Origin of the sequence: Streptomyces sp. NPDC093795 (assembly GCF_044764665.1) — a bacterium.
Classification (GTDB): Bacteria; Actinomycetota; Actinomycetes; order Streptomycetales; family Streptomycetaceae; genus Streptomyces.
In genome coordinates, this window is the sequence record NZ_JBIWIO010000003.1 from 1 (window position 1) to 55,119 (window position 55,119).

Below are 55,119 nucleotides of genomic sequence, written 5' to 3' on the forward strand. Positions count from 1 at the left end.
CGCCCGGTTACATTCCGAACCCGGAAGCTAAGCCTTTCAGCGCCGATGGTACTGCAGGGGGGACCCTGTGGGAGAGTAGGACGCCGCCGAACAATTTTTAGCCTCAACCCCCGGACTCTGTCCGGGGGTTGAGGCATTTTTGCGTTCCCGTGGCGAGGGGAGAGGCCCTGTGCGCCGGGGTCTTGTGGCTGAGGGTAAGGTCAGGGGGCATCGTCCGTACGTTCCCAGCAGGAGGCCCTCGGGTGGAGGTCCAGGAGACCCGTGTGCAGACCGACCGGGTCCTCACCATCCCCAACATTCTCAGCATGGCGCGTCTCGTCGGCGTGCCGCTGTTTCTGTGGCTGATTCTCCGGCCGGTGTTCGGCGGGCCCAATAGCGATGGATGGGCGCTTCTCGTCCTGATGCTCAGCGGCATCAGCGACTATCTCGACGGCAAACTGGCCCGGCGCTGGAACCAGATCAGCAACCTCGGCCGGCTGCTCGATCCCGCCGCCGACCGGCTGTACATCCTGTCCACGCTCGTGGGACTGACCTGGCGGGAGATCCTGCCGTGGTGGCTTACCGCCGCCCTTCTGGCCCGCGAGGCCATGCTGCTGGTCATGGTGGGAATCCTCCGCCGGCACGGCTACCCGCCGCCGCAGGTGAACTTCCTCGGCAAAGCTGCGACTTTCAACTTGATGTACGCGTTCCCGTTGCTGCTTCTCAGTGACGGAACGGGTTGGCTTTCGTCACTCGCTGAAGTTTTCGGATGGGCCTTCGCTGGATGGGGTACAACTCTGTATTGGTGGGCAGGGATCCTCTACGTGGTCCAGGTCCGTCGACTCGTGAAGACGGACACCGAGGCCGATTGAGCCCGTTCCTTCTGTGTCGAGCAGCGTCGCCGGCAACGACGAGGACGTCCGTGGGCTACTGAGCGGACAGGCGAAGGTCGGCAGGACCGTCATCTCTTGAAGGAGGACGCTTCCGACATGAAGGCCGTCGTGATGGCCGGTGGCGAAGGAACCCGTCTTCGCCCCATGACCTCGAGCATGCCCAAGCCTCTCCTGCCGGTGGTGAACCGGCCGATCATGGAGCACGTCCTACGACTGCTCAAGAGGCACGGTCTCAACGAGACCGTCGTCACCGTGCAGTTTCTCGCCTCACTCGTCCGGAACTACTTCGGCGACGGCGAGGAGCTCGGGATGGAGCTCACGTATGCCAACGAGGAGAAGCCACTCGGTACAGCGGGCAGCGTGAAGAACGCCGAGGAAGCGTTGAAGGACGACGCTTTTCTCGTCATCTCCGGTGACGCGCTCACCGATTTCGACCTCACCGATCTCATCCGCTTCCACAAGGAGAAGGGCGCCCTCGTCACGGTCTGCCTCACCCGGGTGCCGAATCCGCTGGAATTCGGGATCACGATCGTCGACGAGGAAGGAAAGGTCGAGCGCTTCCTGGAGAAACCCACCTGGGGTCAGGTCTTCTCGGACACCGTGAACACGGGCATCTACGTGATGGAGCCCGAGGTCTTCGACTATGTCGAGGCGGACGTTCCGGTCGACTGGTCGGGTGATGTCTTCCCCCAGCTCATGAAGGAGGGCAAGCCGATCTACGGCTATGTCGCCGAGGGCTACTGGGAGGACGTCGGCACCCATGAGAGCTATGTGAAGGCCCAGGCGGACGTCCTGGAGGGCAAGGTCCAGGTCGACATCGACGGCTTCGAGATCTCGCCGGGAGTGTGGGTCGCGGAAGGTGCCGAGGTACACCCCGACGCCGTGCTGCGCGGGCCGCTCTACATCGGCGACTACGCCAAGGTCGAAGCCGATGCCGAGATCCGCGAGCACACCGTCGTCGGCTCCAACGTGGTCGTCAAGAGCGGCGCCTTCCTGCACAAGGCCGTCGTCCACGACAACGTCTACCTCGGGCCGCAGAGCAATCTGCGCGGCTGTGTGATCGGGAAGAACACCGACATCATGCGGGCGGCCCGGATCGAGGACGGCGCCGTCATCGGGGACGAGTGCATGGTCGGTGAGGAATCGATCGTGCAGGGCAATGTGCGGGTCTATCCGTTCAAGACGATCGAGGCCGGCGCCTTCGTCAACACCTCGGTCATCTGGGAGTCCCGCGGGCAGGCCCACCTCTTCGGGGCCCGGGGTGTCTCCGGCATCCTCAACGTGGAGATCACGCCTGAGCTGGCCGTCCGGCTTGCGGGGGCGTACGCCACGACCCTGAAGAAGGGGTCGACCGTCACCACGGCGCGAGACCACTCCCGGGGCGCGCGAGCGCTCAAGCGGGCGGTGATCTCGGCACTGCAGGCCAGTGCCATCGACGTGCGCGATCTGGAGAACGTCCCGCTGCCGGTGGCACGGCAGCAGACGGCCCGGGGAAGCGCCGGCGGAATCATGGTGCGGACCACGCCCGGGGTGCCCGACTCCGTGGACATCATGTTCTTCGACGAACGCGGGGCGGACCTCTCCCAGGGCGGGCAGCGGAAGCTGGACCGGGTCTTCGCACGCCAGGAGTACCGGCGGGCCTTCCCCGGGGAGATCGGTGACCTCTCCTTCCCGGCGAGCGTCTTCGACTCGTACACCGGCTCGCTGCTGCGGAACGTCGACACCACCGGGATCGCGGAAGCAGGTCTGAAGGTCGTCGTCGACGCCTCCAACGGAAGTGCCGGGCTCGTGCTGCCCAGCCTCCTCGGGCGGCTCCAGGTCGACTCGCTGACCATCAACCCCGGGCTCGACGAGTCCAGACCCACCGAGTCGGCCGAGAGCCGGCGGGCCGGGCTCGTACGGCTCGGGGAGATTGTGGCCTCGGCGCGGGCGGCGTTCGGCGTGCGGTTCGACCCCGTCGGTGAGCGGCTCTCGCTCGTGGACGAGCGGGGGCGGATCATCGAGGACGACCGGGCACTCCTGGTCATGCTGGACCTGGTGGCGGCCGAGCGGCGCTCCGGGCGGGTCGCCCTGCCGGTGACCACCACTCGGATCGCCGAGCAGGTCGCCGCGTACCACGGCACACAGGTGGAGTGGACGACGACCTCGCCCGACGACCTGACCCGGGTCGGGCGTGAGGAGTCGACGATCTTCGGCGGCGACGGGCGTGGTGGGTTCATCGTGCCCGAGTTCAGCAGCGTCTTCGACGGCGCCGCCGCCTTCGTCCGGCTGATCGGTCTGGTCGCGCGGACTCAGCTCACCCTGAGCCAGATCGACGCGCGGATCCCGCGGGCGCACGTCCTCAAGAAGGACATCGCCACCCCGTGGGCCGTCAAGGGTCTCGTGATGCGGCGGGTGGTGGAAGCGGCGGGGAACCGCTCCGTGGACACCACCGACGGCGTGCGGGTGGTCGAGGCCGACGGTCGGTGGGTGATGGTGCTGCCCGACCCGGCCGAGGCCGTCACCCATCTGTGGGCGGAGGGGCCCGACGACGCCTCCGCGCAGGCCCTCCTCGACGAGTGGGCCGTGGTGGTCGACAGCGCGGGCAACTGACACAGCGGCCTGTCCGGTGGGGAGGTGCCTCAGGGTGCCTCCCCACCGGACGGAGGGGCCATTCGGTGGTAGGTCGTGCGACGTGCGACGATGTGCGGCATGTCGCAGCAGCCCCCCGTTCGGAGCACCGGATCACCGCCGCCGCGTCCGGACGCGTCCATGTCGCTGCTGAACAACGTGATCGACCACGCTCTCGACGACGGCTATGCCGAGGCGACCGCCCGGCGCGACGCCGAAGGCGGTGGGCTGCCCCGTAGCCTGCGGGCCAAGCTCGGTCTCGCCGCGGGTCTCGTGCTCGCGGCCGCCGTGGTGACCGTGGGCGCGGCCGAGGCGCGGATCTCCGCTCCGGTCGTCGCCAAGGAACGGCAGGAGCTGATCGGGCGGATCGAGGCGGAGACGTCGACGGCCGACCAGTTGGAACGGGACGTCGAGCGGATCCGTACCGAGGTCGGGGAACGTCAACGGCAGGCGCTTCAGGAACTCGGCGGCGACCAGACCGAGCTCGTGGCGCTGCTGTCGGGCGCGACCCCGGTGCACGGTCCCGGGGTGAAGCTCGTCGTCGACGATGCCAAGGACACCGACGCCGGTGGCGGCGGCCCGCGGGAGAGCAGTGGTTTCGCCGACACGGGCCGGGTGCGCGACCGCGACATGCAGCGAGTGATCAACGGGCTGTGGGAGTCGGGCGCCGAGGCGGTCGCCGTCAACGGGCAGCGGCTGACGTCGCTGTCCGCGATCCGGGCCGCGGGCGACGCCATACTGGTCGACAACAAGCCGCTGGTGCCGCCGTACACCATCCTCGCCATCGGGGACGGGCAGAGGCTGAGCACCACGTTCCAGGACAGCGCCGACGGGCAGTATCTGCACGCGCTGGTGGAGAACTTCGGGATCAGGAGCGGGATCTCGGCCGAGGGCGACGTGCGCCTGCCGGCCGCGCCGAGCCTGACCGTACGTACAGCAGAGCCGCGGGGGGCCGGGGCGGCGACGCCCTCCGGTCGGGCCACGGCCGACACAGGGAAGGGCACATCGTGATCGCCGTACTTGGCCTGATCGTCGGAGTCGTGGTGGGACTTCTGGTCCGCCCCGAAGTTCCGGCGGTGGTCGAGCCCTATCTTCCGATCGCCGTGGTCGCCGCCCTCGACGCGGTCTTCGGCGGTCTCCGGGCCATGCTCGACGGCATCTTCGTCGACAAGGTCTTCGTGGTCTCGTTCCTCTCGAACGTGGTCGTGGCCGCGCTGATCGTCTTCCTCGGCGACAAGCTGGGCGTCGGCGCGCAGCTGTCGACCGGTGTGGTCGTCGTGCTCGGCATCCGGATCTTCTCCAACGCGGCCGCCATCCGGCGCCACGTCTTCCGGGCGTGACGCCGATGAGTGAGAACCCCCAGAACCCGCAGGAGCCGCAGGGCCCGCAGGACGCTCAGGAGCCCGTGAGCGGCCCGGAGGCCGGCGGGGTCGGGAAGCCGGCCGAGGTCGAGCCGCCCCAGGGCCCCGCCGGTGGCGGGACCGGTGGTCAGGACGCCCAGGTGCCGGTGGTTCCGGTGCCCGAGGTGCCGGCCGCCCCCGTCGCTCCCGCCGGCGCCGAGCCGAGTGGGCGTCGGCGGCTGGCATCCGCGCTGTGGCCGCCCCGGGTGACCCGGGCCCAACTCGTCGTCGCGCTGCTGCTGTTCGTGCTCGGTCTCGGCCTGGCCATCCAGGTCTCCTCCACCAGCGACAACAGCGCGCTGCGCGGGGCGCGCCAGGAGGACCTGGTGCGCATCCTCGACGAGCTCGACGACCGTACGCAGCGCCTGGAGGACGAGAAGGCCCGGCTGGAGAAGCAGCGGACCGAGCTGGAGTCCAGCTCGGACCAGGCCGAGGAGGCGCGCAAGCAGACCCAGGAGAAGGAACAGCAGCTCGGCATCCTGGCCGGCACCGTCGCCGCCGAGGGGCCTGGCATCACCCTGACCGTGGGCGACCCCACCGGGGCCGTCGAGTCGGACATGCTGCTCGACGCCATCCAGGAGCTGCGAGCCGCCGGTGCCGAGGCGATTCAGGTCAACGGCGTGCGGGTGGTCGCGGACAGTTATTTCACCGGGATCGGTGATGACATGCGGATCGATGGAACGAAGGTGGCCGCTCCGTACGTCTTCGAGGTCATCGGCAAGCCGGAGGATCTCGAGCCCGCGCTCAACATCCCCGGTGGAGTCGTGCAGACCCTGGAGAAGGAGCAGGCCACAGCCACGGTGGAGCGGTCGGCGAAGATCGTCGTCGACGCCTTGCGACCCGCGAAGCGGCCTGACTACGCTCAGTCGTCCTCCCAGTGAGAGGGGGACGAGGGGGGTCCCGCGACATGGGTAAGGCGTTGCGGGGGGTCGACGCACCACAACAGTGGTGCGTGGTGGAAACTGTCCGGAGGATACGGACGTTGTGAAGGTGTCCGGGTCGGCAGGTGTGATGGATCTCGGTTCGTCCTGCCCCACGGGCGGGTCTGTTTCGGTCAAGGGGAATCGCCCGTGAGTTTTTTTTCGAAGTTGTTCGGCAAGAGCGGACGCGAGGACGGTGGCAACGCCAAGCACCGCGCGTCGCGCCACGCCCAGAGTGACGAGCAGAGCGGCGAGCGCCCGCTCTTCCGCGATGAGGTCGGCGGCCAGGGTGGTGACATTTCGGGCGCTCAGGGCGCGTCGTCTGTTGACCCTGCCGGGGCCGCACGCATAGGTTTCGGAGAACCATCAACCTCAGGTATGGGTGGAGGGTTTACCCCCGACCCGTACGCGACACAGACCTCGGCGGGGCAGCCGCGGCAGGAGGATGCGTCCATGCCGGTGTGTACGAGGTGCGGTCACCGCAACGCGGCCGACAGCCGCTTCTGCTCCCACTGCGGTACGCCGCTGCGGGGCGGGGTCGCCGCCGAGCGCGCTTCGGAGACGACGTCCACGATCTCCATCTCGGGCCTTGAGGCCTACGAGTCGGAGGTCACCGGCCAGACCCAGCTGCCCTCGCTCTCTCCCGAGGCGCTGGCGGCCGTGGAGGCGCTGCCGTCCGGTTCCGCGCTCCTCGTGGTGCGCCGTGGGCCGAACTCCGGCAGCCGGTTCCTGCTGGACGGCGAGCTGACGACGGCCGGCCGTCACCCGCAGAGCGACATCTTCCTGGACGACTTCACGGTCTCCCGGCGCCATGTCGAGTTCCGGCGGGGGCAGGACGGCAGTTTCACCGTGTCCGATGTCGGCAGCCTCAACGGCACGTACGTCAACCGTGAGCCGATCGACTCGGTCGTTCTGTCCAACGGTGACGAGGTGCAGATCGGCAAGTACCGGCTGGTCTTCCATTCGAGCCAGCGGGGCGTGTGACGCCTCGGAGAAGCCTTCAGGGAAGGTCCATGTTGCGAACACCGACGGGTGGCGCCGGTTCCGGCGCCCCCACCGCGGGCGACCGGCTGGTCAGCATCGGCACGGTACTGAGCCAGCTGCGTGACGAATTTCCTGAAGTGACCATCTCCAAGATCCGGTTCCTGGAGGCCGAGGGGCTCGTGGAGCCCCGGCGTACGGCCTCCGGGTACCGGAAGTTCAGCCCGCAGGATGTGGAGCGGCTCGCTCAGATCCTGCGGATGCAGCGGGACCACTACCTTCCGCTGAAAGTCATCCGCGAGCACCTCGACGCCCTCGCCAGGGGGGAGCAGATCAAGCTCCCGGCCCCGGGGCGTCGGCGGGACCTGGCCGAAGGGGTCTGGGAGCAGGACGTGGAGCCGCCCACCACCGTGCGGATCGGGCGGGCGGAGCTGCTGGCCGCGGCGGAGGTCTCCGAGGCGGAGCTCGTCGCGTGGGAGTCGTACGGCCTGATCGCCGAGACCGAGGGCGGCGGCTATGACGCCGAGACCGTCACCGTCGCGCGGCTTGTCGCGGATCTGGGGAGATTCGGTCTGGAACCCCGGCACCTGAGAGCCGTGAAGGCGGCCGCGGACCGGGAGGCGGGGCTGATCGAGCAGGTCGTCGCGCCGCTGCGCCGGCACCGTAATCCGCAGACCAGGGCCCATGCGGAGGCCACCGCCCAGGAGCTCGCCGCGCAGTCGGTACGGCTGCACGCGGCCCTCGTACAGACCGCTCTGGGGATCCGTCTCCAGTGAGCTCGGCGGTGGCCTTGGCAGGGCCCGACTATCCAAACCGGTCGGGCACGTCCTAGGGTTGCTGTGTGAACGAGCTCGACGTTGTGGGTGTCCGGGTGGAAATGCCCTCCAACCAGCCGATCGTGCTCCTGCGTGAAGTGGGAGGCGATCGGTACCTTCCCATTTGGATCGGACCGGGTGAGGCGACCGCGATCGCCTTCGCCCAGCAGGGGATGGCCCCGCCGCGGCCGCTGACGCACGACCTGTTCAAGGACGTGCTGGAGGCCGTGGGTCAGGAACTCACCGAAGTCCGCATCACGGATCTGCGGGACGGGGTCTTCTACGCCGAGCTGGTCTTCGCCAGCGGCGTCGAGGTGAGTGCGCGGCCGTCCGACGCGATAGCGCTGGCCCTTCGTACCGGAACGCCGATCTTCGGCAGTGACGGTGTGCTGGACGACGCCGGTATCGCGATTCCGGACGAGCAGGAGGACGAGGTGGAGAAGTTCCGCGAGTTCCTCGACCAGATCTCACCGGAGGACTTCGGGACCAACAGTCAGTGACGCGAAGCGACGCGGCCGCGGCCCGTTCGCGGGGTGCCGTCAGGGCATTCGAGTAGCCTTTCCCCAGCGAGAGATATGGGAAACCACTCTCAGGGTGATTATCACTCGGCGTGCCGAGTGTGGCGATCGTTGACGCACCCCGAGTGACTGCCTACCTTCGTGTGGGCAGGTCAAGGACGGAGGGTCGGCGTGATGAGCAGCGCGGACGGTACGGCAGGGAGCTCGCTCGGACGCGCGTCCGGAGAGAGCGGTCCGTATCCGCTTCACGGCAGTGTGGGCGACTTCGGTACGGACGCCGGTGCGGCGGCCGGCTCGGACGGCACAGGGGCGGGAGCCGGTCCTGGAGCAGGTCCGGGCGAGGCGGGTGAGGTGGTCGGCTACCGCGGCCCGACGGCGTGCGCGGCAGCTGGGATCACCTACCGCCAATTGGACTACTGGGCGCGTACGGGACTCGTGGAGCCGAGCGTACGGCCCGCGTACGGGTCGGGGACACAGCGGCTCTACAGCTTCCGCGACGTCGTCGTCCTGAAGATCGTCAAGCGTTTCCTCGACACCGGGGTGGCCCTCCAGAACATCCGGGCCGCCGTGCAGCACCTGCGGGCGCGAGGCTTCCGGGACCTGGAGCGGATGACGCTCATGAGCGACGGGGCCACGGTGTACGAGTGCTCGTCGCCGGACGAGGTCGTCGACCTGCTCAAGGGCGGGCAGGGCGTCTTCGGCATCGCCGTCGGGGTGGTCTGGCGGGACGTCGAGGCGGCGCTCTCGCAGCTGCACGGGGAGCGGGTCGACACGGGCGAGACGCTCGTGGGGCACAACCCGGGGGACGAGCTGGCCAGGCGGCGGAGGGACAGGGCCGTCTGAGGGGGCGGCGTTGTCAGTGGCGTAGGGCAGCATCGGAAGCGTGAGAGCCGCGCCGACGATCCTGCATCTCGACATGGATGCGTTCTTCGCCGCCGCCGAGCAGGCGGCGAAGCCCAGCCTGCGCGGAAAGCCCGTGGTCGTCGGCGGGCTCGGGCCGCGGGGTGTGGTCGCCACCGCCTCGTACGAGGCACGGCGGTTCGGTGTCCACTCGGCGATGCCCATGGGCCAGGCGCGGCGACTCGCGCCGAACGCGGCCTATCTCGTGCCGCGCTTCGCCTTCTACCGGTCGATCAGCGAGCAGGTCATGGAACTGCTCGGCCGGCTCTCCCCGCTCGTGGAGCCGCTCAGTCTCGACGAGGCCTTCGTGGACCTGGAGGCGGGGAAGGTCGCCGACGACAGCGCGAGCGCCCGGGTCGCCGGGGAGCGGCTGCGGGTCGACATCCTGGCGACGACGGGGCTGACGGGTTCCGTGGGGCTCGCGGGGTCCAAGATGATCGCGAAGATCGCCTCGGAGGAGGCCAAGCCCGACGGGCTCGTCCTGATCGAACCCGGGACCGAGCGTGAGCTTCTCGGCCCGCGGTCGGTACGGATCCTGCCCGGTGTCGGTCCGGCGACCGGGGAACATCTGCGGCGGGCCGGGATGACGACCGTGTCCGACCTCGCCGAGGCGGGCGAGGACGAGCTCGTACGGCTCCTTGGCCGGGCGCACGGGGCCTCGCTGTACCGGATGGCCCAGGGGTACGACGATCGGCCCGTGGTGGCCGAGCGGGACGCCAAGTCGGTGTCGGTCGAGGACACCTTCGACGTGGACCTGCACGACCGGGTGCGGATCCGGACGGAGGTGGAGCGGCTCGCGGAGCGGTGTGTGGGGCGGCTTCGGGCCTCGGGGCACTCCGGGCGGACCATCGTCCTGAAGGTGCGGCGGTACGACTTCTCGACCCTGACCCGGTCCGAGACGCTCCGGGGGCCGACGGACGACCCGGGGGTGGTGCGGGAGGCGGCGGGGCGGCTGCTCGACGCGGTGGACACGACGGGGGGTGTGCGGTTGCTGGGGGTCGGGGTCAGTGGGCTCGCGGACTACACGCAGGAGGATCTGTTCGCGCAGGCCGAGGCGCGGGACGCGGCCGCTTCGGTGGCTGATGTCGCCGCCGCTGAGGCTGTGGACGCCGTGGAGCCCGCGGCCGACGAGCCCATGGAGCGGCACTGGGCGCCCGGGCATGACGTACGGCACGCCGTGTACGGGGCGGGGTGGGTGCAGGGGAGCGGGGTCGGGCGGGTCACGGTGCGGTTCGAGGAGCCGGGGTCGGAGCCGGGGCGGGTGCGGACCTTCGCGGTGGATGATCCGGACCTCGTCCCGGGGGAGGCGTTGCCGCTGGTGGGGCGGGGGTGAGGCGCCGTCCCGTGTGGCGCCGTCGCGGTGCTACTGGCCTGCCAGGCGGCCGAAGTCGGTGTCCGGGGTGTCCGTGGGGGATGGGGGGAGCGCCAGGCTGTAGTGGCGGTAGAGCTGGAGTTCCTGTTCGGGGGAGAGGTGGCGGCCCACGCCGAAGTCGGGGGCGTCCTTGATGAGGGCCCGGTCGTACGGGACGTGGAGGCCGTCGTCGAGCAGGTCGCTCGGGTCCAGCGGGACGAAGGCGTCCCGGCTGAAGAGGCCGGTGCGGACGGCTGCCCACTCGGGGACGCCGGTCGCGTCGTCCAGGTACACCTCGTCGACGGTTCCTATCTTGTGTCCGTTGCGGTCGAACGCCTTGCGGCCGATCAGGCTGCGCGGATCGATATCGGTCTGCACGGTCCCTCCAACTGGTCGCAACTGCACGTACCCCCTACGAAAGTGCACATGTGCGATGTCGGCCACTTGAGCGATAGGAGCCGTAACCGCGCTGGTAGGCTGGCTGTGGCTGTCGACCCTGTGCGGGAGAGTCCACCGGAGAAATCTTCCGGTGGGCGCCGAAGGAGCAAATCCTCCCCGGAATCTCTCAGGCCCCTGTACCGCGCGGACGAGGTCACTCTGGAAAGCAGAGCGGTGTCCGACGGCATGCGCTCTCACCGACGGTGAAAGCCGGCCTGCCGTGAGGCGTGCCGGTGAAACTCTCAGGTTGAGATGACAGAGGGGGAGGCCGTCCGGGTACCCGCGCCGTGGTGCCCCTCGCAGGTCGTGACGACCAGGAGGCCTCCGTACATGACCGCCAACCGCATTCCGCTCTCCGAACTCGAACAGGGCATCCCGTTCGAGCAGCGGCACATCGGGCCCGACGCCGAGGCGCGCGCCAAGATGCTCGCCCAGGTCGGCTACGGCTCGCTCGACGAGCTCACGGCCGCCGCGGTGCCGGACGTCATCAAGAACACCGAGGCGCTGGGCCTGCCGGCCGCGCGGACGGAGGCCGAGGTCCTCGCGGAGCTGCGTACGCTCGCCGACCGCAACCAGGTCCTCGCGCCCATGATCGGCCTCGGCTACTACGGGACCTTCACGCCGCCGGTGATCCTGCGGAACGTGATGGAGAACCCCGCCTGGTACACCGCGTACACCCCGTACCAGCCGGAGATCTCCCAGGGCCGTCTCGAGGCCCTGCTGAACTTCCAGACCGTCGTCGCCGACCTGACGGGGCTGCCCACCTCCGGCGCCTCCCTGCTCGACGAGGGCACCGCCGCCGCCGAGGCCATGTCGCTGTCCCGGCGCGTCGGCAAGGTCAAGAACGGTGTCTTCCTCATCGACGCCGACGCCCTGCCGCAGACGATCGCCGTCATCGAGACCCGCGCCGAGCCGACCGGTGTCGAGGTCGTCGTCGCCGACCTGAGCGAGGGCATCCCCGCCGAGGTCGCCGAGCGTGGTGTCTTCGGCGTGCTCATCCAGTACCCCGGTGCCTCCGGAGCCGTCCGCGACATCAAGCCGCTGATCGACGCCGCCCACGAGCTCGGTGCGATCGTCACCGTCGCCGCCGACCTGCTCGCGCTCACCCTGCTCACCTCGCCGGGTGCGCTCGGGGCCGACATCGCCGTCGGTACGACGCAGCGCTTCGGCGTCCCCATGGGCTTCGGCGGCCCCCACGCCGGCTACATGGCCGTCCAGGACAAGCACGCCCGCTCCCTGCCCGGCCGTCTCGTGGGTGTCTCCGTCGACGCCGACGGCAACCGTGCGTACCGCCTCGCCCTGCAGACCCGCGAGCAGCACATCCGCCGCGAGAAGGCCACCAGCAACATCTGTACCGCGCAGGTGCTGCTCGCCGTCATGGCCGGTATGTACGCCGTCTACCACGGCCCCGACGGCCTCAAGGGCATCGCGCAGCGCACCCACCGGTACGCCGCGATCCTCGCCGCCGGTCTGAGGGCCGGGGGCGTGGAGCTGACCCAGGGTGCCTTCTTCGACACCCTCACCGCCCGCGTGCCCGGCAAGGCCGACGCGGTCGTGGCCGCGGCCCGTGAGGCCGGTGTCAACCTGTACCGCGTCGACGCCGACCACGTGTCCATGTCGTGCGACGAGACCACCGGGCGCGCCCAGCTCGCCGCCGTGTGGGGCGCCTTCGGTGTCACCGCCGACGTCGAGGCGCTGGACGCCACCACCGAGGACACGCTGCCGTCCGGTCTGCTGCGCTCCGACGCGTACATGACCCACCCGGTCTTCCACGCGTACCGCTCCGAGACGTCGATGCTGCGCTACCTGCGCCGGCTCGCCGACCGCGACTACGCGCTCGACCGCGGCATGATCCCGCTCGGCTCCTGCACGATGAAGCTGAACGCGACGACCGAGATGGAGCCGGTGACCTGGCCCGAGTTCGGTCAGATGCACCCCTTCGCCCCGGTCGAGCAGGCGCAGGGCTACGTCACGCTGATCAAGGAACTGGAAGAGCGGCTCGCCGAGGTCACCGGGTACGACGCGGTGTCCATCCAGCCCAACGCCGGTTCGCAGGGCGAGCTGGCCGGTCTGCTCGCCGTCCGCGCCTACCACCGCGCCAACGGCGACGAGCAGCGCACCGTCTGCCTCATCCCGTCCTCCGCGCACGGCACCAACGCCGCCTCCGCGGTGATGGCCGGCATGAAGGTCGTCGTCGTCAAGACCGCCGACGACGGTGAGGTCGACGTGGCGGACCTGCACGCCAAGATCGAGCAGTACCGCGACGAGCTCTCCGTCCTCATGATCACCTACCCGTCGACGCACGGCGTCTTCGAGGAGCACGTCGCCGACATCTGCGCCGAGGTGCACGAGGCCGGCGGCCAGGTGTACGTCGACGGCGCCAACCTCAACGCCCTGGTCGGTCTCGCCAAGCCGGGCCACTTCGGCGGCGACGTGTCGCACCTGAACCTGCACAAGACCTTCTGCATCCCGCACGGCGGTGGCGGTCCCGGCGTCGGCCCGGTCGGTGTCCGCGCCCACCTCGCCCCGTACCTGCCGAACCACCCGCTCCAGCCCACCGCGGGCCCGGAGACCGGTGTCGGCCCGATCTCGGCCGCCCCGTGGGGCTCCGCCGGCATCCTGCCGATCTCGTGGTCGTACGTGCGTCTGATGGGCGGCGAGGGCCTCAAGCGCGCCACGCAGGTCGCCGTGCTCGCGGCGAACTACATCGCCAAGCGCCTGGAGCCGCACTTCCCGGTGCTCTACACCGGTCCCGCCGGTCTCGTCGCCCACGAGTGCATCGTGGACCTGCGTCCCCTGTCCAAGGCGACGGGCGTCACGGTCGACGACATCGCGAAGCGCCTCATCGACTACGGCTTCCACGCGCCGACGATGTCGTTCCCGGTGGCCGGCACGCTGATGATCGAGCCGACCGAGTCCGAGGACCTGACCGAGCTGGACCGTTTCTGCGACACGATGATCGCGATCCGGGCCGAGATCGAGAAGGTCGCCTCGGGGCAGTGGCCCGCCGACGACAACCCGCTGCACAACGCCCCGCACACCGCGGCCGCCCTGGGCGGCGAGTGGAAGCACGCGTACACGCGGGACGAGGCGGTCTTCCCGGCCGGGGTCTCGGCCGCCGACAAGTACTGGCCGCCGGTGCGCCGGATCGACGGTGCCTTCGGTGACCGGAACCTGGTCTGCTCGTGCCCGCCGATGGACGAGTACGACCACTGAGTCCGTGAGCGTGGCGGGGGACGCGTACCGCCGCTGAGCATGGCGTGAGGGCCGGTGCGGAGATTCTCTCCGGGCCGGCCCTCGGCGTTTCCTGGATGTCGCTCGTACGGCTTCGGGCCGCGCCCTCAGGCGGCGGTCGTCACCCGTCCCACCGTCAGCGGCCGGTGCGGGGCGATGATCTGCCCGTCCGGCAGCAGTTCACCGGTGTCCTCGAAGAGCAGGACGCCGTTGCACAGCAGGCTCCAGCCCTGCTCCGGGTGGTGGGCCGTCGGTCGGGCCGCCTCCCGGTCGGCGGAGTCGGCGGTGGGACAGGCAGGCTGGTGCTGGCACATGGGTGGGTTCTTTCGCTGCGTCGTGGTGGATGTCCTGCGGCTCTTCGCGCTCATCGCCGCCCCCGTCGGTCGGTTCGGTTCCGGTCCCAGTCTTGCCCCATGGACGCCCTTCCGCAGGTATTTCGCGACAGCTCGTCCTCTCCTGGGAAGACGCGTCACCCGCAGGGGCGGTTCAGCTCAACTGCACCGTCTCTTCGGGTGGTTCGGGATGGCCCGAGCGGGCTAGTCCGTCCGGGAGGGGTGTTCGGGTGGCGTGTTCGGGCGGGATGTCCGGACAGCAGTGCGCCCCGTGACCCGGGCGGGTCACGGGGCGGTGGTGCGCGTGCGGTGTATCAGGCGGGCGCCGGCGAGCCCATGAGGGGCGGCGGCGCGAGTCGCGTACTGAGTACGGGCAGGAGATCGGCGATCTGATAGGCGCGGTGGGCCGCGATCCCCGGCGGCGCGGGGGCGAGCGGCACCATCAGGTCGGCCGCGGCCGGGGCGGCGGTGGCACCGTCCGCCTCCGGGTCGGCGTGCAGCCACAGGGTCAGCATGTAGAGCTCTGGTACGGAGAGCAGCCGCGGCTGGTACGGGACGGGGAGCGCCTCGGCCTGGAGCAGCGCCCGCTCGGTGGCGGTGACGTACGGCCCCTCGAAGAAGTGCGAGAAGGACCAGCCGTCGGGGGTGAGCATGGTGTCCGCGGCGGCGATCGCCCGGTCTCCGCTCCTGATGAGGAAACGCCAGCCGGCGAGCCGGATGCGGGGAGCGTGGCCCGCTGCTCCGGTGACGTCCAGGACGTGCACGGGCAGGGGGAGTTCGGGGCTCAGTGGTCCCTGCGCGGCCCGCAGGGCGGGGGTTCGCGCCTCGTGGACGGCGGTCGGGGAGCCGAGGGCCGCGAGGACACTGCGGAGGGCCGGCGCAGGGGCCGGGGAGGGTCGGAGCATGGTGGGTCGCCTCTCGCTCAGGAGACACGGTGATGCGTGGGCAGGTACGACGGCGCTGTCGGCGGGCGGGGCCAGAGGAGGGCCACATGGCCATGGCCCGGGCGCCAACACTCTGCCTCGTCCGCGGAGTTTATACGACACGTGTTCACAGAGTGTTTCCGCTAGACGTCGTCGATATTCCTGACAAGGCGTCATCAGGCCGTAAATCACGGGCTGTAGAAGCGGAATCCCGCGGTGGTGCCGCTCTCACCTGCTTATTCCTCGCGGAGGCGGACGGCTGAATGTCGACCCGGGGTTCCGTGACAATAGGACATTGGTATATGTCGATTGCCCTGTGCCCTCGGAATGTGCCGGTGGGGTGCTGCATCCAGCCTATCGTCCGACAGCACTGTTCCGCAGGCGTTGTGGATCAGCGAGGTGGGCATCATCGTCCGTGACACGCGGCCGTGGTGGCGGCCGGCCACTCGGGGAGGGACGCTTCGATGGGGGAGAAGGTCGTGGCCGACGGGTTCGGCCCGTCCGACCGGCAGCAGTACCGGAGAAAGCTCCAGCAGTGTCTCGCGGGGCTGGCGAGGCTGTTGGCGGAGAAGCGGTTCGACCGTCCCCGCAATCTCATGGGCGTGGAGATCGAACTCAATCTCGCCGGCGCCGACGGGCTGCCCCGCATGCTGAACGGGCCGGTTCTGGAAAAGATCGCGAGCCCCGATTTCCAGACGGAACTCGGATTGTTCAACCTCGAAGTGAACATCGCGCCCCACCAGCTCGGTGGCCGTGTTTTCGACCGGCTCGCGGAGGAGATCGGAACCGGAATCGGATACGCCGACCGCAAGGCGGCGGAACTCGACGCCGGGGTCATCATGATCGGGATACTTCCCACGCTCACGCAGGACGACCTGGTCTTCGAGAACCTCTCGGCCGCCGACCGTTACACGCTTCTCAACGACCAGATCCTCGCCGCCCGTGGCGAGGACTTCACGCTCGACATCCACGGCGTCGAACGCCTTCTGTGCACCTCGGAGTCGATCGTGCCCGAGGCGGCCTGCACCTCGGTCCAGCTCCACCTCCAGGTGACGCCCGCCCGGTTCGCGGCCGTGTGGAACGCGTCGCAGGCGGTGGCCGGCGTCCAGATCGCGCTCGGCGCCAACGCGCCCTTCGTCTTCGGCCGTGAACTGTGGCGCGAGTCGCGGCCGCCGCTGTTCCAGCAGGCCACCGACACCCGCCCGCCCGAACTGCAGGCGCAGGGCGTCCGGCCGCGCACCTGGTTCGGGGAGCGGTGGGTGGACTCGGTCTACGACCTCTTCGAGGAGAACCTCCGCTACTTCCCCGCCCTGCTGCCCATCTGCGACGAGGAGGACCCGCTCCTCGTCCTCGACGAGGGCGGGGTGCCGCGCCTGGCGGAACTCGTCCTGCACAACGGCACGGTCTACCGCTGGAACCGGCCCGTCTACGGCTGGGTCGACGGCGTCCCGCACCTGCGCGTCGAGAACCGGGTGCTGCCGGCCGGGCCGACCGTCACCGACGTCATCGCCAACGCGGCCTTCTACTACGGGCTCGTACGCTCGCTCGCCGACGACCCCCGGCCGGTCTGGAAACGCATGACCTTCGAGGACGCCGAGGCCAACTTCGACACGGCCTGCCGCCATGGCATCGAGGCGGAGCTGCGCTGGCCCCGCTCGGGTCGCGCGGGCGGCATCGCGACCGTGCCGGCGGTCCGGCTCGTCCTCGACGAACTGCTGCCGCTCGCCGCGGCCGGGCTCGACGCCTGGCACATCGAACCCGCCGACCGGGACTTCTACCTCGGGGTGATCGAACAACGCTGTCTGCGACGGGTGAACGGCGCCTCCTGGCAGGCCGATACCTTCCACCGGGCCCTGGAGTCGGGCCTCGACCGTGAGGCGGCGCTCGCGGCGACGACCCGCCGCTACCGGACCCTGATGCACGCGGGCGAACCGGTGCACACCTGGCCGGTGGGCATCGGCTGAGCCCCCTTCCCACCGGTGACGCCTGCCCGGGCAGGGGAGCGGGCGGCCCGGCGGCCGATCATGGCAAAGTGGTCGGGGCCGCCGGAACGGCGTCCGCCGTCCGCGACCGGGAAGTGGAGACAGGTGTGGTGTCGGAGCAACGAGTCAGTGATGCCGCCCTGCCCCCCGACGGTCCGCCCCGGCGGGTGCTGCGCTCCGAGACGCTCATCGTCCTGGCGCTCTCGCTCGGGGCGAGCGCCGTGTCGTCCCTCATCAGCTTCATCGGCTCGCTGACCAAGTCCGCGGCACTGAAGGAGCAGGCGGCCACGCTCAACGGCTCGTACGCCCTGGGGCGTCCGTGGCTCGACCTGTCCTGGCAGCTCTTCGGTATCGCCACGGCCCTCGTGCCGGTCGTGCTCGTCGCCCATCTGCTGCTGCGTGAGGGTTCCGGACTGCGGGCGCTCGGCTTCGACCGGACCCGGCCGTGGTCCGACCTCGGGCGCGGGACGCTGGTCGCGGCGGGCATCGGGAGCGCGGGTCTCGCCTTCTACCTGGCGATGCGGGCGAGCGGGTTCAACCTGACCGTGGTGCCCGAGTCGCTGCCCGAGGTGTGGTGGAAGTACCCGGTACTGATCCTCTCGGCGATCCAGAACTCCGTCCTGGAGGAGGTCATCGTCGTCGGGTATCTGCTGCGCAGGCTCGGCCAGTTGGGGTGGACGCCGATGGCTGCCCTGGTGGCGAGCTCGGTGCTGCGGGGCTCGTACCACCTGTACCAGGGGATCGGCGGCTTCCTCGGCAACGTGGTGATGGGCGTGGTCTTCGTCCTGCTGTACCGGCGCTGGGGCCGGGTCGGGCCGCTGGTCGTGGCGCACGCGCTGCTCGACATCGTGGCCTTCGTCGGGTACGGGCTGCTCGCGGGGAAGGTGGGGTGGCTGCCCACGATGTGAACGGGTCGTGGGTGAGGGGCATACGGAGGTTTCCGTATGCCCCTTCGTGTGTGCGTGGCCGTGTCGGGTGCCGGTCGCCGGGTGTCGGGGGCCGGGGTCGGTCAGGCGTGCAGGTCGCCCTCGATGACCGTGACCGCGTGGCCGTTCAGCAGGGTGCGCTCGCCGCGCAGGCGGGTGCGGACGATTCCGGTGCGGGCGCCGCCCTGGAGGCCGACGAGGTCGTCCCGGCCGAACCGGGCCGACCAGTAGGGGGCGAGTGCGGTGTGGGCGCTGCCCGTCACCGGGTCCTCGTCGATGCCGACGGCGGGGAAGAAGCCGCGGGAGACGAAGTCGTAGCCGCGGTCGGGGCGTTCGGCGGCGGCGGTCGCGATGACGCCGCGCGTGGAGAGGCTCTTCAGGGCGGCGAAATCCGGGGCGAGCCCGCGCACGGTGGCCTCGTCGCGGAGCTCGACGACGAGGTCGCCGACGTGGACGGCCGTGTCGTGGACGGCGAGGACCTCGGCGCCGAGCGCCTTCTCCAGGCCGTCGGGGACGGGGACGGGGGCGAGGGAGGAGGTCGGGAAGTCCATCGTGATCGTGCCGTCGGGCTCGGGGGTGGCGCCGAGGAGGCCGCAGCGGGCCGCGAAGCGGACGGGGCCGCTCGCCGTACCCGTGGAGTGCAGGACGTGGGCGGTGGCCAGCGTGGCGTGGCCGCACATGTCGACCTCGGTGGTGGGTGTGAACCAGCGCAGGGCCCAGTCCGCCTCGCCGCCGGCGGGCAGCGGGTGGGCGAAGGCCGTCTCGGAGAGGTTGACCTCCGCGGCGACCCGCTGCAGCCAGGTGTCGTCCGGGAAGGAGTCGAGAAGCAGGACTCCGGCGGGGTTGCCGGAGAAGGGCTGGTCGGTGAAGGCGTCGACGATTCGGATCCGCATGCCGTCGACCGTACCCGGGGCGGATTTCGGAGGGCCAAGGCCAATCGCGGAGAACTGGACGGGACGGGCGCCCCGTCGGGACGGGGGCCCCGGGGTGGGCCGTGATCTGTGCCGTGATCCGTGGGGATGCTCGAGGCAGTCGGATTGCTTGCTCGTCGAACACTTCCGATATATCGTTGAGGCATCGCGACAGTTCGACGATGGAATCTCGATGGAAGGAGCGTTGCGATGCGTTCACATGGACACGAGTACGGAAACGGACACGGAGCCGGTCGTGGAGGCTGTGGCCCCGGGCCTCGCGGTGACTTCGAGGGACGGCGTGCCGCGTTCGGCCCCTTCGGGCCGGGCTTCGGCGGCGGGCCTTTCGGTGGCGGTCGTGGCCGCGGCGGCGGTGGCGGCCGGGGGAGGGCGCGGCGCGGTGACGTGCGGGCCTCGATCCTGGCGCTCCTGAAGGACCGCCCGATGCACGGCTACGAGATGATCCGCGAGATCGGCGAGCGCAGCGACGGGGCGTGGAAGCCCAGTCCCGGCTCGGTCTACCCGACCCTCCAGATGCTGGAGGACGAGGGGCTGATCACCAGCGAGAGCGAGGGCGGCAAGAAGCTCTTCACGCTCACCGACACCGGGCGCGCCGAGGCCGAGGACGGTCCCGAGGCTCCTTGGGAGGAGGCCGGGCGCGGTGTCGACTGGGAGGCGCTGAACGAGGTCCGGCAGGCCGGCTTCGGTCTGATGGAGGCGTTCGGGCAGGTCTGGAAGACCGGCACGCCCGAGCAGCGGCAGAAGGCGGTCGGCGTGATCAACGAGGCCCGGAAGAAGCTGTACCTGATCCTGGCCGACGAACACTGAGTCGATGTACGTGAGTCGATGAGTGGTGGCCGGCGGCGGTCGGAAGCGACGAAGGGCCCCGCGGCGTGCGCCGCGGGGCCCTTCCGTGTGTCCTTGTCAGGTGACCAGGGCCGAGAGCTTGCGCAGCGACTCGGTCAGTGCCGTCGTCGCCGAGTCCTTGAGCTTTCCGGCCATCAGGGAGACCGCCGCGCCGGTGAACTCGCCGTCGATCCGCATGCGCGTCGCGCCCCCGTCCGCCGCCAGCGCGTAGCGCGTGGTGACCAGGACGCCCATCGGGCCCTTGCCCTTGATGGCGAAGGCGCGCTCGGCCTCCAGCTCCTCGACCGTCCAGAGCACCTCGGCGGGGAAGCCCATCAGCTTCATGTTCTCGGTGAAGGTGGCGCCCGTCTCCAGGGCGGTCGGGCCGCCGTTCGGGAAATCGGTGTGGGTGGCGTTCCACTCGCCGTACGAGGAGAAGTCCATGAGCCGCGCCCACACCTTCCCGGTCGGCGCCTCGATCCGTGCCTCCGCGCTGACTTCGGCCATGAGACCACCCCTTCACGCGTGCCCACTGGGTTCCGGTGTCGCGGAACGTAGCCGGGCGGCCGTGAACATTCAATACTGATGAACCGTCAGTTCTGCGGTCGTCGGGCCCGCGCCGTCGCCGATCCACCAGATCTCGGCCGCGTCGAAGCTGTCGGAGGCGCGCGGTGCACCGTCCTCCTCGTGGCAGTGGAACGCCGCCCAGAACAGATCGGCCGGCAGCGCCTCCCGGGGTGCGTACACCCGGTAGACGTACTGCCGCCCGTCGCGCGCGAGCAGAGCCACCATCCAGAACACGACTGGAAAGACGTACGGGAAAGGGCCCGTGGTTGCGTCGGGGGCGCAAAGCAAGGCGGCGCGCGCCCCGTGGGGGGCGATGCACGCGATCTCATCCGTAAGGAGGAGGAACCGCGCGCGCGTGCCCAACTCCGGTGGGATGCGGACATGCTTCTCCCTGGCGATGTCCCGGCCGCCCGGGGCTGGTGAGGTGGGAGGGTGCACCGTCCCGTCCCGCTTCCCCAGTCGGTTCCTCGGCCGGCCCCTCAGTCCCTCCCCCCGTCGCTTCGGCAGCCGCTCGGGCAGCCGCTCGGGCAGCCCGTCGCTCCGCGTGCGGAGCTCGCACCCCTCCTGATGCCGTCGCTCATGACGGTCGTCACGGGCGCCCGCCGCCGGGCCCTCCGGGACGGGGACCGCCAGATCGACACCGCCCACCTCCTGCACGCCCTCCTGGAGTCCGACCCCGAGGCCGGGGCCGCGTTCGAGGGCGATCACCAGCTCGCCCGCGTCCTCGGCTATCTCGTCCAGCGGTCCATCGGCTACGGTCTGCGCTGGCAGCGCTCGGTCGAGGACTCGGCCGCCGGACGCCTGCTGCCCGCCGTACGCGGGACCGAGCCGCTGGACCCCCGGGCCTCCGGCTGGTCACCGGCGGCGTCCGCCGCCCTGGAGGAGGCCTTCCGGCGGGCGGCTGAACGCGGCGACGCCCAGGCGCGCGGTGTGGACCTCCTGGCCGTCATCGCCGCCGACGCCGAGAGCCGGGCCGTCGAGGTGCTGCGCAAGGCCGGCGTCGATCCGGTCGCGCTGATCGCCCGTATCGGGGAGTGGTGAGCGCCGTATCCGCGCTGCGGAGGGGGGCCGTGCGGGTCGTGAGGGCGAGCCGTCTCAACAGGTGTAACGGGGGTTACGGGCCTGACCGAGCCCTGTCATCATGGCCCGATGCACGCGTCTCAGGGGAGAAGCGCCGGCCTGGGACTCGCCCTGGCCTCGGCCTTCGCATTCGGTGGTTCAGGAGTGGCGGCCAAGCCACTCATCGAGGCGGGACTCGACCCGCTGCACGTGGTGTGGCTCCGGGTCGCCGGCGCCGCGCTCGTCATGCTGCCGGTGGCCTGGCGCCACCGCGATCTGCTGCGCCGTAAACCCGCGCTCCTCGCGGGCTTCGGACTGCTCGCCGTCGCCGGTGTCCAGGCCTTCTACTTCGCCTCGATCTCCCGCATCCCCGTCGGCGTCGCCCTCCTCATCGAGTACCTCGCCCCGGCCCTCGTCCTCGGCTGGGTCCGCTTCGTCCAGCGCCGGCCCGTCACCCGCGCCGCCGCCCTCGGAGTCGTCCTCGCCGTCGGCGGCCTCGCCTGTGTCGTCCAGATCTGGTCCGGGCTCACCTTCGACCTCGTCGGTCTGCTCCTGGCGCTCGCCGCGGCCTGCTGCCAGGTCGGCTACTTCGTCCTCTCCGACCAGGGCGCCGACGAGGACGGACAGGCCGACCCGCTCGGCGTCATCGCGTACGGGCTGCTCATCGGCGCGCTCGTGCTCACCGTCGTCGCCCGCCCGTGGGGCATGGACTGGGCACTCCTCGGCGGCACCGCCGACATGGACGGCCGCGCCGTGCCCGCGTGGCTGCTGCTCGGCTGGATCGTGCTGATCGCCACCGTGCTCGCGTACGTCACCGGCGTCATCTCGGTGCGCCGGCTCTCCCCGCAGGTGGCGGGTGTCGTGGCCTGTCTGGAGGCCGTCATCGCGACGGTCCTCGCCTGGGTGCTGCTCGGCCAGCACCTCGACGCGCCGCAGATCATCGGCGGCACGGTGGTTCTCGTCGGTGCCTTCATCGCCCAGTCCTCGACGGCTAAGGCGGCGGCCGGGGCCGGGTCCGGGCCCGTGGCTGGTTCGGGGGCGGGGGTCGGTGCCGGTGCCGAGGTCGGGGCTGGTGCCGAGGGTGAGACCGAGGTGGGGGCCGGGGCGGACGCCGGGGGTGGGGAGCGGGATGCGGAGTTGTCCGCCGGGCGGACAGCCCCGTAAGGTGCCGATCATGCATTCGACCGTCCTTCCGCCTCCCGCCCTCTAGGCGCGCGGCGACTCTCCTCGACGAAGACCGGGCTCGGCCGGGCGACTCCTCGCCCCCGAGTGGTTCGTCGCTGCCCGCGCGCGGAGCTGAGCGACCACCTTTCCCTCCTGTCTTCCACGGAGAAGTCACGTGTCGAACTCTTCGGAATCCGCCCTGTCCGTCGGGCGGAGCCTGCTCTATCTGATCGTCGCCGGGATCGCCTGGGGCACGGCCGGCGCCGCCGCCTCACTGATCTTCCGCATCAGCGACATGGGCCCGCTGGCCCTGTCCTTCTGGCGCTGCGTGGGCGGCCTCGTCCTGCTGCTCGGCGCACTCGCCCTGCGGCCTCGGCGCGAGGCCGCCCGTACGACCCGGGAACCGCGCGGCCGGCGGACGGCCCGCATCCTCGCCACGGGGATCGGCCTCACCGTCTTCCAGAGCGCCTACTTCGCCGCCGTCCAGGCCACCGGCCTCGCGGTCGCCACCGTCGTCACCCTGGGCGCCGGGCCCGTGCTCATCGCGGTCGGCGCCCGGCTCACCATGGGCGAGCGCCTCGGCCGTGGCGGCGTCGTCGCCGTCACCGGGGCGCTCGCCGGGCTCGTCGTCCTCGTCCTGGGCGGCGGGGCGGCGGAGGTACGGCCGCTCGGTGTCGCCCTCGCGGTCGTCTCGGCGGCGGGGTACGCGGCGATCACCCTGCTCACCCGTTGGCTCGGCCGCGGCGGCGGCCGAACGGACGCCCTGGCCACCACCACCTGGGCGTTCGCGATCGGGGCGGCCGGGCTGCTGCCCGCGGCGCTCGCGGAGGGACTCCTCCCGCACACCGACGCGCCCGTGAGCGTGCTGCTGCTCCTTGTGTACGTGGCGGCCGTGCCGACGGCGCTCGCGTACGCGCTGTACTTCGCGGGTGCGGCGGTCGTCCGGGCCGCCACGGTCTCCGTGATCATGCTTCTGGAGCCGGTGAGCGCGGCCGTGATCGCCGTGTCGCTGCTCGGCGAGCGGCTGACCGCCGCCGTCGTGCTCGGCACGCTGCTGCTGCTCGCCGCCGTCACGGGGCTTGCCTACGCGGAGGCGCGGACGGCGGCGGCTGAGCGTCGGCGGGAGGCGGTGGCAGTGTAGGGGGTGGGGTCGGGCCGGCGGCCCTGCCCTGACCGGCTGGTCAGGTTGGGCCGGCTGGTCGGGGCGGGGCGGGGTGGGTCGCCGTCCGGGCCTCTCCTTCCGGGCGTCTCAGAGTGCCGTCAGGTAGTCCGGCAGGCCGACCGTCGGGTCGAGGTCCTCGGCCGGGACGGGCGGGCCGTAGCCGCCCTGGACGGGGATGACGCCGGACCAGTAGGGGAGGGCGAGGTCCTCGGGGTCGTCGTTGGGGCCGCCGGTGCGTACCTTCGCCGAGACCTCGTCCAGGTCGAGCCGGAGCACGGCCGTGGCGGCGAGCTCCTTGGGGTTCGCGGGCCGCGAGTCGGCGGAGCGGCCGGGGACGACGTGGTCGACGAGCGCGTCGAGCGCCGTGCGGCGTTCCTCGGGGTCGGTGACCTGGTGGGCGGTGCCGTGCACCACGACCGAGCGGTAGTTGAGGGAGTGGTGGAAGGCGGAGCGGGCGAGGACGAGGCCGTCGACGTGGGTCACGGTCAGGCAGACCGGCAGGCCCGGGGCCGCCACGCCGTCGCCGGCCGCGCGCAGCGGCCGCGAGCCGGTGGAGCCGTGCACGTAGAGGCGGTCGCCGACACGACCGAAGAGCGTCGGGAGGACGACCGGCGCGCCGTCGCGCACGAAGCCGAGGTGGCAGACGTACGCCTCGTCGAGTATCGAGTGAACCAGCGCCTTGTCGTACGAGGCACGCTCGCGGGAGCGCGTGGGCACGGTCCGGTCGGTCGGCGTGTACGTGTCGGCGGTGGTGCTCATTGCGTACCTCATTGCACTAGTGCATACTTGTGTTTGTGCTAGGAGAATATCGGATCGAAGGTCGTCGCGCATCGGACATTGCTGCCAGCGTGGAGAGGGGGGTGGGGGTCGGGAGCTTGCAGCCCGGACAACTTCTGCCGCCCATGCGGGAGTTGGCTGCCACGCTCGGCGTGAACCCGAACACTGTCGCCGCCGCCTACCGCACCCTGCGGGAGCGCGGGGTCATCGAGACCGACGGACGGCGCGGCAGCCGGGTGCGGGCGCGCCCCGCGACGACCGCGCGCGGCACCATCCGGGTGGAGGCCCCCGAGGGTGTCCGCGACGTGAGCAACGGCAGCCCCGACCCTGCCCTGCTGCCACCCCTCGGCGAGGCCTTCGCCGAGGTCGCGCGGCGGTACGCCGAACAGCCCGGCCTGTACGGAGAGGCTCCCGTCGACGAGGAGTTCGGCAGGCTGGCGCGGGCCGCCTTCGACGCGGACGGGGTGCCCGACGGGCCCGTCGGCGTCGCCTCGGGCTCCCTCGACGCCGTCGAGCGCGTCCTCGCCGTCCACCTCAGGCCGGGTGACGCCGTCGCCGTCGAGGACCCGGGCTGGGGCAGTCTCCTGGACCTGGTGCCCGCGCTCGGACTGCGCCCCGTGCCCATGGCCGTCGACGACGAGGGGCCGCTGCCGGAGGAGGTCGAGCGGGCGATCCGGCGGGACGGGGCGCGGGCGGTGATCGTGACCGACCGGGCGCAGAACCCCACCGGGGCGTGTGTGACGGAGGGGCGGGCGCGGGAGCTGCGGCGGGTCCTCGCCGGCCACCCGGGCGTGCTGCTCGTCGAGGACGACCACGGGCACGGCATCGTCGCGCAGCCGCTGCATCCGCTGGCCGGGGGAGAGGGGCCCTGGGTGCTGGTCCGTTCCGTCGCCAAGGCGTACGGGCCCGACCTCCGGATCGCCGCCTTCACCGGTGACGCCGAGACCGTCGACCGGGTGCTCGGGCGGCAGCGGCTCGGCCCCGGCTGGGTCAGCCGCCTGCTCCAGGGGACGGTCGCGTACCTGTGGGCGACCGGGGTGGTGGATCCCGCCGTCGTGGCGCGCTCCTACGGGAAGCGGCGCGACGGACTCGTACGGGCGCTGGCCCGGCGGGGTGTCGAGGCGCACGGGCGCGGTGGCATGAACGTGTGGGTTCCGGTCGCCGACGAGACGGGCGCGGTGGCGCGGCTGCTTGCGGCGGGGTGGGCGGTGGCGCCGGGGGCGCGGTTCCGGATGGAGGCGGGGGCGGCGGTGCGGCTCACCGTTTCCGGCCTTGCCGTGGGGGATGTGGAGCCGTTGGCGGATGCGGTGGCGGGGGCGGTGGGGCCGGTGGTGGCGCGGAGCTATGGGTGAGGGGGCGGCGCGGGGTTGGGCCTGCTGACTGTCGGGGCGCCGACGAGTTGGGCCCTAGCCCGTGCCGGCGCTGGGGCCCCGCCCGTGTGGGCTTCCGCCGCCCCCCCACCCCCCCCGTGTGGGCAATCGTCCCGCTGGGCGGGACGGGTGGGCGCACGGGACGGCGCCCTTGGCGGCGCCCCCGCCCCTTGTGCCTGGACCCGCACCAGGCTGTACGGCGTGCACGGGGTGCGGGTTCGGGCGCAGGGTGCCTAGGCCCGGCAAGGGGCGCCGTCCGTTGTGCCCACCCGTTCCGCCCCAGCGGAACGAATGCCCCCAACGCGGGAGGGCGGGGGTGTTGCCGCGTCGGGGCGCGGGCTCGCAACGGGGGTGGGTGGGGGTGTTGCCGGGCCCGGGCGCGTGTCCACAGCGGGGGCGCGTGGAGGTGTTGCCGCAGTGAGGGTGGGTGGGGGTGTCGGGCGGGTTTGGGTGAGGGCTGCGCCTGCGAGAACCACTGCGGCGCCGAGCGGCGTGTTCCAGGTGAGCTGCTCGTCCAGGAGTGCGACGCCCGCAGCCGTCGCGATGACCGGAATGAAGTACGTGACCATGGCGGCCGTCGTCGGGCCGACCTCCGCGACCACGCCGTACTGGAGCAGCATCGCGTACCCCGTACCGAGCGCGCCGAGCGCGATCACGGCGAGCAGCGGCACGAGGTCGAACCTCTCCGGCATCGAGGTGAACAGCGGGGTGACCAGCGCCAGTTGCAGCGTCGCGAGCCCCACCTGGGTACCGGCGAGGGAGAGGTTCGACGCGCCGGTGCCGCTCAGCGTCCTGCGGACGTAGATCCAGCCGACCGCGTAACTGAAGGACGCGAGCAGGGCCAGAGCGGTGCCCGTCACGTCGATGCCCGAGAAGCCCTGCCACGCGCCGAGGACGGTGAGCACCCCTATGAAGCCGATGCCCAGACCCGCGGCGCGGACCCGGGTCGGGCGGTCCTCGGAGAGCGCGACGAGGGAGAGCAGCATCCCCCACAGGGGAGTCGTCGCGTTGCAGATGCCGGCCAGGGTCGACGGGATCGTCAGCTCAGCGTACGAGAAGAGGGTGAACGGCAGCGCGTTGAGGAGGAAGGCCGCGACCGTCAGATGACCCCAGACGCGAGCGCCGCGCGGCAACCGGTCGCGCTTCACCACCAGGGCGACGGCGAGCACCGCCGTACCGAACAGGAGCCGCCCGAAGGTGACCTGGAGCGGCGCGAAGCCCTCCGTACCGACCTTGATGAAGACGAAGCTGAAGCCCCAGATCAGGGCCAGTACGCCGAAGCGGACCCGCCAGGACGAAGAGGGCGGGGAGGGCGGCGAGGGCGGGGCTGCGGGGCTCATGTACTCAGGGTGACGGGACTGATCTCGTAGGACAAGCGAGATTTCCTCGACCCCTTCCCTTAGTATCGCTTACATGTTGAATCTGGAGCGCCTCCGCACCCTCGACGCCGTCGCCCGGCACGGTTCGGTCAGCGGCGCGGCCGACGGGCTGCACGTCACCACGTCGGCCGTCTCCCAGCAGCTCTCCAAACTGGAGCGGGAGGTGGGCCAGCAGCTGCTCGCCAAGAACGGCCGGGGCGTGCGGCTGACCGACGCCGGGCTGCTGCTCGCCGAGCACGCGGCCCGGATCCTCTCCCAGGTCCAGCTGGCCCAGGCCGACATCGAGGCCCAGCGCGGTCAGGTGGTGGGTGAGGTGCGGGCCGCCGCCTTCCCGACGGCGGCCCGGGGGCTCTTCCCGGCCGCGCTGGCCACGCTGCGCGAGGGGCACCCCGACCTCCGGGTCCGTACGACGGAACTGGAGCCCGAGCGGGGCGTGCGCGCGGTGCTGCGCGGCGACGCGGACCTCGCGCTCGTCCTGGACTGGAGCAACAAGCGCGCGCCGGTGCCCGGCGGGCTCGAGCGCGCCCATCTCCTCGACGACACCGCCGACGTCGCCCTGCCCGCCGGGCACCGGCTGGCCGGACGGGAGGCGGTGGACCTGCTGGACTTCGCCGACGAGGAGTGGGTGTCCTGGCCCGAGGGCGAGTTCTGCCACGACTGGCTGATGTTCACCCTGCGCTCACAGGGCATCGAGCCGCGCATCGGACATCTCGCGGGGGAGCACCACACGCAGCTGGCGCTCGTCGCCGCCGGGCTCGGGGTGTGCGTGACGCCCCGGCTCGGCCGCCCGGTGCCGGACGGCGTCGTGTTCGTGCCCGTACGCGAGCCGGTTCGCCGCCACATCTACGCCACCTGGCGCGCCGACGCGGGCCGCCGCCCCTCCGTGCGGGCGGTCGTCGGGGCCCTGCGGGCGGCGGCCGAGCCGCTGGCGAGCTGAGACTGGGGGTGCTGTGACCGTCTGCGGTAGACCGTCAGGGCTCCGTGCTCACCGGCCGGCCGTCCGTCAGGGCTTTGTGCTCACCGGCCGGCCGTCCGGCAGGGTGCCGTGACCGTCGGTCGCCCGTACGTCAGGGCACCGTGACCGTCGGCCGTCCGTCAGGGCGCGGCGAGCTTGCGGAAGTCCCAGGACGCGAAGGCGTCCGGCGTCAGCCGTATCCAGGCGTGCCGGCCGTCGTGCGGCATCGCGTCGAGACCGAAGTTCTTGGCGGCGAAGAGCTGCTCGGGGGCGTCGAGTTCGGGGCACGCCTCGCCGGTACGCGGGGCCTCGCCGACGAAGGTGACCGTGCCCGAAAGCTCGACGCCGCGCAGCTCTCCGTACTCCTCGCCGTCGTCCACCACGACGGCGACCCTCGGGTCGGCGCGCAGCTCGGCCCAGCGGCGGCTGCGCGTCAGCGAGTACAGCCACAGCGAGGAGCCGTCCCAGGCGAACCAGAGCGCGCTCACGTGCGGGCGGCCGTCGGCGGAGACGGTCGCGATCCGGCAGGTGCGCTGTTCGGCGAGGAAGGAGTCGAGCTCGGCCGGGGTCATCATGATCCGGCGTCCACGGCGCTGTGCGACGGTCATCGTCCGCACCCTTCTGGATTTCTGATGAGACGTCAGAAAGCATGAGGGTCCAGTCGCGCCGGTGCAAGGGGAGAAGCCATGGGGCAGGGGCAGGGGCAGGGGCAGAGTGCGAAGGAACCGCTCGGGGAGCGCATCCGGCCGGACGGCGGAGTCGTGCTGCTCACCGTCGAGTGCCAGCAGGGAGTCGTGGGCCCGGACAGCGGGCTGCCCGAACTCGCCGCCGTCGCCCGCGCGTCGGGCGCCCTGCGCAACGTCGCCCGGCTCGTCGCCGCCGCGCACGAGGCGGACGTCCAGGTGATCCACGCCGTCGCGGAGCGGCGCCCCGACGGGCGGGGCGCCAACAGCAACGCCCGGCTGTTCCGGGCCGCCGCCCGGCTGCCCGTCCAGCAGCACAGCGGCAGCACGGCGGTACGGATCGCCGCACCGATCCAGGTCGCGGACGAGGACCTCGTCGTACGGCGTCTCCACGGGCTCTCGCCGCTCGCCGGGACCGATGTCGACCCGCTGCTCCGCAACCTCGGCTGTCGAACGCTGATCGTCACCGGCGTCTCCGCCAACGTGGCCGTACCCAACGCGGTCTTCGACGCCGTCAACCTCGGCTACACGGTGGTCGTCCCCGCCGACGCCATCGCGGGGGTGCCGGCCGACTACACCCCCGCGATGATCCGTCACACCCTCGCCCTCGTCGCCACGATCACCACGACCGACGAGGTGCTGGAGTGCTGGAAGCTCCCCAGAACGAGACCCAGGCGTTCCGGATCCGCTGCTTCCGCCGCTTCCGCCGGATCCACGGGACCCACCGGATCCGCCGGTGGCGCCGTCAGCCGAAGCTGATCTCCTCGCCCACGACCTGGATCGGCTCCGGCGGCAGCGGCGCGGTCGCCGGGCCGGACTTCACGCTGCCGTCCGACACGTCGAAGTGGCTCTGATGGCACGGGCAGACGATGACCCCGTCCCTGATGCTGCTCACGGCGCAGCCCGCGTGGGTGCACTTCGAGGAGAAGGCCTTGAACTCGCCGGCCTTCGGCTGGGTGATCACCAGCCCCTTGTCGGCGAGGATCTTTCCGCCGCCCACCGGGATGTCCCCGGTCCGCGCGAGGGCGGCGCCCCCGGTGCTCTCGGTGCCCTCCGGTGCCGGGTTCTTGTCCTCCGCGCCGCCGCCCCCGCAGGCGGCGAGCGCCGCCGCCAGGCCCGCGCCGCCCGCCGCGGCGACCACCGTCCGTCGTGCCACTCCGCTCATGTGCTGCCCCTCTTCCCTCGCTGCACCGGTGTGTGCCGACGCGCTCGACATCCTCGACGCCTCGACACGTCCGACACGTTCGACACCTTCGACACCCGAAGGTACGGGTGCGAACCGTGTCCCGTTCACAGGTTGGGCGCATCGAGAGCCGTACGGTCTCCGAGGAGCCCGTACTCAGGCCTTCGGCATGGCCATCGTGGCGACCGGCGCCGAGGTCGGGCGCGGGGAGCCGCCCTCGGGTTCCACGGTGATACCGATCCCGGCGGATCGGTTCGCCGACCCCTCCAGGAGGGTGGTCGAGGACGTCGTACCCGAGGCCATGAGGCCGGCCGACTGCATCGTCCCGGCGTCGTCGTACCAGAGTTGGTAGACCTTGCCGGCCGGCGGCGCCGGCATCCCCGCGGCGGCGAACACCGCCCGGTCCAGGGACGGGGCGTGCACGAGCGTGCCCACGGCTCCGTCCGCGAGCCGCGCGGTGGAGACCCGGGCGTCGGGCGCCGCGAGCACCGCCGCGACGGCCTCGGCGCTCGCCTCCGCACGGGCTGCCCGGACGCCGGCCTCCTCGGCCCGCTGGTACTGCAGGCCGGCGAAGCCGGCGAGCGTGACCGTCCCGGCGAGCGAGGCGGCGAGCGCCCAGCGGGGCAGTCGGCGCAGGCCGCGGCCACGCGCGCGCGTACGGCCGGACTGCACGGTCACCGGCGGCAGTTGGCGGACGCCCGCGATCCGGCGCAGTACCTCGGCGCGCAGCGCGGGGGCGACCGGCTCGGCGACGGCCAGGCCGAGGCGCGCCGCCGTCTCCGAGAGTTCCCGGACCTCGTGGGCGCACGCGGAGCAGTGGGCGAGGTGCCGCTCGACCGACTCCCGTTCCTCGTCCGTGTCCAGCGCGTCGAGGACGTACGCGCCGGTCAGCGTGTGCAGGTCGACGCCGGTCACGCCGTCACCCCCAGGCAGTCGCGGAGCCGGATGAGACCGTCGCGCATCCGGGTCTTCACCGTGCCGAGCGGCAGCGAGAGCAGCTCCGCGACCTCGCGGTAGGTCAGCCCCCGGTAGTAGGCGAGGGTGACGGACTGCCGCTGGCGTTCGGTGAGCCCCCGGAGACAGCGCCGTACGCGCTCGCGGTCGAGACGGTTCTCGACCTCCTCGGTCACCTCGTCGTACGCGGGGGTGTGCTCGAGGAGCGCGACCCGCCGGGCCCGGTCCGACGACGCCTGCTCGGAGCGCACCCGGTCCACCGCGCGGCGGTGGGCGAGGGTGAGCGCCCAGTTCAGGACCGAGCCGCGATCCGGCCGGTAGCGCGCGGCGGACCGCCAGAGGTCGACCATCACCTCCTGGGTCACCTCCTCGGACTGCGCGGGATCCCGCACGACCGAGCGGACCACGCCGAGGACGGGTCCCGAGACCTGGTCGAAGACGGCCGAGAAGGCGTCCTGATCCCCTCGGGCGACCTGCACCATCAGCTCGGGCAGACCGTCGCCGCCCCGGTCCGGGGCCGGACCTCCGTCGACGCGTGCGTGCTCTCTCACCGGATGTGCCCTCCTGCGTGTCCTCGGGTGCGCCCCTACTTCGGAGCGGCGGTGCCGGCGGATTGGTCGGTACGGCCCCGATCACCGTGGAGGCCCCGATCCCGGGGAAGGCCTCGATCCTCGGGGAGGCGGCTCAGCGCACCGGGCCACCACGCCGCGCGGCCGAGGTCCCGTACCAGCGCCGGGACGAGGAGCGAGCGGACCACCAGGGTGTCGAGAAGGACGCCGAAGGCGACGATGAACGCGATCTGCACGAGGAAGGCCAGCGGGATCACCCCGAGCGCGGCGAAGGTCGCGGCGAGCACCACACCCGCCGAGGTGATCACCCCGCCGGTGGCGGTCAGACCGATCCGGACGCCCTCGCGCACCCCGTGCCGCAGCGACTCCTCGCGGACCCGGGACATCAGGAAGATGTTGTAGTCGACGCCGAGCGCGACGAGGAAGACGAATCCGTACAGCGGGACGGAGGCGTCCGTGCCGGTGAAGCCGAGTACGTGCTCGAACACGAGCGCCGAGATGCCCAGCGTGGCGGCGAAGTTGAGGGCCACGGTGGCGACGAGGAGCAGCGGCAGCACGAGCGAGCGCAGCAGCGCCGCCAGGATCACCAGGATGATCGCCAGGACCACCGGCACGATGAGCGTCCGGTCCCGGGCGGCCGTGTGCTGGGTGTCGTACTGCTGGGCGGTGGAGCCGCCGACCAGGGCGTTCGCCTCGGGCACGGCGTGGACGGCGGTACGGAGCCGGGCGAGCGTCTCGCGTGCCGCGTCGCTGTCGGCGGCGGCGGTGAGGGTGGCGTCGATACGGGCCCTGCCGTCGACCACGAGCGGTGCGCCGGGCGCCGGGCGGCCCGAGGCGCCCACCGGGAACGCCGAGTCGACGCCGTCGACGTCCTCGGCGACGGCGACCACCTTCGCGACCGCCCCCGCGTCGGTGATGATCACCGCGGGATTGCCGGCGCCACCGGGGAAGTGGCGGCCGAGGGCCTCCTGAGCGGCGACGGAGGGCGCGTCGTTGACGAAGATCTCGTCGAAGGGCACGCCCCGGGAGTTCAGGGCGGGAGCGAAGGCGGCACAGGCCAGGAGCCCGGCGAGGGTGAACGCCCAGACCTTGCGGGGGGCGCGGTCGACGAGGGCGGCGATCCGGTGCCAGAGGGGGTGGCCGTCGTCGGGTTTGGTGGCGGGGGGCGTCGGCGTCTCGGGGGTGGTGTTCTCGGGAGCTGTCTTTGCCGGCTTCGCCGGACCCGTCTCTGCGGGGGCCGTCTGCGCGGAACCCGTCTCTGCGGGGCCAGTCTTCTCAGGTCCTGTCTTCTCAGGCCCCGTCTCCGCGGGGGCCTCGCGGCGGGTCTTCGGGCGGGCCGGCCAGTACGCGGCGCGGCCTGTGAGGACCAGGGCCGCCGGCAGGAACGTCAGGGCGCTGAGGACGGCGCAGGCGATGCCGATGGCGCCGACGGGGCCGAGCGCCCGGTTGTTGGACAGGTCGCTCACGAGCAGGGCGAGCAGGCCGAGGGCGACGGTCGCGCCACTGGCGACGATCGGTTCGAAGGAGCGGCGCAGGGCCCGGTTCATCGCCGCGAAGCGGTCCGCCCCGGGTGTCGTGAGCTCCTCGCGGTAGCGGGCGGCGAGCAGCAGTGCGTAGTCGGTGGCGGCGCCGATCACCAGGATGGACAGGATGCCCTGCACCTGGCCGTCGACCCTGAGGACGCCGACGTCGGCGAGCACGTACACGACGGCGCAGGCAAGGCCGAGGGCGAAGACCGCCCCCAGGATGATCATCAGGGGCAGCAGGACGCTGCGGTAGACGACCAGCAGGATGAGCAGCACCGCGATCAGGGCGACGCCGAGCAACAGGCCGTCGATCCCGGAGAAGGCGCCGGAGAGATCGGCCTGGGTGGCGGCGGGACCCGCGATCAGGACGGTCGTCCCGGGGACCGAGGCCGCCGCCTCCCGGACCGTGTCGAGTGTCGTAGGCAGGGCGTCACCCAGGTCCGGTTCCAGCGCGACGACGGCGCGCAGCGCCTTGCCGTCCTCGGACGGCAGTGCGGGGGAGGCAGGGCCCGCGATGCCCTCGCGCCCGGTGAGCGGTGCGAGGGAGCGGGTCGCCGTGGCCGTCGCGTCGGCGGGCACAGGCCCGCCGTCCCGTGCGGTCCACACCACGATCGCGGGCACGGTCTCGGACCGGCGGAACGCCTTCTGCTCCTCGATGACGCGGGTGGATTCGGCGCTGCGTGGCAGAAAGGCCGCCTGGTCGTTGGTGGCGACCTCGCCCAGACGTCCGGCGAAGGGGCCGAGCCCGCCGCCCACGGCGAGCCAGGCGATGAGGAGCGTCAGGGGTAGCAGAAGTCGGGTCCGGCGGAGGGCACTGGGCGGCATCGGGGGCTCCGTACTGTATCTCTATCATTAACTATCTCAATGATTGAGAGAGTTTCTATCATGCGCGTGTCTCGGCTCTCGACACCCCTTCGGTCACCGCATGCGGGACGGATGCACGCACGCCTGCCTGCCCGCCTGCGTGCAGGCACATGCAGGCACGCATCCTGTTCCGCCTCAGCGGCGCGGCACGCGCAGAGCCCCGAGCTCGTCGTTCAGCGTGTTGAGAAAGCGCAGGGCCACCGACAGCTCGGCCGGGTCGAACTGCTCCCGTGCCCGCTCCGCCGCCTCCGCGAGCGGCAGGAAGTACCGCCTGGCCGCGGCCCGCGCCCCGTCCTCGTACCGCACATGGACGACACGACGGTCCGTGCTCTCCCGGGTCCTGCGGATGTGTCCCGCCTTCTCGAGGCGGTCGAGACAGGCCGTGACCGCACCCGACGTGAGTCCGAGGTGCTCGCGCAGCCGCCCCGGCGTCAGCGGTTCGGGGCTGTCCAGGACGACGGCCAGCGCCTGTACGTCCGTGGGATGCAGCCCCTGCGCCTGCGCGAAACCGTGCACCAGACGATTGATCTCGCCCTGCGTCCGTCGCAGCGCGACGGCGAAGCTCTGCAGGTCACCCGGGGGGCCCTCGGGGGCGGCGGGAGCGTCTCGGTCTTCGTTGCGGGCCACGCGTTCAGCCTATAGACATCGCTCCCGCGCATCCGCCCGAGCCGCGGAGGGGGAAGGATCGCCAGGGGACGAAGCATCCCGGACGGAACGGAGTACCCAGCATGCCGACGACGCACCCCGGGGCGGCCCCCGGTCGCCCGCTCTGCCTCGTGACCGGGGCCGGCGGCTACATCGGCGGTCGGCTCGTCCCCGAGCTGCTCGACGCCGGGTACCGCGTGCGCTGCCTCGCCCGCACTCCGGCCCACCTGCGGGACCACCCATGGGCCGACCAGGTCGAGATCGTACGGGGAGACGTCACCGACGCGGCCGGCCTGCGGGACGCCTTCCGTGACGTCGAGGTCGCCTACTACCTGGTGCACTCCATGGGAGCCGGGCACGGCTTCGAGCAGACCGACCGGCGCGCGGCCCGCACCTTCGCCGAGGAGGCCCGCGCCGCCGGGGTCCGGCGCATCGTCTACCTGGGCGGGCTCACCCCGGCGGACGTGCCCGAGCAGGAGCTCTCCCCGCACCTGCGCTCCCGGGCCGAGGTCGGCCGGATCCTGCTCGACTCCGGCGTCCCCACGACCGTGCTGCGGGCCGCCGTCGTCATCGGCTCCGGCTCCGCCTCCTTCGAGATGCTCCGCTACCTCACCGAACGGCTCCCCGTGATGGTGACGCCGAGCTGGGTCGGCACCCGCGTCCAGCCCATCGCCGTCCGCGACGTGCTGCGCTACCTGGTCGGCAGCGCCCGTATGCCGGAGGACGTCAGCCGCACCTTCGACATCGGCGGCCCGGACGTCCTCACGTACCACGACATGATGATCCGTTACGCGAAGGTCGCCGGCCTTCGCCGACGGCTCATCCTGCCCGTGCCGATGCTCACCCCGCGCCTGTCCAGCCAGTGGATCGGTCTCGTCACGCCCGTCCCCGCCTCCCTTGCCCGTCCGCTCGCCGAGTCGCTGCGGTACGAGGTGGTCTGCGCCGAGCACGACATCGCCGACCACGTTCCCGACCCGCCCGGCACCCCCGTCCCCTTCGACGAGGCCCTCACGCTCGCCCTCCAGCGGGTCCAGGAGGCCCGGGTCACCACCCGGTGGAGCTCCGCCTCGCTCGCCGGAGCCCCCAGCGACCCCCTGCCCACCGACCCCGACTGGGCGGGCGGCAGCCTCTACACGGACGAACGCGAACGGACCGTCGACGCGGGACCGGGGGCCCTGTGGCAGGTCATCGAGGGCATCGGCGGCGAGAACGGCTGGTACTCCTTCCCGCTGGCCTGGGCCGTGCGCGGCTGGTTCGACCGGCTCGCCGGCGGCGTCGGGCTGCGCCGGGGCCGGCGCGACGCCCAGCGGCTCCGGGTCGGTGACGCGCTCGACTTCTGGCGGGTCGAGGAGATCGAGCCCGGGTCCCTGCTGCGGCTCCGCGCCGAGATGCGGCTTCCCGGGCTCGCCTGGCTGGAGATGCGCGCGGAGCGGGACGACGAGGGCCGGACCCGGTACCGCCAGCGCGCCCTCTTCCACCCGCGCGGTCTTGCGGGTCAGGCGTACTGGTGGAGCGTGTCGCCGTTCCACGCCGTCGTGTTCGGCGGTATGGCGAGGAACATCGCGCGGACGGCGGAGAAGCGCGCGGGGCGTGCGGCCGGGCGGCGTTCGTCCGGGAGCGGTTCGTCCGCGGGCACCTGGCCTCCCTCCAGCGGCACCTCGCCTCCCTCCGAGGGGCGGGCCTCCGGAGGCCGGTCTCCCGGGGGCGCCGGGCCGCCGCATCCGTGAGTCGGCGGTACGAGGAAGGGGGGCGGCACATCCACACTGCAGCCCGTCGGGCGTCCGGCCTCACGGCCCGTCCGGCGAACGATCCCCCGGGAGTGGCCCCATGACCGTCTCCGTCGTCCTCTTCACCTCCGACCTGCGCGTCCATGACCATCCGCCGCTCCGCGCGGCCGTCGACGCGGCGCACGAGGTGGTACCGCTGTTCGTCCGTGACCCCGCCGTGGACCGGGCCGGGTTCGCGGCACCCAACCGGCTCGCCTTCCTCGCCGACTGCCTGGCCGACCTCGACGCCGGACTGAGGGAGCTCGGCGGCCGGCTCGTCGTGCGCGGCGGCGACACCGTCGCCGAGGTGTGCGGTGTGGTGCGACAGGCCGACGCCGACGAGGTCCACATGGCCGCCGGCCACTCCGTCTTCGCCCGCGCCCGGGAGGCCCGGCTGCGGCGGGCCCTGGAGTCCGACGGGCGCCGGCTCTACGTACACGACGCCGTGGCCACGGTCGTACCGCCCGGCGACGTCACACCGCAGGGCTCCGACCACTTCGCGGTGTTCACCCCGTACCTCAGGCGCTGGGTCTCCGAACCGCTCCGCGCGCCCCTCCTGGCACCGAGGAAGGTGCCGGTGCCGCAGGAGCTGCGCTCCGAGCCGCTGCCGGAGCGCGCCTCCGTGGCGGACGTCTCCGAGGGCCTCGCCACGGGCGGGGAGACCGAGGGACGCCGGAGGCTCGAAGCCTGGCTGTCCCGGCATGCCGACGTCTACGAGGAGATCCACGACGACCTCGCGGGCGACGCGACCTCCCGGCTCTCCCCGTACCTCCACTTCGGCGCGGTCTCGGCGACCGAGGCCGTGCACCGGGCGCGGGCCCGGGGCGGCGCGGGCGCCGAGGCCTTCGTACGGCAACTGTGCTGGCGGGACTTCCACCAGCAGGTGCTCGCCGCGCGGCCGGAGATCGCCGTCGAGGACTACCGGCCCCGGCACGACCGCTGGCGGAGGGGCGGGGAGGCCGAGGCGGACCTGAAGGCATGGAAGGAGGGCCGCACCGGCTACCCCGTGGTCGACGCGGCCCTGCGGCAACTCGCCCACGAGGGCTGGATGCACAACCGGGGCCGGCTGCTCGCCGCCTCCTTCCTCGCCAAGACGCTCTACCTCGACTGGCGCGAGGGGGCCCGGCACTTCCTCGCCCTCCTCGTGGACGGAGACATCGCGAACAACCAGATGAACTGGCAGTGGGTGGCGGGGACGGGCACCGACACCCGGCCGCACCGGGTCCTCAACCCCGTACTCCAGGGCAAGCGGTACGACCCCGACGGCGCCTACGTCCGACGCTGGGTGCCCGAACTGGCGGACCTGCCGGGCCGGTTGATCCACGAACCCTGGCGGCTGAAGGGCCTGGACCGGGCCGCGTACGACTATCCCGAGCCGGTCGTCGACCTCGCCGACGGCCTGAGCCGCTTCCGGCAGGCCAGGGGCAGGGACTGAGGTCCTGCGACGGCGTCCAATACGACGCACAAACGATGCGAGTTGATCCACCTTCCCGGGTGGCCGGACGCTGAGGGAGCCGGGAGCACCGAGCCCCGGGAGGAGGAGCACGGCCATGACCTCTACCGCGACTGTCACCGCGACGCGCACCTCTGCGGCGACCGCGACCGTCACCGCGACCCGCATCTCTACCGCGACCGTCACCTCTGCGGCGGCCGTCACTTCTACCGCGACCGTCGGCTCCACCGCCGTCCCTGTCCCCACCCCCGTCCCCGGTTCCGTGGCCGTGCGGCCCGACGTGCTCTCGGACGAGGAGATCGGCCGGGGGCTCGTCCGGGGCGACGAGCGCTGTCTCGCTCTCGCCCACCGGCGCTGGGCCCGGCTCGTCCACACCCTCGCCGCCCGCGCGCTCGGCGATCCGCGCGAGGCCGAGGATGTCACCCAGCAGGTGTTCCTCGCCGCCTGGCGAGGCCGGGCCGGGTACCACCCGGAGCGCGGCCCCGTGCCCGCCTGGCTGGTCGGCATCACGCGGCGGAAGACCGCCGACGCGCTCACCGCCCGGACCCGCCGCCTGGACATCGTCGCCGCCGCGGGCGCGGCTCTCACACCGCCCACCAGCACGCGCGAGGGGCCCGAGCACGTCCTCGACCGGCTCGTGGTCACCCGCGAACTGGCCCGTTTGCCACGGGTCCAGCGTGACGTGCTGACCCTCGCGTTCTTCGGAGACCTGACCCAGGTGCAGATCGCCGACCGCACCGGCATGCCCCTGGGCACCGTCAAGAGCCACGCCCGCCGGGGACTTCAGCGGATGCGCCGCAGCCTGGCGGCCGCTTAGGGCCTGTTGGTTGCTGGGGGCAGCCCACCTTGACCGCCTTCACCAGGACCTCGTCCACGGCATCCTTCTTTCGGCGACCTGCGTTTCCTTCGCGGCCCCCGTCTCAACCTGGCCGTGCTCGGGGACGTCGCGCTTGCCGTCCTGCTCGTGACCTTCGTCCTCGCCGCCGGTCCAGGCAACGGCGTACCGGCCGCCGAGGGCGCATCATGGACCAAGGGCTGTGGAGCTGGACGAGACACCCCGACCACTTCGGCGCCTCCGTCGTCTGGTGGGGTCTGTACCTGACGGCCTGTGCGACCTGGCAGACTGCGGCCCTCACGGTCGTCTCCCCCCTCGTCATGAGCGCCCTGCTCATCCGGGGAAGCGGCAAACGACTTCTGGAGGCCCACATGGCGAAGCGGCCCGGATACGCGGCCTACACGAGCGGGTTCTCCCCCCGGCCGGCACCCCGGCGCAGGAACGGGGCGGACGAGCGATGACCTGCCGTACCCGGCGCCGTTCCGAGCCGAGCACGCCGAACACCCTGATCGTCCGCAGTGCGCCGCCCGCGCCCACCGCGGCCGTACTGCTGCTCCACGGCGGCCGCGCCGACGGGCCCGAGCCGCCGCCGGCCCTGAACCTCCCGGCACTCCGGATGCGTCCCTTCGCCTCGGCCGTGACCCGGGCGGTACGGGGCCGGGACGTACTGATCGGCGAGGTGCGCTACCGCCACCGTGGCTGGAACGGCCTGCGCGCCGACGCGGCCAGGGACGCGGAGACCGCCCTCGCGGCCCTCCGGGAGCGGGCCGGAGCGGTGCCCGTCGTCCTCATCGGCCACTCCATGGGCGGCCGTGCGGCACTCCGCGCCGCGGGCGACCCTGCTGTCCGCGGGGTCGTCGCCCTGGCGCCGTGGTGCCCCGCCGACGAGCCGGTGGACCATCTCGGCGGCCGGCGCCTCTACCTGCTCCACGACGAGACCGACCGTGTCACCTCGGCCCGTGAGTCCTGGGACTTCGTCCGAAGGGCACGGGCGGCGGGCGCCGACGCCGTCGGCATCCCGATGCCGACCGGCGGCCACGCGATGCTCCGCTGCGCGGACCTCTGGCACCGCCGCGCGGCGGAACTCACCGCGGCACTGCTGTCGCACGGCTGAGGCGACGGGACAGGACACCCGTCTCTGACTCGTGCCCTGGCCAAAGCTTCGGCCGAGGTCGTAGCGCAGCGGTTGTCGCGCCTTCACCGCGTGTGGGAGGACGCCGGTTCGAATCCGGTCGGCCCCATCCCAACCTACGAGTCACGACTGTCGGCGCCCTCTGATCGCAATGATGACGGGGCACCGTCGAACGCTTGGCCGATGCCTTCGCTCCCGCCGGAATCGACAGGGACCGTGATGCCGTCACGGCTGGGCTCACCCGGCGTCGTCGAGGGGCACGTCAACCGGATTCCGAGCACGTCGCGAGCGAGCCAGGCTCAGGCCGCCATGAAGCGGCCCAGCGCGCGTGACTTGCACTGGAGGGTGGCTGCCCAAGCCTCCTCAGAGGAGACCGGGGCCGCCGGCACCTGAACATCCTTGAGGCCGCCGCCCTCGGCGAAGCCTGCTGGCTGCCAGTGCACCTCGATGCCCGCTCTCTCCGCCAGGACCAGCATCGTGGCGACGAACCCCTCGGACAGGGCAGCCATGACTGCGTGACTCGTTCTCCGGTGCCACGCGAGCAGGGCGTCGACGAACTCTTTGAACATGCGAGGGTCGATCTGGCACTCGTCAGCCCGCATGGGGCCGATGCCGGACGGCATGCCCAGTTCGGCCTGGTAGACGCTCACCTGGCTCATGAACAGCCGGGAGGCCCCGTTGGACGGGTTCCACAGGGTCTGGTCACCCATGTCGTGGTACTGGCTCAATGCAGCCCCTCCCTGCTGGTCATACTGGCCGACGTCGCGAGCACATGACATTACGGTCAGTCAGCCGTCCACGGAAAATGAGCCATGGCCCCTAGAAGCGAACGAAGCCACCGCTGCGAATATCCGATGGCGGGGCCGACTGTCGGTAGTAAAAATTGCGGCATGCATGCCTTCCTGGAGACCGAACGGCTCGTCCTGCGCCCGTTCACCCACGCTGACGCAGACCACCTCCTGGCACTGGACAACGACCCCGACGTCATGCGTTTCATCAACGGCGGCAAGCCGACCAGCCGCGAGACGATCGAGACGCAGACCCTGCCACGGCTCCTGCACGACTACCCGTGCCTCGGCACCCACGGCTACTGGGCGACTGAGGAGAAAGCCACCGGAACCTTCCTGGGCTGGTTCGAGTTCCGTCCTCTGGACGATCACAGCGCCGCCGTGGTCGAACTCGGCTATCGGCTGAACCAGGCTGCCTGGGGCAAGGGATACGCCACGGAGGGATCGCGGGCCCTGATCAGTAAGGGGTTCACGGACCTCGGAGTGGAGCGGGTCACCGCGAACACGATGGCGGTGAACATCGGATCCCGCCGGGTGATGGAGAAGGCAGGGTTGCGGTTCCTGCGGCACTTCACCGGGGACTGGCCCGAGGCGATCGAAGGATCCGAGCACGGCGAAGTCGAGTACGAACTCACCCGGACCGACTGGGGACAGCACCGGTAGCCGGTGATGCACCCCGGAGGTGCCCAGTGGCCGCCTCCCCCGTGCGGCCGAGACGGTCGCGACCTTCGGATGATGTTCGGGCACGGGGTAGGCGGCGACGATCAAGGCGTACGTCCTCACACGCCGAGATCGGAGCCTCACCGTGCTGAAGTGGACCCTGCGGGCCACCGCCGTCATAGCTATCGCCGCCGCGATAGCCGCCCCCGTCGCTGTGACCGCATCCGAAACAGTGGTCGCCGAGCCCACGGTCGTCACATCGGCATCCGCGCCCGATGCCCCGGAGCCCTCCGCCATCAAGGGGGAGGGGCCGGCGGGCCCTTCTTTCGCCCTTTAGGACCCGTGTCGAGTCGTGCTCAAACGGTGGCCCGCGTGCTGCAGGCTGCTGAGTCAGCACGCCGGGGTGACCCGTCCCGACTGCGGGGACAGGCCGCCGATCCGGAAGGAGAAGGGGCAGGGGTGCCGGGGCGTGCGGAGTGGGCCATCCTTGGGGTATGAGTGCCAAGCGTGGCGCGTCTCTCCGGAAGGGCCTGCACATAGGCCGGGGGCCTCGCTGGGCCCTGGTCGCCTTTGTCGCCGCAGTGGTCGCGGTCGTCGCCGCGTTGGCCGGCTGCGCGGGCGGTGGCGGGCCGTCCGCGGGGGCGCACGGCCCGACCTCGGTGGTTCCCTCGGCCACGTCGTCGGCCCCCTCGGTCAAGACCCCTCCCGCCGCTCCTTCGGTCACTCCGGTGACCTCGCAGGCTCCCTCGCCGCGGGGGCCTGTCGTCGCCGAGATGTCCATACCGTCGATCGGCGTCAAGGACCTGGACGTCGTGCCGTACGAGGGCACGACCGACGACCCCGCAGGCACCCGTATCCAGGATCGTGGCGTGGCGGCGAGTCCCCACGGCGAGCGCGGTGGCGTGGGGCCGGGCCAGATCGGCAACTACCTGGTGACCGCCCACCGGCTCTCAGCCGGCGGGCCCCTGCGCGAGCTGCCCTCGGTCGAGGTGGGGGACAAGGTGCACGTCACCGCTGAGGCCACCGTCTACACGTACGAGATCGTCGAGACCCGGACCACGTCCTTCCGATCGGCCCGCTCGCTCGCCGAGCAGCGGGCCGCGGTGCCGGGCGAACCCGGCGAGAAGCCCACCCGGGCCATGATCACGCTCTCCACCTGCGCGACGCCCGAGGACGACGCGGCGGGCAACTTCTGGCGGGACGCCCAGGGGAATCCCGAGCACCGCATCGACAAGATCGGCGTCCTGACCTCGAAGCGGTCGGCGTAGGGGTTGTGGAGTGGCGTAGAGGTGACTCTTTGATCCGCTGGTTCTTGGAGGGGTCGGCCTTCATTTCTGACCGGGCGGGGGTCCATGGAGGATCTCGAGTTGTTCTTCTACGACAGCTGATCGTCATCCCTGTTCGTCAGCGCCGTGCCCAGATGAGTTGGCGGGGAGGGGTGTGCCACCTGGTCGGACGGCTGGGGAATGACGGGAAGATTTTCGCGCCGGCGGAGATGGTCCCGGATCGGACGGGGGCGGGTCCCGGACAGATACATCCGATCAACCGACCGACCGATCAAAGAGACACCGCCTGAGGCCGTCTCCTTCGGGTCTTGCATGATGACCGGCATGAATACGGAAACCTGCGTCCCTGCCGAGTTGGCCGCCCTCCGCGAGATCTTCGCGTCCCGTCTCGAGGCGGTGCCGCCGGCTGGTTGGGAGGCGGTGCGGTCCTTCGAGGGGGAGCACGGCATCGTGCTCCCGGAGCCGTACCGCACGTTCGTGGCGGAGATTTGCGACGGGCTGCGCGCTGGACCGCCCTACTACGGTCTGCTGCCCCTCGCGCAAACGCCCTCGGACTGGGGCTCGGACCGCCCCGAGCGACTGTTTGCCGAGCCTTTTCCGCTCACGGCGGCATGGCTGTGGGAGGAAGAAGAAGACGCGCTGTCGGAGCAGGAGTTCGAGGCCCGGATGGGCCCCGTGTTCGACCACGGCTCACTGCTGCTGGGCACCGACGGCTGCGGCATGTACTGGCACCTGATCGTCACCGGCCCGCAGCGCGGTCATGTCTGGCTGATCGACGAGAACGGCGCTATGCCCTTCGGTACCCGGCCGGACACTTCCCTGATGCCGGGCACGCCCGGGTTCGCAGGGTGGGTGACCCACTGGGCCCAGGGTCGCTCCTGGTTTCCGGATGCCTAGGGCGACGATCAGACAAAGCGGCCGCCTAGAGCCTGTCTCCTTGATGCTCTGAGGAGTTTGGCGCCTGGCTGGGCTGGGTGTTGAACAAGCGCCCGACCGGTCAGACGTCCCAGGCACGAGGACGGTTCAGCTCTTCCCACTCGGGGCGGAGCAGCGAGAACACGGCGAGGTCGTGGCGGCGGCCGCAGTGGAGGCAGGCGGCGCGGCTGACTCCTTCCTGGGTGAAGCCGGACTTGGCAAGGACGGCGAGCGCGGGGGCGTTGTCGGTGTGCGTTTCCGCCGTGAGCCGATACATCGGAAGTTCGCCGAAGGCCAGGTCCACCACGGCGTCCAGGGCAGCGGTGCCGTGGCCTTGCCCGCGATGTTGAGCAGCGAGCATCAGCTCGACCTGGGCTGTGCCGTTGACGATGTTCTGGCTGGTCAGTGCGACGTAGCCAACAGGGGCGCCACCGGAAGGGTAGATGAGGAAGTCGTCGCGATCGTCGTCCTCGATGTCACGCTCGATGCGCTCGCGCACGGCGGTGAGTGAGCGTGGCCAGATGCCTATGTGGTAGGCGGCTACGGGGTCGGATCTCCATCTATGCATGAGTTCGGCGTCGTCTATGTCGAACGCTGCGAGCCCGACGGACTTGGCCCGCCAGGAAATCTCCCTTTCGGTCTCTGTGTCATGCCCGTCGCCTGCCATCCTGATTTTCTCGGTCACAGGCGGATGCTACGGGTGTCTCCAGACCGGGACCACCGCTGCCCACGGATCGCGCGGGAGGAATAGGCGCGATCAGCAAGGACAACCGGGGGCCGGGTTCTTGGTCTGCCGACCCCACTTCGTGGAATCCGGATGCCGGCCATGACCGCCTCGAAGGCTGGCGCGTCACCGGCCTGGCCCGCAGTGACATGGATGGACAGAGGGCCCATCTGATCAGCCGTTTGTGCGCGGTGTGAAAGGGACCGAGCTCTTCTGGCAGGTCACGCCAGGGTGAGGAGGTGCGGTACTTCCACGCGATGGCTTCCAGGGTTCGGCGGTGGTTCGCCCACCGTCGTCCACGAACCGGATCAGCCGGCATCAGCGGCTCAACCCGGTCCCCCCTCGCATCAGTGATTACTAACGGTACGGACACATCCGATCAACTGATCCGTTGATCAAAGAGCCACGCTCTAGCCCCGTCACCCCGCCACCCCGTAATCCGGTCATTCCGGGACCGGTGACTCGGTTTTGGTGGTGAGCCGGGAGAGGGTTTCGAGTGCCTCCCTCAGGCCGCCGGGGCGCAGCATGCCCGGCTGTACGGTGCGGCCCGCCCAGCCCGGTCCGGCGAGCATCACCAGGGGGTGCGTACGCGCCCCTTTCACGCCGAAGGAACTCGCGGCGACGTGCTGCGCCAGGGCGTGGCTCGCGGTCGAGCGGGCCTGGGACCAGAGCACGACCGCGGCCGGGCCCGTGCGTCGTACGGCCGCGTCGAGCGCCTCGGCGGGGACGGCCGCGCCGAACATGCGGCTGGGCAGGCCGCGTTCGGCGAGGCCCGCGGCCAGCGCCTCCAACGGCAGGGTGTGCTGCTCGGCCGGGACGCACGCGAGGAGGACCGGGGCCGTGGGGCCGGGGCCGGCGGGCGTGACCAGCCGGAGCGCGGTCGACACATGCCAGGACAGCAGATGTTCCACCTCGACGTAGCGGTCCCCTGAGGACTCCCACTTGCGTCCCACCGCGTGCAGGGTCGGTGCCATCACCTCCTCCCAGGCCGTGACGAGGCCGTGGTCCGCCACGGCGTCACGGAGCAGGATGTCGAGGGTGGGGCCGTCGAGTCGTACGGCGGCACGGGCCAGGCCGCGGCACTCCCGGCGTACGTCGCCGAGGGGAAGGCCGTTTCCTGAGCCCGGCTGTCGGGGCGCGGCGCGGGGCACCAGAGTCCCCGTCTCCCTTCGGCCCGGTCCCGGTACCTCGGGGAGGGATGGGGCCGCGGGGCGGGCCCCCGTCCCGGCGCTCTCGCCGGGGCGCGAGCGCCCCGTCCTGGCCGCCCGCGCCGCCTCGGCGGGAGGGACACCGGAGGCCGTGAGCCTGCACATCTCCTCCAGCATGGCGACATCCGCCGGCGCCCACCGCCGGTGGCGCCCACCCACCCGCGCGGCCGGACCGATCCCGTACCGCTGGTCCCATGAGCGCAGCGTCGTCGGCGACACCCCGAGGTGCCGGGCGACCGCCCCCGTCGTGATGCCATGCCCCGTATCGGCCATGACTCCCACATTACGACGCACAAACGATGCGAGTCGGGATAGTCGAGCGGGGCTTCTCTGCGCGTTCCTCAGGTGATCGGTGGAACCCGGCGTTCGGCGGCCAGCAGTTCCTCGCAGGCCTCCCTCGTCGCCCGGTGCACCGCGCGGGCGAGTCGTGCGCCCCAGACCGAGCGCGGACCGGCGAACGGTTCGGCCTCGCCTCCGGACGGGGAAGGGGCGGCCACGCAGACGGCGTCCGTGGGCGTGCCGGAGGCGTCGGCTCCGAGTTCGACCAGGGCCTGTGTCTTCGCCTCGGTGGCGGTGGCGACCGCGTTCACGAGCGCGGCGTCCGTGAGGGCCACGGGCAGCGACACGATGATGTTGATCGTCCCGGGGCGCGGGGCGGCGACGCTTCCGCTTCCCGGTGCGGCGGCCCAGCCCCGTACCCCGATTCCTGCCGTGACCAGCGCCTCGGCGCCGCCGTCCACGGCGTGACGCCGGTCCGCGACGCAGGCCGCCGTCATCAGTCCCACGCCGGGTCCTGCGAGCCCCGCGTCCGAGGCCAGATCGCGGAGGTGTGCCACGGGGTCACGCCGGTCGTAGCCGGGCGGCACCTGGGCGTTGAGCACCCACCCCCGCGCGCCTATGCCTCCGCCCAGCACGGCGCTCGACACCATGCGCACGCCCGGTCCCGGCGCCCACACCAGGAGCAGCCACTCCCGGCCCCCTTCGACATGTGTGCGCAGAGCGGCGTGCGCGAGAGAAGCGCTGGTGAGGAGGGTTCGCGGAAGCACCCCACAGCCTAACGCGCGGTCCTTCTCACCCGAACGGGTGAAAGACCCATCCGCGAGGCCGTGGGCTCCGAAACACCTACGACAACAGGGCCGCGGTGGGGAGTTCCCCGCCGGTGGTCCGAACGCGTCACCGCACTCCCGGCCGGGGTGGTCGTGCCGTTCCTACTCCCTGTGCGCCTCTTCCCGCGCACTCGATTCAAGGGGTTTCTCCTCATGAACGCTCTTCGCCTCCGTCGCGCCGCCGTCGCCGTGGCAGCCGCGGCAGCGCTGCCCTTCTCCCTGGCCGCCTGCTCGGACTCCGGTTCGGACACCAGCACCGAGGCCGGTTCCGAGGCCACGTCCGCGGCGCCCCCGGCGCAGGAGAACACGCCCTCCACCGGGACGGACTCGGCCGCCGACGGCCCGTTCGGCCCTGGCTGCGCCTCGGTGCCGAAGGACGGCGCCGGTTCCTTCGACGGCATGGCGAAGGACCCCGTCGCCACGGCCGCCTCGAACAACCCGGCGCTGTCCACGCTGGTGGCCGCCGTCAAGCAGGCCGGCCTGGTGGACACCCTCAACAACGCGAAGGACATCACGGTGTTCGCGCCCACGAACGACGCCTTCGCCAAGATCCCCAAGGCCGACCTGGACAAGGTCCTGGCCGACAAGGACATGCTGACGAAGATCCTCACCTACCACGTGGTGGGCCAGAAGCTGACGCCGAAGCAGTTGGAGAACGGCTCCTTCGAGACGCTGCAGAAGGGCATGCTCACCACGGAGGGTTCGGGTGAGGCGTACACCGTCAACGACTCCTCGAAGGTCGTCTGCGGCAACGTCCCCACGGCCAACGCCACCGTGTACATCGTCGACACCGTCCTGATGCCCAAGTAGGGGCGACGCTAGCCGGGGCCTCAGAGCCGGGCCGGTGCCGGGGCCGGAGCGGGGCGCCCAGCCGGTCCGAGGGGAGGCGGGGCCCGTCACGTGACACCACGTGACGGGCCCCGCCGCGTGCTCGTCCCCGGATGTCGCTCCCGGTTCGCGGTTCGCGGCTCCCGGTTCGCGGCTCCCGGTTCGCGGCTCGTGGCTCCTGGTTCGTGGGTCCTGCCGGCTCCCCCGTACCTCCTGCGCACCTCCCTGACAGGTGCGCCCATGGCTCGTACGAGTGACTCCTTTCCCCCGCACGTGCGCATCCGCGGGCCAGCGGGGTGAGCCCGCGTGCCGTCCGCCGCCCCCGCCCCGTTGCCTCGGTGTGAGTACCGCTGGCAACCTTCCGATACTGACCGCCCCTTCCACCCCATCCGCCCCGTCGGGCGCCGGACCGCTGGACCAGGGTGCGGACTCCGCGCCCTGCGCCATAAGCGTCCGTTCCTGCACCACTCCCGACGCGGAAACCCTGCGGGTCGAACTCCACGGTGAGGTCGACCACCACAGCGCGGGGCCGTTGAGGGTGATGCTCGCCGTCGCACCCGTCCACGGCTACCACCGTCTGGTCCTCGACACCTCGCGTGTCACCTTCGCGGACTCCGCTCTCCTGCGGATCCTCACGGACTGGACGGACCGGGGCCGAAAACTGCGGCTGACCGGCATCACTCCGGCGATGGAGCGGCTGCGCGCAGCCGCCTGGGGCGCCTCTCCACCCACCTCGCGCCGACGCGCCCGCCTCGGAAAGGAGTTCGCAGGGGAGGGAGCGTGACCTTCTCCCTGCTCGTCCTCGTACCTCTGCTGATCGCGGTGGCCCTGCTGCCCCGCGAACGACCCGAACGCCCTCGGCACCGCCGGGGTCGGCGCGCGGAAGCCGGGGTGATGTGGGGGCGAGCCGAGGGATGACACCCGCCCTTCCGTGAAAGACAGAGCCGGAGCCGGGGCCGTGGCGGACAGGACCGAAGAGGACCTGCCCGGCACGGCCCCGGTGGCCGGTCGGGACGGAACGGCTTCCCGCCGTCGTCCCGCCCTCGGGGGAGTCGTACGGTCACAGTTACGAGGTGACGCCGCCGTCCTGGGATCGTTGGCCGGTCATGCTGCTGTCCCGTCATGTCACCACCGGCACCGCGATATCGGTCGGCCGTCCCGCCCGTGAGCACGCCGAGGCGGCGCTCGTCGAGAACTATCCGCGGCTCGTCCGCCTCGCGTACCTGATCCTGCCGCCGACGCTCGGCCGCCATCGGCGGGTCCTGACCGCCCACGCCGTCGTACAGCGGACGCTCTCGAAATCCGCCGGCGGACCCCGTCTCCGACCCCCTTTCCGCCCCCACCTTCCGGCCTCGGCTCGGTCCGCGCCGTCCGTGCCTCCGGAGACACGCCGCCCCGAGCCCGTCCCGCCTCCGGAGACACGCGCCCCCGAGCCCGCCCCGCCCCAGCCCCCGGCCTTCCTTCCCGGGCAGCGGGGCGGCGAGCGGCCCGCGTACTCCTGGCTGCGGGAGACCGTCGTACGGGCCGCGCTGCGTCCGCCGCGACGGTTCGCCCCGGCCGTCCGGCTGCCGCTCGTCATCGGCCTGCGGCTCTTCCCCCGCGCCGGGGGCTCCGACGAACTCGCCCTCGACCGTGCCCTGGCGGGTGCCGCGCCCGAGACGCGGGCCGCGCTCGCCCTCCGTACGCTCGAACGCCTTCCCGAGGAAACGGTCGGCCTCCTGCTCGCCCGTGCGGGCGTCGCCGAACCCGATGCCGCCCTGCGTGCCGCCGAGCGGCTCGGCTCCGCGCCGGGGACGGACATCGCGACCCTCCTGAGCAGCGCGGAGTTCAACCCCTGCACCGTCCACAGCCGCCCCACCGACCTGCTGCGCCGCAACCGGCGCGTGCGGCTCGCGGCGCTCGCGGGGGCGGTGCTCCTCGTCACGACGGCCGCCGTGACGACGGTCGAACTCCGTTCCGGGAACGAACCGGAACACGCATCCACCGGATCGTCGACCGCCCTCGCCGCCGCGGCCCTCGCCCGGGCCCTCGACCCCGCCGCGCTGGAGCACGCGCCCGCCGAGCGCTGGGCCGACACCTCACGCGTCGACTTCACCGCCTGGCCCGCGCGCGGTGCGAGGACGGGAGACACGGCCCTGCTGCGGCGCGCCCTGGACGCCTGGGCCCGGGGCGCGGGCGCCGACGCGCGGCTCTCGTCCATGCCGGCGGGCGCCGACGTGCGGCTTTCGCCCATGCCGGCGGGCGCCGACGTGCGGCTCTCGCCCACTCCGGCGGGCGCCGGCGTGCGCCTCGCGGCCACGCCGGGCACGTCCACGTCGCCGCCCGCCGAACCACCCCGCCTCCTCTACGCGGGAACGGTAGACGGCGCCGGAGTGGTGCTCCTGTACGACGGACGGAGGCTCGTCCGGTACGCCGAATCCGGCGACGGGCGCGGGCCCGTCGTCCTGGACCTCGCGCGCGTGGACGACGCCGACGTCACCACGGGCGCGGCCGTGCTGCTCACCCGCACGCCGGGCCGGGCGCGGTACCTCCTCGCGCCGTGGATCGCGGAGGCGGAGGTACGGGACCTCCGCACGCCCGGAACCGCCGCCCGTCCCCTGGCGGTCACCCCGGACGGCCTCACCGCGCCCGTGCCGTACGAGGGGCCGGGCGGGTGCACCAGGGTGACCGCGCTCCAGCTGACGTCCTCCGCACGGATCGTCGAGGACCACGCCTTCCTGCTCACGGACCTGGGCGAGCTGACCCCCGTGCATCTGACCTGGACGCCAGGGCCGGGTACGGGCGCTCCGGCGCGGGCACCGCGCGAGGCCACCGGCGCCCGGGGACTCGCGGCCTGGGCGCCCGCCGCCTGTTCCCTCGCGGGCCTGCACGGCACCGGCGTCCGCTCGGTCAACCGCTGGGAGTACGCGGAGCAGGCACTGCCCGAACGCGCCGGCCGGGCCCTGTGGGTCTGCTCCCGCGTGGACACCTGGGAGGGGAGCGGCCGGGTCTCCGTCTCCCTGACGGCACCGGCCGGGCCCGCGGGAACCCGGCCCCGTACCGTGACGGAACTCCGGGACACGGCGGCGTGCGGCCGCTTCGGCCAGCACGTCCTCGCCGGGGCGTACTGGACGGCGCCCTCGGGCACGCGGTACTTCCTCGCCGCGGGCAGCCGCCGTCTGACCGGCGTCACCGTCGACGGAGCCGTCACCGCCACCGCCCGCGGACCGGTGCTTTCGGCCAAGGCCGCGGGTACGGATGTCCCCGTCCGCCTCAGGGGTCGTCTCCCCGACGGCTCCACGGTCTCCGGCTGGACGGCACCGGCGGGAGAAGCGACGCCGAACGGCCCCGGCACAGAAAGATGAAGCCCCGTCGTGCATCCGCCCGCCCGCCCGACCGCCCGTCGGTGGGGACGCGTGGGACCCGTGGGGGCATCACGCCGAGGCCGGGTCCACGCGTTCGAGGGCGGTGAGGGACCACGAGCGGGCGCTGCTCGCGAGCAGCAGGACCCGTTGGCCGTGGGTGAGCCGCCCGTCCGCCTCGAGCGCCGCGAGCGTGATGAGCTGGTCGGCGGAGTAGCAGTGGCCGTAGGACGCGTGGTGGGGGGAGTACGCCTTCTCCTCGGGCATCTGGGCGGCCGTGGCGAGGAAACGGCGGGTGGTCGCGCTGTAGTTGCCGGTGATGAACCAGTCGAAGCCCCGCTCCGGCTCCGGGATGCCGCTGTTGATCCGGGCCAGCGCCTCACGTACCGCCTTCATGATGGTCCGTGCGCCCTTCAGGACCCGCTCCTCGGGGACCAGGTCGGCCTGGACGGAGGTTGCCACGGCGAGGACGCGGAACGACGGGCGCCCGGGCGGCCCGGCGGTGACCAGGCAGGAGGCCGCGCTGTCGCTCATCACGGTGTCGCCGTCGGGCATGAAGCGGCTCGGGGTGGTGAGGCGGTCCGCGAAGGTCAGCAGCACGCCGGGGACGCGCTCCGCAAGGAGGACACCACGGGCCGCCCTCAGCGCGGGCGCGAAGTTGCCGCAGCCGTTTCCGCCGACGACGAGGCCGGGGGTGCGCGGCAGCGGCACGGACCGGAGCGTCTCCCAGAGGATCTGCGTGGGGGAGGGGCTCCGGGCCTCCGTGGCGAGGACGAGGGAGCCCGGTACGTGGCCGTCCGCGGCCGCCAGGGTGGCGCGGGCGCTGGCCGCGCCGAGGTGCGCCGCGGACCGCTCCGACACCCGGCACCGGCGCAGACCCTCCGCGGCGAGCGCGTCCAGCCGCCGCGCGACACCGGAGTCGTCGAGGAGCGCGATGTCGACGGGGTCGCCCAGCTCGTAGGCGAGGGCGGAGAGATGGACCTCGTGCGCCGGCGGCGGGGCGGGCAGGACGTTCGTCATGCTCAGGCGTGCTCCTCTGGAATCGTCAGGGGTGGCGCGGTGGGGCCCGCATCCGTGCCCCCCGCCCCGCACCCAGCGCATCGGCGGGCGCGGGGTGCGGGCGAGGGGTTACGGGGTGCCGGGTGCGGGTCGCGACCGGGCGCGCCCGTACCGCGGCCACCGGCGGGTCAGCCGCGGGTGAGCTCCCGGTGGACCTCGGTCCAGTTGTCGGCCAGCAGGTCGAGGTAGGCGGTGAAGCCCCGCTCCAGGTGCGCGATGTCCTCGGTCGAGCGGCAGGCCTTGGCGGCCGTCGACAGCGAGTGGACCTTGTGCTCCTTCTCCGTGGCACCGATGTGCAGGTAGAAGTACTCGCAGTTCTCGTGGAACTCCTCGAAGCCGAAGAGGTGCCGGTAGTTGCGGATGCCCTCGTAGATCTGCACGAGCTGCGGGTACGCGTGCCACTCCTGCGCCAGCAGCGCGCCGCAGACCTCCTGCGGATGCGGGCTGTTGAACAGCTTCTCGCTCTCCTCGATGAGCCGCACGGTCGAGGGCAGCAGCGGGGCGGCCACCTCGTCGAGGTCGACCGCGTGGCCGCGGATGCGGGCGAGCAGCGTCTCCAGGAACTCGCGCAGGATGACGGAGTGGACCTTCGACGGGTTGCCGTTGCCCATCTCGTCGTAGAGGTTCTCCACGGTCTCGGCGCGCGCCGTGATGTCGGTCATGTTGAGGAACGCCAGGGCGATCCGTACCGGGGTGCGGCGCACCCGGGCGTAGAAGTTCTTGGCGACGAGCTCCACCTGGTCGGCGGAGAGCTCCTTGCTGATCCACAGGTCGTAGAACGGGTTGCGCACCGCGGAGTGCTCGGCGCAACCGCGCGCCAGGGCGTGCACACGGTCGTACGCCTCGTCGCGCGACAGCTCCTGCGGCTCGACCGGGCGGTCGGTGGTGACAGTCACTTCTTCTCCGTGAGGTAGTGGCGTATCGGGTGGGGTTCGGTGGTTGGGGGGTGGGGGCCGGGGGTGAGGGGAGGGGACGGCGGTGGTGCTGGTCAGCCGACCAGGTGGATGCAGCCGGCGGGGCACGCCTTCGCGCTGAGCTCCGCCAGTTCCTCCTGGCCCTCGGGCACCTCCGCCTGACTCGCCTCGCCGCCCGGCTGGTCGAGAACCTCGCCGCCCTGGCGCACATAGGCGAGGAAGTCCTCGCCGATGGCGAACAGTTCGGGTGCCTCTTCCTCGCACAGTCCGCTGTTCTGGCATTTCGCCTGGTCGATCCAGATCCGCATCGCAATCCATTCCTGAGTGGGGGTCCGCGCGTGTCCCGGCGGGAGGGGCGGTCAGGCCGCTGCCTTCGGCGGGTCCGCGCGGAGCACGGCGCCCAGGGCGTACGTCTCCTCCACGACGGCACGGATCCACTCGCCGTAGCGCACGGCGTGGCGCAGGTCGTCCGCGGTGAAGGTCTCCGACTCGTCGTGACTCATCCGCACCACGCGGAAGTCGCCGACCATGGGCGTCAGTTCACGCTCGTCGCCGTCCTGCCGGTAGCGCAGGGCGAAGGCGGCCCGGCCCCCGCTGGAACAGCCGATGCTCTGGTGGCCCCGGTAGTGGGCGTCCTCGTTGCGGAACACCATGTGCCCGCCGTGTTTCTCCACGAACTGGCCCTGCATGCAGCCCGGGCCGTACAGGCTGCGGATCGCGCCCCGCTTGAGCTTGAGCATGCGGGCCCTGATCGTGCGCTGGAGCTGGTCGGCGGACTCGTGCCCGAGCCGCTCCGCGTAGTCGCCGAGCTCGATGCCCTCCCTCAGCTGCGTCTCCGTGAAGAAGGCGTCGCTCGTGGTCATCTCGTGCGGCCGGTCCAGCATGTCGCCCAGCGGGCAGGTCACGGTGACGTGGTCGGCGCGCAGGGCCGGGTCGGTGAGCGCGGCGCGCATGATGCCGCGGAGCACCGCCGCGCTGTCACCGTCCTTGGCGATCGCCGTCCGGGTGGCCTCGCGGAGCCTGTCACCGGCCGGCGCGCCCGGCGGGACGCCGAACTCGGTACGGAGGACGTCGTCCACGGCGTCGGAGAGCACGGCCGCGTCGATCTCGCCGCGTGGGACGAGCCCCTCCGTCCGGTACCAGGCACGTCCGTCGATGACCGAGTACGGCTCGTGGGACTCGGCGAACAGCGGCCGCATCTCGGCCACCCGGCGAGCGAGGTCGAGCAGCGCGGCCGGCGGCTCCTCCGCGGGATCGAGCACCCCCGCGTACAGCGCGTGGCGTTCGAGCAGCGTGGCCCGGACGGCGGACGAGTCGGCCCGGTCGAGCAGTTCGTCGAGGCCGACCGCCGAGAGGTCGAGCGCGAACAACGTGAGCACGAGGTCCGCCTCGTCGTCGTCCCACTCCCCCGGGGCGCGTGCCCCGACCGCTTCGAGCGCGCCGCGCAGGCCCGCGCGGACCTGGTACTCGCCCTTGAACAGGAGCCAGTGGTGGCGGCTGTAGACGAGCGGCCGGCGGCAGGCTTCGAGGACCCCGTTGAGACAGTTCGTGTCCGGCGCCATGGAGATCGCCGTACGGAGATGAACGGCATTGTCGATCCCGGCGAATGGTGATATCGGCATGGGATGAGGTGAATTCATTGTGCCTCTCGGATGCCAGGTGGTGGCAGCTCACGTGTTTTATTCGTGCCGCTCTGACCAGGAGGGTTGGACCCGGCGGGAATTCTATCCGCACCGAATCGACGACCATCCTAACGCCCTGAATCGGCAGGCTGTAGGGAGCAGTTGAACGCTGGTGTGCCGTTCCCGCGGTATGGCACGATCCAAACCCCATTCGAAAGGACGCCGCCGGAAGAGCGGGTTTCGAATTCTTTGTACGCGGTCACCCGGGCCCGCCCATTCCGGCGGCCGGGACCGCGGAACCGCAGACAGGAGAAGACCGCAGCGATGACGAGTCCCGTACCAGGCCCCCCGCTTCCGTGGACGGACGGCCGCCTCCGGGCGGCGATGGCCGACGGCCCGGCCTATGGACTGTTCCTGGTCTGCGGGAACGCACAGCTCGCCGAGGCCGCCGCGTACACCGGGATCGACTGGGCGGTCATCGACATGGAGGCCGCCGCGATGACCAGGACCGACGCGCTCCACCAGGTCCAGGCGCTGAACGGCTCGGCCGTCACGCCGATCGTCCGGGTGCCGAGCCTCGACCGCCACGCCATCGAACACGCCCTCGACCTGGGCGTCGGCGGCGTGATGGTGCCGAAGGTCGACCGGGTCGAGCAGGCGGAGGAG

Annotated in this window: 53 protein-coding genes, 1 tRNA gene, 1 rRNA gene, 2 pseudogenes and 1 riboswitch (1 of these 58 only partly in view); of the genes and pseudogenes, 34 read left to right on the forward strand and 23 right to left on the reverse strand. The window is 71.8% G+C overall.

Annotated elements, in window-relative coordinates; genetic code table 11:
* The 11 genes from rrf to ACIRB7_RS08845 form a co-directional block, all read left to right on the forward strand.
* Window positions 1–92, forward strand: a 5S ribosomal RNA gene (gene rrf, locus ACIRB7_RS08795); the annotation flags it as partial.
* 150 nt (window positions 93–242) lie between these two features.
* On the forward strand, window positions 243–851 hold the full coding sequence (locus tag ACIRB7_RS08800; protein WP_403594444.1) for a CDP-alcohol phosphatidyltransferase family protein: 609 nt from the start codon (window positions 243–245) through the stop codon (window positions 849–851).
* Between the two features lie 117 nt (window positions 852–968).
* Entirely contained in the window at window positions 969–3,464 is a 2,496-nt protein-coding gene (locus ACIRB7_RS08805) for a sugar phosphate nucleotidyltransferase (RefSeq protein WP_403596128.1), read from the forward strand.
* A 99-nt stretch (window positions 3,465–3,563) separates the two neighbouring features.
* Entirely contained in the window at window positions 3,564–4,493 is a 930-nt protein-coding gene (locus ACIRB7_RS08810) for a DUF881 domain-containing protein (RefSeq protein WP_403594447.1), read from the forward strand.
* The gene (locus tag ACIRB7_RS08815) at window positions 4,490–4,822 is read left to right on the forward strand and encodes a small basic family protein (RefSeq protein WP_015032176.1); all 333 of its coding nucleotides are present in this window, start codon (window positions 4,490–4,492) and stop codon (window positions 4,820–4,822) included. The genes ACIRB7_RS08810 and ACIRB7_RS08815 overlap by 4 nt, the downstream gene beginning before the upstream one ends.
* Before the next feature lie 5 nt (window positions 4,823–4,827).
* Window positions 4,828–5,763, forward strand: a complete 936-nt coding sequence (locus ACIRB7_RS08820) for a DUF881 domain-containing protein (protein ID WP_403594450.1) — start codon at window positions 4,828–4,830, stop codon at window positions 5,761–5,763.
* Between the two features lie 81 nt (window positions 5,764–5,844).
* Window positions 5,845–6,786, forward strand: a complete 942-nt coding sequence (locus ACIRB7_RS08825; RefSeq protein WP_403596131.1) for an FHA domain-containing protein — start codon at window positions 5,845–5,847, stop codon at window positions 6,784–6,786.
* 29 nt (window positions 6,787–6,815) lie between these two features.
* Window positions 6,816–7,559, forward strand: a complete 744-nt coding sequence (locus tag ACIRB7_RS08830; RefSeq protein ID WP_403594452.1) for a MerR family transcriptional regulator — start codon at window positions 6,816–6,818, stop codon at window positions 7,557–7,559.
* Between the two features lie 65 nt (window positions 7,560–7,624).
* On the forward strand, window positions 7,625–8,098 hold the full coding sequence (locus tag ACIRB7_RS08835) for a bifunctional nuclease family protein (protein ID WP_017238433.1): 474 nt from the start codon (window positions 7,625–7,627) through the stop codon (window positions 8,096–8,098).
* Window positions 8,099–8,290: 192 nt separating this feature from the next.
* Window positions 8,291–8,959 (forward strand): MerR family transcriptional regulator, encoded by a 669-nt coding sequence (locus ACIRB7_RS08840; protein WP_403594455.1) that lies wholly within the window; start codon window positions 8,291–8,293, stop codon window positions 8,957–8,959.
* Between the two features lie 40 nt (window positions 8,960–8,999).
* Window positions 9,000–10,349, forward strand: coding sequence for a DNA polymerase IV (locus ACIRB7_RS08845; protein WP_403594458.1), 1,350 nt, complete (start codon window positions 9,000–9,002; stop codon window positions 10,347–10,349).
* Between the two features lie 30 nt (window positions 10,350–10,379).
* On the opposite strand, the gene ACIRB7_RS08850 is transcribed toward ACIRB7_RS08845, so the two are convergent.
* Complete coding sequence (locus ACIRB7_RS08850; protein WP_403594460.1) at window positions 10,380–10,745, reverse strand: PRC-barrel domain-containing protein; 366 nt, start codon at window positions 10,743–10,745, stop codon at window positions 10,380–10,382.
* Window positions 10,746–10,858: 113 nt separating this feature from the next.
* A riboswitch (glycine riboswitch) is annotated at window positions 10,859–10,958 on the forward strand.
* Window positions 10,959–11,135: 177 nt separating this feature from the next.
* On the opposite strand from ACIRB7_RS08850, the gene gcvP reads away from it, so the two are divergent.
* On the forward strand, window positions 11,136–14,021 hold the full coding sequence (gene gcvP, locus ACIRB7_RS08855; protein ID WP_403594462.1) for an aminomethyl-transferring glycine dehydrogenase: 2,886 nt from the start codon (window positions 11,136–11,138) through the stop codon (window positions 14,019–14,021).
* A gap of 125 nt (window positions 14,022–14,146) precedes the next feature.
* On the opposite strand, the gene ACIRB7_RS08860 is transcribed toward gcvP, so the two are convergent.
* Window positions 14,147–14,353 (reverse strand): DUF5999 family protein, encoded by a 207-nt coding sequence (locus tag ACIRB7_RS08860; protein ID WP_351220283.1) that lies wholly within the window; start codon window positions 14,351–14,353, stop codon window positions 14,147–14,149.
* Between the two features lie 332 nt (window positions 14,354–14,685).
* Window positions 14,686–15,276: a hypothetical protein gene (locus ACIRB7_RS08865; RefSeq protein WP_403594465.1), complete on the reverse strand. Its 591-nt coding sequence runs from the start codon at window positions 15,274–15,276 to the stop codon at window positions 14,686–14,688.
* Between the two features lie 482 nt (window positions 15,277–15,758).
* Here ACIRB7_RS08865 and ACIRB7_RS08870 point away from each other — a divergent pair, with 482 nt between their 5' ends.
* A complete protein-coding gene (locus ACIRB7_RS08870; protein ID WP_403594467.1) occupies window positions 15,759–17,258 on the forward strand; it encodes a glutamate--cysteine ligase in 1,500 nt (499 codons plus the stop codon).
* Window positions 17,259–17,386: 128 nt separating this feature from the next.
* On the forward strand, window positions 17,387–18,184 hold the full coding sequence (locus ACIRB7_RS08875) for a CPBP family intramembrane glutamic endopeptidase (RefSeq protein WP_403594470.1): 798 nt from the start codon (window positions 17,387–17,389) through the stop codon (window positions 18,182–18,184).
* A gap of 101 nt (window positions 18,185–18,285) precedes the next feature.
* On the opposite strand, the gene ACIRB7_RS08880 is transcribed toward ACIRB7_RS08875, so the two are convergent.
* Window positions 18,286–19,095, reverse strand: coding sequence for a PhzF family phenazine biosynthesis protein (locus tag ACIRB7_RS08880; protein ID WP_403594472.1), 810 nt, complete (start codon window positions 19,093–19,095; stop codon window positions 18,286–18,288).
* A 228-nt stretch (window positions 19,096–19,323) separates the two neighbouring features.
* Here ACIRB7_RS08880 and ACIRB7_RS08885 point away from each other — a divergent pair, with 228 nt between their 5' ends.
* Window positions 19,324–19,941, forward strand: coding sequence for a PadR family transcriptional regulator (locus ACIRB7_RS08885; RefSeq protein WP_403594475.1), 618 nt, complete (start codon window positions 19,324–19,326; stop codon window positions 19,939–19,941).
* A 96-nt stretch (window positions 19,942–20,037) separates the two neighbouring features.
* On the opposite strand, the gene ACIRB7_RS08890 is transcribed toward ACIRB7_RS08885, so the two are convergent.
* Together ACIRB7_RS08890 and ACIRB7_RS08895 are read right to left on the reverse strand one after the other, a co-directional pair.
* Window positions 20,038–20,466: an SRPBCC family protein gene (locus ACIRB7_RS08890; protein ID WP_403594478.1), complete on the reverse strand. Its 429-nt coding sequence runs from the start codon at window positions 20,464–20,466 to the stop codon at window positions 20,038–20,040.
* Window positions 20,467–20,535: 69 nt separating this feature from the next.
* A complete protein-coding gene (locus tag ACIRB7_RS08895; RefSeq protein ID WP_389536435.1) occupies window positions 20,536–20,760 on the reverse strand; it encodes a hypothetical protein in 225 nt (74 codons plus the stop codon).
* Window positions 20,761–21,105: 345 nt separating this feature from the next.
* On the opposite strand from ACIRB7_RS08895, the gene ACIRB7_RS08900 reads away from it, so the two are divergent.
* The 3 genes from ACIRB7_RS08900 (at window position 21,106) to ACIRB7_RS08910 (ending at window position 23,890) form a co-directional block, all read left to right on the forward strand.
* Window positions 21,106–21,567 (forward strand): Clp protease N-terminal domain-containing protein, encoded by a 462-nt coding sequence (locus ACIRB7_RS08900; protein ID WP_403594481.1) that lies wholly within the window; start codon window positions 21,106–21,108, stop codon window positions 21,565–21,567.
* Between the two features lie 108 nt (window positions 21,568–21,675).
* Entirely contained in the window at window positions 21,676–22,749 is a 1,074-nt protein-coding gene (locus tag ACIRB7_RS08905) for an EamA family transporter (RefSeq protein WP_403594484.1), read from the forward strand.
* Between the two features lie 175 nt (window positions 22,750–22,924).
* Window positions 22,925–23,890 (forward strand): DMT family transporter, encoded by a 966-nt coding sequence (locus ACIRB7_RS08910; protein WP_403594487.1) that lies wholly within the window; start codon window positions 22,925–22,927, stop codon window positions 23,888–23,890.
* Window positions 23,891–23,998: 108 nt separating this feature from the next.
* Here the strand turns inward: ACIRB7_RS08910 and ACIRB7_RS08915 are convergent, their stop codons facing one another.
* Window positions 23,999–24,670: a pyridoxamine 5'-phosphate oxidase family protein gene (locus tag ACIRB7_RS08915; RefSeq protein ID WP_403594490.1), complete on the reverse strand. Its 672-nt coding sequence runs from the start codon at window positions 24,668–24,670 to the stop codon at window positions 23,999–24,001.
* A gap of 35 nt (window positions 24,671–24,705) precedes the next feature.
* Between ACIRB7_RS08915 and ACIRB7_RS08920 the strand changes: the two genes are divergently transcribed.
* Window positions 24,706–26,040 carry an aminotransferase class I/II-fold pyridoxal phosphate-dependent enzyme gene (locus tag ACIRB7_RS08920; protein WP_403594493.1) on the forward strand — a complete coding sequence of 445 codons (1,335 nt, stop codon included), beginning with the start codon at window positions 24,706–24,708 and terminating at the stop codon, window positions 26,038–26,040.
* Between the two features lie 251 nt (window positions 26,041–26,291).
* On the opposite strand, the gene ACIRB7_RS08925 is transcribed toward ACIRB7_RS08920, so the two are convergent.
* Window positions 26,292–27,398: a DMT family transporter gene (locus ACIRB7_RS08925; protein WP_403594496.1), complete on the reverse strand. Its 1,107-nt coding sequence runs from the start codon at window positions 27,396–27,398 to the stop codon at window positions 26,292–26,294.
* Between the two features lie 73 nt (window positions 27,399–27,471).
* Between ACIRB7_RS08925 and ACIRB7_RS08930 the strand changes: the two genes are divergently transcribed.
* A complete protein-coding gene (locus ACIRB7_RS08930) occupies window positions 27,472–28,374 on the forward strand; it encodes a LysR family transcriptional regulator (RefSeq protein ID WP_403594498.1) in 903 nt (300 codons plus the stop codon).
* 158 nt (window positions 28,375–28,532) lie between these two features.
* On the opposite strand, the gene ACIRB7_RS08935 is transcribed toward ACIRB7_RS08930, so the two are convergent.
* On the reverse strand, window positions 28,533–29,000 hold the full coding sequence (locus ACIRB7_RS08935) for a pyridoxamine 5'-phosphate oxidase family protein (RefSeq protein WP_403594501.1): 468 nt from the start codon (window positions 28,998–29,000) through the stop codon (window positions 28,533–28,535).
* 78 nt (window positions 29,001–29,078) lie between these two features.
* Between ACIRB7_RS08935 and ACIRB7_RS08940 the strand changes: the two genes are divergently transcribed.
* Window positions 29,079–29,834, forward strand: a complete 756-nt coding sequence (locus tag ACIRB7_RS08940) for a cysteine hydrolase family protein (protein ID WP_403594503.1) — start codon at window positions 29,079–29,081, stop codon at window positions 29,832–29,834.
* Here ACIRB7_RS08940 and ACIRB7_RS08945 read toward each other — a convergent pair.
* The 5 genes from ACIRB7_RS08945 to ACIRB7_RS08965 all read right to left on the reverse strand — a co-directional run bounded on the left by ACIRB7_RS08945 (window position 29,821) and on the right by ACIRB7_RS08965 (window position 34,798).
* Entirely contained in the window at window positions 29,821–30,240 is a 420-nt protein-coding gene (locus tag ACIRB7_RS08945; protein WP_403594506.1) for a Rieske (2Fe-2S) protein, read from the reverse strand. The genes ACIRB7_RS08940 and ACIRB7_RS08945 overlap by 14 nt on opposite strands.
* A gap of 174 nt (window positions 30,241–30,414) precedes the next feature.
* Window positions 30,415–31,173 carry an anti-sigma factor domain-containing protein gene (locus tag ACIRB7_RS08950; RefSeq protein ID WP_403594508.1) on the reverse strand — a complete coding sequence of 253 codons (759 nt, stop codon included), beginning with the start codon at window positions 31,171–31,173 and terminating at the stop codon, window positions 30,415–30,417.
* A complete protein-coding gene (sigK, locus tag ACIRB7_RS08955; protein WP_351220295.1) occupies window positions 31,170–31,694 on the reverse strand; it encodes an ECF RNA polymerase sigma factor SigK in 525 nt (174 codons plus the stop codon). The genes ACIRB7_RS08950 and sigK overlap by 4 nt, the downstream gene beginning before the upstream one ends.
* Before the next feature lie 104 nt (window positions 31,695–31,798).
* Window positions 31,799–34,132 carry an MMPL family transporter gene (locus tag ACIRB7_RS08960; protein WP_403594510.1) on the reverse strand — a complete coding sequence of 778 codons (2,334 nt, stop codon included), beginning with the start codon at window positions 34,130–34,132 and terminating at the stop codon, window positions 31,799–31,801.
* Window positions 34,133–34,306: 174 nt separating this feature from the next.
* Entirely contained in the window at window positions 34,307–34,798 is a 492-nt protein-coding gene (locus tag ACIRB7_RS08965) for a MarR family winged helix-turn-helix transcriptional regulator (protein ID WP_403594513.1), read from the reverse strand.
* Window positions 34,799–34,899: 101 nt separating this feature from the next.
* Here ACIRB7_RS08965 and ACIRB7_RS08970 point away from each other — a divergent pair, with 101 nt between their 5' ends.
* The 6 genes and pseudogenes from ACIRB7_RS08970 (at window position 34,900) to ACIRB7_RS08995 (ending at window position 40,111) form a co-directional block, all read left to right on the forward strand.
* The gene (locus ACIRB7_RS08970) at window positions 34,900–36,543 is read left to right on the forward strand and encodes an SDR family oxidoreductase (protein WP_403594516.1); all 1,644 of its coding nucleotides are present in this window, start codon (window positions 34,900–34,902) and stop codon (window positions 36,541–36,543) included.
* Between the two features lie 100 nt (window positions 36,544–36,643).
* Window positions 36,644–38,017, forward strand: a complete 1,374-nt coding sequence (locus tag ACIRB7_RS08975; RefSeq protein WP_403594519.1) for a cryptochrome/photolyase family protein — start codon at window positions 36,644–36,646, stop codon at window positions 38,015–38,017.
* A 115-nt stretch (window positions 38,018–38,132) separates the two neighbouring features.
* Window positions 38,133–38,852 carry a sigma-70 family RNA polymerase sigma factor gene (locus ACIRB7_RS08980; protein ID WP_403594522.1) on the forward strand — a complete coding sequence of 240 codons (720 nt, stop codon included), beginning with the start codon at window positions 38,133–38,135 and terminating at the stop codon, window positions 38,850–38,852.
* A gap of 194 nt (window positions 38,853–39,046) precedes the next feature.
* Window positions 39,047–39,331: pseudogene (locus ACIRB7_RS08985) on the forward strand (DUF1295 domain-containing protein); the annotation flags it as partial.
* Window positions 39,328–39,984, forward strand: a complete 657-nt coding sequence (locus tag ACIRB7_RS08990) for an alpha/beta hydrolase (RefSeq protein WP_403594525.1) — start codon at window positions 39,328–39,330, stop codon at window positions 39,982–39,984. The pseudogene ACIRB7_RS08985 and the gene ACIRB7_RS08990, both read left to right, overlap by 4 nt.
* Window positions 39,985–40,038: 54 nt before the next feature.
* Window positions 40,039–40,111 (forward strand) — tRNA-OTHER (locus ACIRB7_RS08995).
* Window positions 40,112–40,301: 190 nt separating this feature from the next.
* Here ACIRB7_RS08995 and ACIRB7_RS09000 read toward each other — a convergent pair.
* Window positions 40,302–40,730: a DUF6086 family protein gene (locus tag ACIRB7_RS09000; RefSeq protein ID WP_403594528.1), complete on the reverse strand. Its 429-nt coding sequence runs from the start codon at window positions 40,728–40,730 to the stop codon at window positions 40,302–40,304.
* A gap of 162 nt (window positions 40,731–40,892) precedes the next feature.
* Here ACIRB7_RS09000 and ACIRB7_RS09005 point away from each other — a divergent pair, with 162 nt between their 5' ends.
* From ACIRB7_RS09005 to ACIRB7_RS09015, 3 genes are all read left to right on the forward strand, one after another.
* Window positions 40,893–41,453 (forward strand): GNAT family N-acetyltransferase, encoded by a 561-nt coding sequence (locus tag ACIRB7_RS09005; RefSeq protein ID WP_403594531.1) that lies wholly within the window; start codon window positions 40,893–40,895, stop codon window positions 41,451–41,453.
* A 491-nt stretch (window positions 41,454–41,944) separates the two neighbouring features.
* On the forward strand, window positions 41,945–42,718 hold the full coding sequence (locus tag ACIRB7_RS09010; RefSeq protein WP_403594534.1) for a class E sortase: 774 nt from the start codon (window positions 41,945–41,947) through the stop codon (window positions 42,716–42,718).
* A gap of 330 nt (window positions 42,719–43,048) precedes the next feature.
* Entirely contained in the window at window positions 43,049–43,633 is a 585-nt protein-coding gene (locus ACIRB7_RS09015) for an SMI1/KNR4 family protein (RefSeq protein ID WP_403594537.1), read from the forward strand.
* 100 nt (window positions 43,634–43,733) lie between these two features.
* Here the strand turns inward: ACIRB7_RS09015 and ACIRB7_RS09020 are convergent, their stop codons facing one another.
* The 4 genes and pseudogenes from ACIRB7_RS09020 to ACIRB7_RS09035 form a co-directional block, all read right to left on the reverse strand.
* Window positions 43,734–44,336 (reverse strand): GNAT family N-acetyltransferase, encoded by a 603-nt coding sequence (locus tag ACIRB7_RS09020; RefSeq protein ID WP_403594539.1) that lies wholly within the window; start codon window positions 44,334–44,336, stop codon window positions 43,734–43,736.
* Window positions 44,337–44,380: 44 nt separating this feature from the next.
* Window positions 44,381–44,748 (reverse strand): annotated as a pseudogene (locus tag ACIRB7_RS09025) (transposase); the annotation flags it as partial.
* Window positions 44,749–44,818: 70 nt separating this feature from the next.
* Window positions 44,819–45,856 (reverse strand): MerR family transcriptional regulator, encoded by a 1,038-nt coding sequence (locus tag ACIRB7_RS09030; protein ID WP_403594542.1) that lies wholly within the window; start codon window positions 45,854–45,856, stop codon window positions 44,819–44,821.
* A 68-nt stretch (window positions 45,857–45,924) separates the two neighbouring features.
* Window positions 45,925–46,629, reverse strand: a complete 705-nt coding sequence (locus ACIRB7_RS09035; protein ID WP_403594545.1) for an adenosylcobinamide amidohydrolase — start codon at window positions 46,627–46,629, stop codon at window positions 45,925–45,927.
* Between the two features lie 213 nt (window positions 46,630–46,842).
* On the opposite strand from ACIRB7_RS09035, the gene ACIRB7_RS09040 reads away from it, so the two are divergent.
* The 3 genes from ACIRB7_RS09040 to ACIRB7_RS09050 all read left to right on the forward strand — a co-directional run bounded on the left by ACIRB7_RS09040 (window position 46,843) and on the right by ACIRB7_RS09050 (window position 50,861).
* Window positions 46,843–47,499 (forward strand): fasciclin domain-containing protein, encoded by a 657-nt coding sequence (locus ACIRB7_RS09040; protein WP_403594547.1) that lies wholly within the window; start codon window positions 46,843–46,845, stop codon window positions 47,497–47,499.
* 358 nt (window positions 47,500–47,857) lie between these two features.
* Complete coding sequence (locus tag ACIRB7_RS09045) at window positions 47,858–48,301, forward strand: STAS domain-containing protein (RefSeq protein ID WP_403594550.1); 444 nt, start codon at window positions 47,858–47,860, stop codon at window positions 48,299–48,301.
* A 289-nt stretch (window positions 48,302–48,590) separates the two neighbouring features.
* Window positions 48,591–50,861 (forward strand): hypothetical protein, encoded by a 2,271-nt coding sequence (locus tag ACIRB7_RS09050; protein ID WP_403594552.1) that lies wholly within the window; start codon window positions 48,591–48,593, stop codon window positions 50,859–50,861.
* 69 nt (window positions 50,862–50,930) lie between these two features.
* Here the strand turns inward: ACIRB7_RS09050 and ACIRB7_RS09055 are convergent, their stop codons facing one another.
* The 4 genes from ACIRB7_RS09055 to ACIRB7_RS09070 form a co-directional block, all read right to left on the reverse strand.
* The gene (locus ACIRB7_RS09055; RefSeq protein WP_403594554.1) at window positions 50,931–51,878 is read right to left on the reverse strand and encodes a 3-oxoacyl-[acyl-carrier-protein] synthase III C-terminal domain-containing protein; all 948 of its coding nucleotides are present in this window, start codon (window positions 51,876–51,878) and stop codon (window positions 50,931–50,933) included.
* Window positions 51,879–52,045: 167 nt separating this feature from the next.
* The gene (locus ACIRB7_RS09060) at window positions 52,046–52,813 is read right to left on the reverse strand and encodes an iron-containing redox enzyme family protein (protein ID WP_403594557.1); all 768 of its coding nucleotides are present in this window, start codon (window positions 52,811–52,813) and stop codon (window positions 52,046–52,048) included.
* 92 nt (window positions 52,814–52,905) lie between these two features.
* Entirely contained in the window at window positions 52,906–53,139 is a 234-nt protein-coding gene (locus tag ACIRB7_RS09065; protein ID WP_403594560.1) for a ferredoxin, read from the reverse strand.
* A gap of 51 nt (window positions 53,140–53,190) precedes the next feature.
* Window positions 53,191–54,453, reverse strand: a complete 1,263-nt coding sequence (locus ACIRB7_RS09070; RefSeq protein ID WP_403594563.1) for a hypothetical protein — start codon at window positions 54,451–54,453, stop codon at window positions 53,191–53,193.
* A gap of 324 nt (window positions 54,454–54,777) precedes the next feature.
* On the opposite strand from ACIRB7_RS09070, the gene ACIRB7_RS09075 reads away from it, so the two are divergent.
* Window positions 54,778–55,119 carry the 5' end (the start) of an HpcH/HpaI aldolase/citrate lyase family protein gene (locus tag ACIRB7_RS09075; protein ID WP_403594566.1) on the forward strand. It continues 459 nt past the right edge of the window, so the window shows 342 of its 801 coding nt (coding positions 1–342); it begins with the start codon at window positions 54,778–54,780; its stop codon lies off the right edge, out of view.

Excerpts from the sequence above, each read along its gene's own strand:
- ACIRB7_RS08900 (WP_403594481.1), top strand. The coding sequence starts at position 21,106 with ATGACGGTCGTCACGGGCGCCCGCCGCCGGGCCCTCCGGGACGGGGAC.
- ACIRB7_RS09055 (WP_403594554.1), bottom strand. The coding sequence starts at position 51,878 with ATGACGAACGTCCTGCCCGCCCCGCCGCCGGCGCACGAGGTCCATCTC.
- ACIRB7_RS08990 (WP_403594525.1), top strand. The coding sequence starts at position 39,328 with ATGACCTGCCGTACCCGGCGCCGTTCCGAGCCGAGCACGCCGAACACC.
- ACIRB7_RS08880 (WP_403594472.1), bottom strand. The coding sequence starts at position 19,095 with ATGCGGATCCGAATCGTCGACGCCTTCACCGACCAGCCCTTCTCCGGC.
- ACIRB7_RS08940 (WP_403594503.1), top strand. The coding sequence starts at position 29,079 with ATGGGGCAGGGGCAGGGGCAGGGGCAGAGTGCGAAGGAACCGCTCGGG.
- ACIRB7_RS08975 (WP_403594519.1), top strand. The coding sequence starts at position 36,644 with ATGACCGTCTCCGTCGTCCTCTTCACCTCCGACCTGCGCGTCCATGAC.
- ACIRB7_RS08930 (WP_403594498.1), top strand. The coding sequence starts at position 27,472 with ATGTTGAATCTGGAGCGCCTCCGCACCCTCGACGCCGTCGCCCGGCAC.
- ACIRB7_RS08915 (WP_403594490.1), bottom strand. The coding sequence starts at position 24,670 with ATGAGCACCACCGCCGACACGTACACGCCGACCGACCGGACCGTGCCC.
- ACIRB7_RS08870 (WP_403594467.1), top strand. The coding sequence starts at position 15,759 with ATGGGGGAGAAGGTCGTGGCCGACGGGTTCGGCCCGTCCGACCGGCAG.
- ACIRB7_RS08890 (WP_403594478.1), bottom strand. The coding sequence starts at position 20,466 with ATGGCCGAAGTCAGCGCGGAGGCACGGATCGAGGCGCCGACCGGGAAG.
- ACIRB7_RS08905 (WP_403594484.1), top strand. The coding sequence starts at position 21,676 with ATGCACGCGTCTCAGGGGAGAAGCGCCGGCCTGGGACTCGCCCTGGCC.
- ACIRB7_RS08980 (WP_403594522.1), top strand. The coding sequence starts at position 38,133 with ATGACCTCTACCGCGACTGTCACCGCGACGCGCACCTCTGCGGCGACC.
- ACIRB7_RS08860 (WP_351220283.1), bottom strand. The coding sequence starts at position 14,353 with ATGTGCCAGCACCAGCCTGCCTGTCCCACCGCCGACTCCGCCGACCGG.
- ACIRB7_RS08810 (WP_403594447.1), top strand. The coding sequence starts at position 3,564 with ATGTCGCAGCAGCCCCCCGTTCGGAGCACCGGATCACCGCCGCCGCGT.
- ACIRB7_RS08885 (WP_403594475.1), top strand. The coding sequence starts at position 19,324 with ATGCGTTCACATGGACACGAGTACGGAAACGGACACGGAGCCGGTCGT.
- ACIRB7_RS08865 (WP_403594465.1), bottom strand. The coding sequence starts at position 15,276 with ATGCTCCGACCCTCCCCGGCCCCTGCGCCGGCCCTCCGCAGTGTCCTC.
- ACIRB7_RS08945 (WP_403594506.1), bottom strand. The coding sequence starts at position 30,240 with ATGAGCGGAGTGGCACGACGGACGGTGGTCGCCGCGGCGGGCGGCGCG.
- ACIRB7_RS09010 (WP_403594534.1), top strand. The coding sequence starts at position 41,945 with ATGAGTGCCAAGCGTGGCGCGTCTCTCCGGAAGGGCCTGCACATAGGC.
- ACIRB7_RS09065 (WP_403594560.1), bottom strand. The coding sequence starts at position 53,139 with ATGCGGATCTGGATCGACCAGGCGAAATGCCAGAACAGCGGACTGTGC.
- gcvP (WP_403594462.1), top strand. The coding sequence starts at position 11,136 with ATGACCGCCAACCGCATTCCGCTCTCCGAACTCGAACAGGGCATCCCG.
- ACIRB7_RS08830 (WP_403594452.1), top strand. The coding sequence starts at position 6,816 with ATGTTGCGAACACCGACGGGTGGCGCCGGTTCCGGCGCCCCCACCGCG.
- ACIRB7_RS08970 (WP_403594516.1), top strand. The coding sequence starts at position 34,900 with ATGCCGACGACGCACCCCGGGGCGGCCCCCGGTCGCCCGCTCTGCCTC.
- ACIRB7_RS08820 (WP_403594450.1), top strand. The coding sequence starts at position 4,828 with ATGAGTGAGAACCCCCAGAACCCGCAGGAGCCGCAGGGCCCGCAGGAC.
- ACIRB7_RS08840 (WP_403594455.1), top strand. The coding sequence starts at position 8,291 with ATGAGCAGCGCGGACGGTACGGCAGGGAGCTCGCTCGGACGCGCGTCC.
- ACIRB7_RS09030 (WP_403594542.1), bottom strand. The coding sequence starts at position 45,856 with ATGGCCGATACGGGGCATGGCATCACGACGGGGGCGGTCGCCCGGCAC.
- sigK (WP_351220295.1), bottom strand. The coding sequence starts at position 31,694 with ATGGTGCAGGTCGCCCGAGGGGATCAGGACGCCTTCTCGGCCGTCTTC.
- ACIRB7_RS08960 (WP_403594510.1), bottom strand. The coding sequence starts at position 34,132 with ATGCCGCCCAGTGCCCTCCGCCGGACCCGACTTCTGCTACCCCTGACG.
- ACIRB7_RS08935 (WP_403594501.1), bottom strand. The coding sequence starts at position 29,000 with ATGACCGTCGCACAGCGCCGTGGACGCCGGATCATGATGACCCCGGCC.
- ACIRB7_RS09005 (WP_403594531.1), top strand. The coding sequence starts at position 40,893 with ATGCATGCCTTCCTGGAGACCGAACGGCTCGTCCTGCGCCCGTTCACC.
- ACIRB7_RS08805 (WP_403596128.1), top strand. The coding sequence starts at position 969 with ATGAAGGCCGTCGTGATGGCCGGTGGCGAAGGAACCCGTCTTCGCCCC.
- ACIRB7_RS09070 (WP_403594563.1), bottom strand. The coding sequence starts at position 54,453 with ATGCCGATATCACCATTCGCCGGGATCGACAATGCCGTTCATCTCCGT.
- ACIRB7_RS09040 (WP_403594547.1), top strand. The coding sequence starts at position 46,843 with ATGAACGCTCTTCGCCTCCGTCGCGCCGCCGTCGCCGTGGCAGCCGCG.
- ACIRB7_RS08925 (WP_403594496.1), bottom strand. The coding sequence starts at position 27,398 with ATGAGCCCCGCAGCCCCGCCCTCGCCGCCCTCCCCGCCCTCTTCGTCC.
- ACIRB7_RS09015 (WP_403594537.1), top strand. The coding sequence starts at position 43,049 with ATGATGACCGGCATGAATACGGAAACCTGCGTCCCTGCCGAGTTGGCC.